Source organism: Rhodococcus olei (genome assembly GCF_039540555.1).
Lineage (GTDB): Bacteria > Actinomycetota > Actinomycetes > Mycobacteriales > Mycobacteriaceae > Rhodococcus_G > Rhodococcus_G olei.
Window position 1 is genome coordinate 1 of record NZ_BAABFB010000019.1, and the last position, 56,667, is coordinate 56,667.

At 70.1% G+C, this 56,667-nt stretch carries 58 protein-coding genes, 2 pseudogenes and 1 riboswitch (1 of these 61 only partly in view); of the genes and pseudogenes, 19 read left to right on the forward strand and 41 right to left on the reverse strand.

The features are described from left to right. Positions 1-415 (forward strand): hypothetical protein (locus tag ABD951_RS03590; RefSeq protein WP_345342245.1); only part of this gene is annotated, 415 nt, incomplete at its 5' end. Positions 416-464: 49 nt separating this feature from the next. Here ABD951_RS03590 and era read toward each other — a convergent pair. The 5 genes from era to ABD951_RS03615 all read right to left on the reverse strand — a co-directional run bounded on the left by era (position 465) and on the right by ABD951_RS03615 (position 5,247). Beyond that, positions 465-1,382, reverse strand: a complete 918-nt coding sequence (era, locus tag ABD951_RS03595) for a GTPase Era (RefSeq protein WP_345342247.1) — start codon at positions 1,380-1,382, stop codon at positions 465-467. Continuing rightward, entirely contained in the window at positions 1,379-2,713 is a 1,335-nt protein-coding gene (locus tag ABD951_RS03600; RefSeq protein ID WP_345342249.1) for a hemolysin family protein, read from the reverse strand. The genes era and ABD951_RS03600 overlap by 4 nt, the downstream gene beginning before the upstream one ends. A gap of 34 nt (positions 2,714-2,747) precedes the next feature. Continuing rightward, positions 2,748-3,290, reverse strand: a complete 543-nt coding sequence (ybeY, locus tag ABD951_RS03605) for an rRNA maturation RNase YbeY (protein ID WP_345342251.1) — start codon at positions 3,288-3,290, stop codon at positions 2,748-2,750. A gap of 81 nt (positions 3,291-3,371) precedes the next feature. Then, positions 3,372-4,370: a PhoH family protein gene (locus ABD951_RS03610; RefSeq protein WP_345342388.1), complete on the reverse strand. Its 999-nt coding sequence runs from the start codon at positions 4,368-4,370 to the stop codon at positions 3,372-3,374. 208 nt (positions 4,371-4,578) lie between these two features. Next, on the reverse strand, positions 4,579-5,247 hold the full coding sequence (locus ABD951_RS03615) for a TetR/AcrR family transcriptional regulator (protein ID WP_345342253.1): 669 nt from the start codon (positions 5,245-5,247) through the stop codon (positions 4,579-4,581). 147 nt (positions 5,248-5,394) lie between these two features. Between ABD951_RS03615 and ABD951_RS03620 the strand changes: the two genes are divergently transcribed. After that, positions 5,395-6,975, forward strand: coding sequence for an MFS transporter (locus ABD951_RS03620; protein ID WP_345342390.1), 1,581 nt, complete (start codon positions 5,395-5,397; stop codon positions 6,973-6,975). 25 nt (positions 6,976-7,000) lie between these two features. Then, positions 7,001-7,585, forward strand: a complete 585-nt coding sequence (locus tag ABD951_RS03625; protein WP_345342255.1) for an AAA family ATPase — start codon at positions 7,001-7,003, stop codon at positions 7,583-7,585. On the opposite strand, the gene ABD951_RS03630 is transcribed toward ABD951_RS03625, so the two are convergent. From ABD951_RS03630 to hrcA, 5 genes are all read right to left on the reverse strand, one after another. After that, positions 7,526-7,894, reverse strand: coding sequence for a SpoIIAA family protein (locus ABD951_RS03630; protein WP_345342257.1), 369 nt, complete (start codon positions 7,892-7,894; stop codon positions 7,526-7,528). The genes ABD951_RS03625 and ABD951_RS03630 overlap by 60 nt on opposite strands. 76 nt (positions 7,895-7,970) lie before the next feature. Then, positions 7,971-8,741: an alpha/beta hydrolase family protein gene (locus tag ABD951_RS03635; RefSeq protein WP_345342259.1), complete on the reverse strand. Its 771-nt coding sequence runs from the start codon at positions 8,739-8,741 to the stop codon at positions 7,971-7,973. Positions 8,742-8,748: 7 nt separating this feature from the next. Continuing rightward, positions 8,749-9,510: a 16S rRNA (uracil(1498)-N(3))-methyltransferase gene (locus ABD951_RS03640; RefSeq protein ID WP_345342261.1), complete on the reverse strand. Its 762-nt coding sequence runs from the start codon at positions 9,508-9,510 to the stop codon at positions 8,749-8,751. Positions 9,511-9,527: 17 nt separating this feature from the next. After that, on the reverse strand, positions 9,528-10,682 hold the full coding sequence (gene dnaJ / locus ABD951_RS03645; RefSeq protein ID WP_345342263.1) for a molecular chaperone DnaJ: 1,155 nt from the start codon (positions 10,680-10,682) through the stop codon (positions 9,528-9,530). 86 nt (positions 10,683-10,768) lie between these two features. Beyond that, complete coding sequence (hrcA, locus tag ABD951_RS03650) at positions 10,769-11,794, reverse strand: heat-inducible transcriptional repressor HrcA (RefSeq protein WP_345342265.1); 1,026 nt, start codon at positions 11,792-11,794, stop codon at positions 10,769-10,771. A gap of 213 nt (positions 11,795-12,007) precedes the next feature. Between hrcA and ABD951_RS03655 the strand changes: the two genes are divergently transcribed. Beyond that, entirely contained in the window at positions 12,008-12,310 is a 303-nt protein-coding gene (locus ABD951_RS03655; protein ID WP_345342267.1) for a type II toxin-antitoxin system VapB family antitoxin, read from the forward strand. Positions 12,311-12,490: 180 nt separating this feature from the next. After that, the gene (locus ABD951_RS03660) at positions 12,491-12,802 is read left to right on the forward strand and encodes a hypothetical protein (RefSeq protein WP_345342269.1); all 312 of its coding nucleotides are present in this window, start codon (positions 12,491-12,493) and stop codon (positions 12,800-12,802) included. A gap of 34 nt (positions 12,803-12,836) precedes the next feature. On the opposite strand, the gene hemW is transcribed toward ABD951_RS03660, so the two are convergent. Further along, positions 12,837-14,048 (reverse strand): radical SAM family heme chaperone HemW, encoded by a 1,212-nt coding sequence (gene hemW, locus ABD951_RS03665; protein ID WP_345342271.1) that lies wholly within the window; start codon positions 14,046-14,048, stop codon positions 12,837-12,839. A 150-nt stretch (positions 14,049-14,198) separates the two neighbouring features. Here hemW and ABD951_RS28620 point away from each other — a divergent pair, with 150 nt between their 5' ends. The 6 genes from ABD951_RS28620 (at position 14,199) to ABD951_RS03690 (ending at position 19,867) form a co-directional block, all read left to right on the forward strand. Continuing rightward, on the forward strand, positions 14,199-14,270 hold the full coding sequence (locus tag ABD951_RS28620; RefSeq protein WP_425569766.1) for an Ms4527A family Cys-rich leader peptide: 72 nt from the start codon (positions 14,199-14,201) through the stop codon (positions 14,268-14,270). A 136-nt stretch (positions 14,271-14,406) separates the two neighbouring features. Then, positions 14,407-16,149, forward strand: coding sequence for a nitrite/sulfite reductase (locus ABD951_RS03670; RefSeq protein ID WP_345342273.1), 1,743 nt, complete (start codon positions 14,407-14,409; stop codon positions 16,147-16,149). Then, a complete protein-coding gene (locus tag ABD951_RS03675) occupies positions 16,146-16,865 on the forward strand; it encodes a phosphoadenylyl-sulfate reductase (protein WP_345342275.1) in 720 nt (239 codons plus the stop codon). The genes ABD951_RS03670 and ABD951_RS03675 overlap by 4 nt, the downstream gene beginning before the upstream one ends. Beyond that, on the forward strand, positions 16,862-17,797 hold the full coding sequence (gene cysD / locus ABD951_RS03680; protein ID WP_345342277.1) for a sulfate adenylyltransferase subunit CysD: 936 nt from the start codon (positions 16,862-16,864) through the stop codon (positions 17,795-17,797). Before ABD951_RS03675 ends, cysD begins: the two co-directional genes overlap by 4 nt. A 2-nt stretch (positions 17,798-17,799) precedes the next feature. Next, a complete protein-coding gene (locus ABD951_RS03685; protein ID WP_345342279.1) occupies positions 17,800-19,086 on the forward strand; it encodes a sulfate adenylyltransferase subunit 1 in 1,287 nt (428 codons plus the stop codon). 31 nt (positions 19,087-19,117) lie between these two features. Continuing rightward, on the forward strand, positions 19,118-19,867 hold the full coding sequence (locus ABD951_RS03690; RefSeq protein ID WP_345342392.1) for a sirohydrochlorin chelatase: 750 nt from the start codon (positions 19,118-19,120) through the stop codon (positions 19,865-19,867). Between the two features lie 48 nt (positions 19,868-19,915). Here the strand turns inward: ABD951_RS03690 and ABD951_RS03695 are convergent, their stop codons facing one another. From ABD951_RS03695 to ABD951_RS03755, 13 genes and pseudogenes are all read right to left on the reverse strand, one after another. Further along, positions 19,916-21,070, reverse strand: coding sequence for a THUMP-like domain-containing protein (locus tag ABD951_RS03695; protein WP_345342281.1), 1,155 nt, complete (start codon positions 21,068-21,070; stop codon positions 19,916-19,918). 7 nt (positions 21,071-21,077) lie between these two features. After that, entirely contained in the window at positions 21,078-22,064 is a 987-nt protein-coding gene (locus ABD951_RS03700; RefSeq protein ID WP_345342283.1) for a class I SAM-dependent methyltransferase, read from the reverse strand. A 97-nt stretch (positions 22,065-22,161) separates the two neighbouring features. Next, positions 22,162-22,941, reverse strand: a complete 780-nt coding sequence (locus tag ABD951_RS03705) for an enoyl-CoA hydratase/isomerase family protein (RefSeq protein WP_345342285.1) — start codon at positions 22,939-22,941, stop codon at positions 22,162-22,164. A gap of 139 nt (positions 22,942-23,080) precedes the next feature. Beyond that, a complete protein-coding gene (locus ABD951_RS03710) occupies positions 23,081-23,890 on the reverse strand; it encodes an NUDIX hydrolase (protein WP_345342287.1) in 810 nt (269 codons plus the stop codon). A gap of 112 nt (positions 23,891-24,002) precedes the next feature. Beyond that, positions 24,003-24,833, reverse strand: coding sequence for an ABC transporter ATP-binding protein (locus ABD951_RS03715; RefSeq protein WP_345342289.1), 831 nt, complete (start codon positions 24,831-24,833; stop codon positions 24,003-24,005). A gap of 6 nt (positions 24,834-24,839) precedes the next feature. Beyond that, a pseudogene (locus tag ABD951_RS03720) lies at positions 24,840-25,319 on the reverse strand (YczE/YyaS/YitT family protein); the annotation flags it as partial. A gap of 111 nt (positions 25,320-25,430) precedes the next feature. Next, positions 25,431-26,045: a TenA family protein gene (locus ABD951_RS03725; protein WP_345342291.1), complete on the reverse strand. Its 615-nt coding sequence runs from the start codon at positions 26,043-26,045 to the stop codon at positions 25,431-25,433. Further along, positions 26,042-26,647, reverse strand: a complete 606-nt coding sequence (locus tag ABD951_RS03730; RefSeq protein ID WP_345342293.1) for a TenA family protein — start codon at positions 26,645-26,647, stop codon at positions 26,042-26,044. The genes ABD951_RS03725 and ABD951_RS03730 overlap by 4 nt, the downstream gene beginning before the upstream one ends. Next, the gene (locus ABD951_RS03735) at positions 26,644-27,981 is read right to left on the reverse strand and encodes a purine-cytosine permease family protein (protein WP_345342294.1); all 1,338 of its coding nucleotides are present in this window, start codon (positions 27,979-27,981) and stop codon (positions 26,644-26,646) included. The genes ABD951_RS03730 and ABD951_RS03735 overlap by 4 nt, the downstream gene beginning before the upstream one ends. Continuing rightward, a riboswitch (TPP riboswitch) is annotated at positions 27,973-28,078 on the reverse strand. (Overlaps the previous gene by 9 nt.) A 27-nt stretch (positions 28,079-28,105) precedes the next feature. After that, the gene (locus ABD951_RS03740; protein ID WP_345342296.1) at positions 28,106-28,900 is read right to left on the reverse strand and encodes an aminoacyl-tRNA hydrolase; all 795 of its coding nucleotides are present in this window, start codon (positions 28,898-28,900) and stop codon (positions 28,106-28,108) included. Further along, positions 28,900-30,132, reverse strand: coding sequence for a phosphoserine phosphatase SerB (gene serB, locus ABD951_RS03745; protein ID WP_345342298.1), 1,233 nt, complete (start codon positions 30,130-30,132; stop codon positions 28,900-28,902). Before serB ends, ABD951_RS03740 begins: the two co-directional genes overlap by 1 nt. Before the next feature lie 128 nt (positions 30,133-30,260). Further along, a complete protein-coding gene (gene ctaD / locus ABD951_RS03750) occupies positions 30,261-31,997 on the reverse strand; it encodes an aa3-type cytochrome oxidase subunit I (protein WP_345342300.1) in 1,737 nt (578 codons plus the stop codon). 171 nt (positions 31,998-32,168) lie between these two features. Further along, entirely contained in the window at positions 32,169-33,005 is an 837-nt protein-coding gene (locus ABD951_RS03755; protein ID WP_345342302.1) for a DUF427 domain-containing protein, read from the reverse strand. A gap of 95 nt (positions 33,006-33,100) precedes the next feature. Here ABD951_RS03755 and ABD951_RS03760 point away from each other — a divergent pair. From ABD951_RS03760 to ABD951_RS03770, 3 genes and pseudogenes are all read left to right on the forward strand, one after another. Next, positions 33,101-34,107 (forward strand): annotated as a pseudogene (locus ABD951_RS03760) (ABC transporter substrate-binding protein). A gap of 46 nt (positions 34,108-34,153) precedes the next feature. Continuing rightward, complete coding sequence (locus tag ABD951_RS03765; protein ID WP_345342304.1) at positions 34,154-35,230, forward strand: ABC transporter substrate-binding protein; 1,077 nt, start codon at positions 34,154-34,156, stop codon at positions 35,228-35,230. Positions 35,231-35,272: 42 nt separating this feature from the next. Further along, entirely contained in the window at positions 35,273-35,749 is a 477-nt protein-coding gene (locus ABD951_RS03770; RefSeq protein WP_345342306.1) for an NUDIX hydrolase, read from the forward strand. Between the two features lies 1 nt (position 35,750). On the opposite strand, the gene ABD951_RS03775 is transcribed toward ABD951_RS03770, so the two are convergent. The 5 genes from ABD951_RS03775 to ABD951_RS03795 form a co-directional block, all read right to left on the reverse strand. Further along, positions 35,751-36,140: a VOC family protein gene (locus tag ABD951_RS03775; RefSeq protein WP_345342308.1), complete on the reverse strand. Its 390-nt coding sequence runs from the start codon at positions 36,138-36,140 to the stop codon at positions 35,751-35,753. A 143-nt stretch (positions 36,141-36,283) separates the two neighbouring features. Then, positions 36,284-37,258: a class 1b ribonucleoside-diphosphate reductase subunit beta gene (gene nrdF / locus ABD951_RS03780; protein WP_345342310.1), complete on the reverse strand. Its 975-nt coding sequence runs from the start codon at positions 37,256-37,258 to the stop codon at positions 36,284-36,286. A gap of 37 nt (positions 37,259-37,295) precedes the next feature. After that, on the reverse strand, positions 37,296-39,482 hold the full coding sequence (gene nrdE, locus ABD951_RS03785) for a class 1b ribonucleoside-diphosphate reductase subunit alpha (protein WP_345342312.1): 2,187 nt from the start codon (positions 39,480-39,482) through the stop codon (positions 37,296-37,298). Further along, positions 39,440-39,898 (reverse strand): class Ib ribonucleoside-diphosphate reductase assembly flavoprotein NrdI, encoded by a 459-nt coding sequence (gene nrdI / locus ABD951_RS03790; protein ID WP_345342314.1) that lies wholly within the window; start codon positions 39,896-39,898, stop codon positions 39,440-39,442. Before nrdI ends, nrdE begins: the two co-directional genes overlap by 43 nt. A 24-nt stretch (positions 39,899-39,922) precedes the next feature. Then, on the reverse strand, positions 39,923-40,156 hold the full coding sequence (locus ABD951_RS03795; RefSeq protein WP_345342316.1) for a redoxin NrdH: 234 nt from the start codon (positions 40,154-40,156) through the stop codon (positions 39,923-39,925). Positions 40,157-40,573: 417 nt separating this feature from the next. Between ABD951_RS03795 and ABD951_RS03800 the strand changes: the two genes are divergently transcribed. After that, entirely contained in the window at positions 40,574-41,395 is an 822-nt protein-coding gene (locus ABD951_RS03800; RefSeq protein WP_345342318.1) for a siderophore-interacting protein, read from the forward strand. Between the two features lie 18 nt (positions 41,396-41,413). On the opposite strand, the gene ABD951_RS03805 is transcribed toward ABD951_RS03800, so the two are convergent. From ABD951_RS03805 to ABD951_RS03820, 4 genes are all read right to left on the reverse strand, one after another. After that, a complete protein-coding gene (locus ABD951_RS03805) occupies positions 41,414-42,010 on the reverse strand; it encodes a CHAP domain-containing protein (protein WP_345342320.1) in 597 nt (198 codons plus the stop codon). A 73-nt stretch (positions 42,011-42,083) separates the two neighbouring features. Then, positions 42,084-43,727, reverse strand: a complete 1,644-nt coding sequence (locus ABD951_RS03810; protein ID WP_425569767.1) for an MFS transporter — start codon at positions 43,725-43,727, stop codon at positions 42,084-42,086. 150 nt (positions 43,728-43,877) lie between these two features. Beyond that, positions 43,878-44,336: a MarR family winged helix-turn-helix transcriptional regulator gene (locus ABD951_RS03815; protein WP_345342324.1), complete on the reverse strand. Its 459-nt coding sequence runs from the start codon at positions 44,334-44,336 to the stop codon at positions 43,878-43,880. 75 nt (positions 44,337-44,411) lie between these two features. Further along, positions 44,412-44,846 carry a MarR family winged helix-turn-helix transcriptional regulator gene (locus ABD951_RS03820; RefSeq protein WP_345342326.1) on the reverse strand — a complete coding sequence of 145 codons (435 nt, stop codon included), beginning with the start codon at positions 44,844-44,846 and terminating at the stop codon, positions 44,412-44,414. A 135-nt stretch (positions 44,847-44,981) separates the two neighbouring features. Between ABD951_RS03820 and ABD951_RS03825 the strand changes: the two genes are divergently transcribed. Then, entirely contained in the window at positions 44,982-46,463 is a 1,482-nt protein-coding gene (locus ABD951_RS03825; protein WP_345342328.1) for a carboxylesterase/lipase family protein, read from the forward strand. 87 nt (positions 46,464-46,550) lie between these two features. Here the strand turns inward: ABD951_RS03825 and ABD951_RS03830 are convergent, their stop codons facing one another. The 7 genes from ABD951_RS03830 to ABD951_RS03860 form a co-directional block, all read right to left on the reverse strand. Further along, entirely contained in the window at positions 46,551-47,336 is a 786-nt protein-coding gene (locus ABD951_RS03830; RefSeq protein WP_345342330.1) for an SDR family oxidoreductase, read from the reverse strand. A gap of 85 nt (positions 47,337-47,421) precedes the next feature. Then, positions 47,422-48,405 (reverse strand): NADPH:quinone oxidoreductase family protein, encoded by a 984-nt coding sequence (locus tag ABD951_RS03835; protein WP_345342332.1) that lies wholly within the window; start codon positions 48,403-48,405, stop codon positions 47,422-47,424. Between the two features lie 47 nt (positions 48,406-48,452). After that, the gene (gene fabG / locus ABD951_RS03840; protein ID WP_345342334.1) at positions 48,453-49,211 is read right to left on the reverse strand and encodes a 3-oxoacyl-ACP reductase FabG; all 759 of its coding nucleotides are present in this window, start codon (positions 49,209-49,211) and stop codon (positions 48,453-48,455) included. A gap of 79 nt (positions 49,212-49,290) precedes the next feature. Next, positions 49,291-50,331, reverse strand: a complete 1,041-nt coding sequence (locus ABD951_RS03845) for a phosphotransferase family protein (protein WP_345342336.1) — start codon at positions 50,329-50,331, stop codon at positions 49,291-49,293. Next, positions 50,324-51,160 (reverse strand): SDR family oxidoreductase, encoded by an 837-nt coding sequence (locus ABD951_RS03850; protein WP_345342338.1) that lies wholly within the window; start codon positions 51,158-51,160, stop codon positions 50,324-50,326. Before ABD951_RS03850 ends, ABD951_RS03845 begins: the two co-directional genes overlap by 8 nt. 5 nt (positions 51,161-51,165) lie before the next feature. Beyond that, a complete protein-coding gene (locus tag ABD951_RS03855; protein ID WP_345342340.1) occupies positions 51,166-52,392 on the reverse strand; it encodes an acyl-CoA dehydrogenase family protein in 1,227 nt (408 codons plus the stop codon). 78 nt (positions 52,393-52,470) lie between these two features. Then, a complete protein-coding gene (locus ABD951_RS03860) occupies positions 52,471-53,289 on the reverse strand; it encodes an SDR family oxidoreductase (RefSeq protein ID WP_345342342.1) in 819 nt (272 codons plus the stop codon). 201 nt (positions 53,290-53,490) lie between these two features. On the opposite strand from ABD951_RS03860, the gene ABD951_RS03865 reads away from it, so the two are divergent. Next, complete coding sequence (locus ABD951_RS03865) at positions 53,491-53,967, forward strand: MaoC family dehydratase (protein ID WP_345342344.1); 477 nt, start codon at positions 53,491-53,493, stop codon at positions 53,965-53,967. A 32-nt stretch (positions 53,968-53,999) separates the two neighbouring features. On the opposite strand, the gene ABD951_RS03870 is transcribed toward ABD951_RS03865, so the two are convergent. Continuing rightward, positions 54,000-54,677 carry a TetR/AcrR family transcriptional regulator gene (locus tag ABD951_RS03870; protein WP_345342346.1) on the reverse strand — a complete coding sequence of 226 codons (678 nt, stop codon included), beginning with the start codon at positions 54,675-54,677 and terminating at the stop codon, positions 54,000-54,002. Between the two features lie 128 nt (positions 54,678-54,805). Between ABD951_RS03870 and ABD951_RS03875 the strand changes: the two genes are divergently transcribed. Both ABD951_RS03875 and ABD951_RS03880 read left to right on the forward strand, forming a co-directional pair. After that, a complete protein-coding gene (locus ABD951_RS03875; RefSeq protein ID WP_345342348.1) occupies positions 54,806-56,305 on the forward strand; it encodes an AMP-binding protein in 1,500 nt (499 codons plus the stop codon). Beyond that, positions 56,302-56,667, forward strand: the start of a protein-coding gene (locus tag ABD951_RS03880) for an NADP-dependent oxidoreductase (RefSeq protein ID WP_345342350.1). The gene runs 645 nt beyond the window's last position; 366 of the gene's 1,011 nt are visible here — the first part of the coding sequence; it begins with the start codon at positions 56,302-56,304; the stop codon falls past the right edge of the window. The genes ABD951_RS03875 and ABD951_RS03880 overlap by 4 nt, the downstream gene beginning before the upstream one ends.

Sequence of the window (56,667 nt, forward strand, 5' to 3'; positions counted from 1 at the left end):
GCGTCCTCTTCGTGCCATCCACACACCCCTCTTCTATCAGGAGTGTTGCGACCGATACTTGAACCCGCCCATCTACGAGGGGTCGCATTTCGAGAACGGCCACTTCTTCGACGGCGACGGGTATGCCCGGGTGAAGTTCAGCGGATCCTCTCTTGCCCGGGGTCGGTGCCGCTTCATGGACGACGACGCGCAGGAGTGGCGCACCACCGACTATCACAGGATCACGCGCGACGTGCTCGACCGCACCATCGGCAAGTCCCGACTACGCAGGGCGGACTACGCCGAGTTCGCCAAGCGGTGGTACAGCGCGAACCCGCCGCAGCTACCCGCCGCGCCCCGCCCGCGCACCCAGGTTTCGCCACGGCATGTCGCAGTGCTCCGCATGTGGCACAACGGCGGCGTGCGACGCGCGTGAGTGAAGGAGACTCCCACACGGCGCAGGCCACTCACGAACGGCGCAGACGCTAGAACCCCAGCCGCCCCAGCTGCTTCGGGTCGCGTTGCCAGTCCTTGGCGACCTTGACGTGCAGGTCGAGGTAGATCTTGGTGCCGAGCAGCTTCTCGATCTGGGTACGGGCCTTCGTACCGACCTCCCGCAGCCGGGCGCCGCCCTTGCCGATCACGATGCCCTTCTGGCTGGGCCGCTCCACGTACAGCAGCGCGTGCACGTCGAGCAGTTCGCCCTGCTTCTCGGTGCGCCCCTCCCGCTCGGTGATCTCCTCGATCACGACCGCCAGCGAGTGTGGCAGCTCGTCGCCGAGGCCCTCGAGCGCGGCCTCGCGGATCAGTTCCGCCATCAGGGTTTCCTCGGGCTCGTCGGTGAGTTCGCCGTCCGGGTAGAACGCCGGCCCCTCCTCCATGTGCGACGCCAGCACGTCGACGAGCACCTCGACCTGCTCGCCGGAGGACGCGGACACCGGCACCACGTCGACGTCCGGCCCGAGCAGCTGGGAGACGGCCATCAACTGTGAGGCGAGCTGATCCTTGCTCACCTTGTCGATCTTGGTGACGATGCCGATCAGCGTGGTGCGCGGCGCGACCTGCCGCACCTGCTCGAGGATCCAGCGGTCGCCCGGGCCGATCTTCTCGTCCGCCGGGATGCACATCCCGATCACGTCGACCTCCGAATAGGTGTCGCGCACAAGGTCGTTCAGCCGCTGCCCGAGAAGGGTGCGCGGCCGGTGCAGGCCGGGGGTGTCGACCAGAATCAGCTGGGCGTGCTCGCGGTGCACGATGCCGCGGATCGTGTGCCGGGTGGTCTGCGGTCGTGACGAGGTGATCGCGATCTTGCTGCCGACCAGCGCGTTGGTCAGGGTCGACTTGCCGGTGTTCGGCCGGCCGACGAAACAGACGAAGCCGGAACGGAATTCGGTGGTGGTCATGCGTGCTCCTGAGGGTCGGTGTCGGCGTCGTCGGGTTCCGGTGCGCGCCAGGTCAGGACGGTGGTGATCCGCACCCGGCCGCGCATGTCGCTGCCGCCCTCGGCGCGCAGCACGAGCCGGTCGGCGGTGTCCGGGCCGTCGCCGGCGGCGACGACGACCTCCGAGCCGGGCAGCGGCACCCGGCCGAGTTCGTAACCGACCAGGCCGCCGACGGTGTCGACCTCGTCGCTGTCGATCTCGAGGTCGAACAGTTCCCCGAGGTCCTCGAGCGGCAGTCGCGCGGACACCCGGTAGCGGCCGTCCCCCAGGTCCTCGACCGGTGGGATCTCGTCGGTGTCGTACTCGTCGGCGATCTCGCCGACGATCTCCTCGATCACGTCCTCGATGGTGACCAGGCCGGCGATCCCGCCGTACTCGTCGACGAGCAGCGCCATGTGGTTGCGGTCGCGCTGCATCTCGGCGAGCAGACTGTCGAGGGGTTTCGAGTCCGGGACGAACACCGCCGGGCGCATCACCTCGCCGACGGTGACGCCGCGGCCGCCGTCGGTGGAATGGTACGTCTTCTCGACCAGGTCCTTGAGGTAGACGACGCCGAGCACGTCGTCGACGTTCTCCCCGATCACCGGGATCCGGGAGTGCCCGCTGCGCACGGCCAGCGACGTGGCCTGACCCGCCGACTTGCCGGCCTCGATCCACACCATCTCGGGCCGCGGCACCATCACCTCGCGGGCCGGGGTGTCGCCGAGCTCGAACACGGACTGGATCATCCGGCGTTCCTCGTCGGCGACGACGCCGCGTTCCTGCGCGAGATCGACGAGTTCCCGCAGTTCGATCTCGGATGCGAACGGGCCGTTGCGGAATCCCCGGCCGGGGGTCAGGGCGTTGCCGACGACGATCAGCAGCCGGCTGATCGGGCCCAGCAGCACCCCGAGCGCCTGCAGCGGCAGCGCGGCGCCCAGGGCGATCGAATAGGCGTGCTGGCGACCGACGGTGCGCGGCCCCACGCCGATCACGACGTAGTTGACCAGGACCATGACCAGCGCCGTCACGGTGAGGGCCCACCCGCGTGTGAACAGGTCCAGCAGCCCCGCGGCGAGCAGCACCGTTGCGCTGATCTCGGACGTGATCCGCAGCAGGACCGTGAGATTGACGTATCGGGGACGGTCCGCGACGACCCGCAGGAGACGTTCGGCGCCCGGCCGCTCGTCCTTGACCATCTCCTCGACGCGGGCCGGGGAGACGGTGTTCAGCGCCGAGTCGAGGGCCGCGAACACCCCGCCGAGCAGGACGAGGACGACAGCGAACAGGATCAGCAGGACGGCACCGGTCACCGGCGCTCGCTCACTGCTCGGGCCGAGCGAACCGTCACGGCTCGGGCCGGTCCACGAAGCCGGTCTTGCCGAGCAGCCGGGCGTCCCGGTCGGCCAGCTCGGCCTCCCGCTGCGCTCGCGCGAGATCCTCGTACCACTCCGCGAGCAGGCTGTTCTGCAGCGCGAACATCTCCTTCTCCTCCTCCGGCTCGGCGTGGTCGTAGCCGAGGAGGTGCAGGACGCCGTGCACGGTGAGCAGAGCGAGCTCGTGCGCGGTGGAGTGGCCGGCCTTCGCGGCCTGGTCGGCGGCGAAGGCGGGGCACAGCACGATGTCGCCGAGCATCGCGGGCCCGGGCTCGGGCGCGTCGGGGCGGCCGCCGGGCTCGAGTTCGTCCATCGGGAACGACATCACGTCGGTCGGGCCGGGGAGGTCCATCCAGCGCATGTGCAGGTCCGCCATCGTGTCCAGGTCCACGAGCACCATCGACAACTCGGCCGCCGGGTGCACGTCCATGCGGGAGATCACGAATCGGGCGACGCTGACCAGCTCCGCCTCGGAGACGTCCATCCCGGACTCGTTGGATACCTCGATGCTCATGTGTGCCGTTCTCCTCGGGCCGCGGGTGCGACTGTGCGGGGATTCAACTGTAGTTCCGACCGTCGCCGGGTCGGTTCGGCGTCAGCGCCGCGACGACCGCGCCGCGGCCCGCCGCTGGGCCCGGTTGCCGAGACCACCGTCGTCGAGGCGTTCGGACTCGAAACGGTCGTAGGCGTCGACGATCTCGGAGACGAGCCGGTGCCGCACCACGTCGGCGCTGGTCAGTTCCGCGAAGTGGATGTCGTCGATGTCGGAGAGGATCTCCGCCGCGGCCCGCAGCCCGGACCGCTGCCCGCCGGGCAGGTCCACCTGGGTGATGTCGCCGGTGACGACGATCTTCGAGCCGAAGCCGAGCCGGGTCAGGAACATCTTCATCTGCTCGGCGGTCGTGTTCTGCGCCTCGTCGAGGATGATGAACGCGTCGTTGAGTGTGCGGCCGCGCATGTAGGCGAGCGGCGCGACCTCGATCACCCCGGCCTGCATCAGCTTCGGGATGGCCTCGGGATCCATCATGTCGTGCAGGGCGTCGTGCAGGGGCCGCAGGTACGGGTCGATCTTCTCGTGGAGCGTGCCCGGCAGGAATCCGAGTCGCTCCCCGGCCTCGACGGCGGGCCGGGTCAGGATGATGCGGCTGACGTTCTTCGACTGCAGAGCCTGAACGGCCTTGGCCATCGCGAGGTACGTCTTGCCGGTACCGGCCGGACCGATACCGAACACGACGGTGTTGGCGTCGATCGCGTCGACGTACCGCTTCTGGTTCACGGTCTTCGGCCGGATCGTCTTGCCGCGACGGGAGAGGATGTCGAGGCTGAGCACCTCGGCCGGCGACTCCCCCGCGCCGTCGGTCATCATCGCGACGCTGCGGCGGACCGCGTCGGGGGTCAGCAGTTGGCCGCGTCCGACGAGGGCGACGAGCTCGCCGAGAACCCGCTCGGCGAGGGCGACGTCCTCCACCCGGCCGGTGAGGGTGATGCTGTTGCCCCGGACGTGAATGTCGGCGTCGAGGGCGCGTTCGAGGGCCTTGAGGTTCTCGTCGGTGGATCCGAGCAGTGGCAGCACCGCGTCGGGTGCGATCTCCATGCTGGATCGGACGGAGCGCTGGGCGGGGCGCTGCTGCCGGTCGACCGTCCGGGCCGGAATGGCGGTGCGGGACCCGGCGGACGACATGGTCTCACCCGTTTCGCTGTCTGCACTCACGTGGTTGCTATGGCCTGCTTCCCTGATCCGGTGACGGTGACGTACGCAGTCTATCCCTCGAGCGGTGGGCTTCCCACCGAGTAACCGCGGGTCAGGGACGCGGTGTGGCGGCGCTCTCACGCAGCCAGCTCCGGGCCTCCTCGACGACGTCGGCGGCGCGGTCGGGCGAGAGTCCCAGCAGGACGAGGGCCACCACGCCGAACGCCTGCGCGACGTCGGTGACGGTGCCTGCGTTCGACTCCTCGAAGAGTGCGATCGTCGCCGCCTCGGTCATGCCCACCAGCACGGGCGCGGGCAGGTAGGACGAGAAGGTTCCGTCGGCCTGTCCCCGTTCGATGATCGCCAGGCTCGGGGCGCGGGCCGGTTCGAGGAGTTCGCGGATCCGTTCCTCGCCGAGCTCGCGGCGCGCGAAGGTCAGCAGCACGCGGAACCGGTCACCGATCGGCCAGGTCAGCAGGGCCAGCAGCGCGGTCGCGAGGTCGGGCCGGTCCGGCAGCGCGGGCAGCCCGTCGAGGACCGCGGTCAGCGCGGAGGACGCCTCGTCGACGAGGCCCTCGACCAGCGCATCCCGGTTCGGGAAGTGCCCGTACACGGTTCGGCGCACCACCCCCGCCGCCCGCGCGACGTCGTCCATGCTCGCGTCCGGGTCGGCGGCGAAGGCACCGATCGCGGCCTCGATGATGCGGGACCGGTTGGCCCGGGCGTGACTGCGCCGCGGCCGCGCCGCGTCGCCGGTCGCCGTGCGTGCACCCTCGTCCACGCCCTGCAGTCTGTCACGCCGCGACCGGCCGGATCGGACGGCCGCGGGGCGCCGGTGATCCCCACCACACACTCGTTGCACACTGCTGTGCAAGTAGCTAACTTGCACAGCAGTGTGCAATCAATGTCGCTCGAACGGAGCCCGACGATGACCCTCCTCGCCGCACGTGACCGGTCCGCCGGCCCCGCCCCTTACCGGTGGCGCTGGCCGGCGCTCGGCGTGCTGTGCCTGTCGTTGCTGATCGTCGTGATGGCGAACTCGGCCCTGATCGTCGCGGCGCCCGACATGACCCGCGACCTCGAACTGACCAGTTCCCAGCTGCAGTGGGTGATCGACGGCTACACCGTGCCCTATGCGGCGCTGATGCTGCTGTGCGGTGCGCTCGGCGACCGGTACAGCCGCCGCGGCGCGCTGCTGACCGGACTGGCGGTGTTCGGGGCCGGCGCGGTGTTCGGCAGCCTGGCCGAGACCACCTCGGAGGTGGTCGGCGCCCGGATCGCGATGGGTGTCGGCGCCGCCGTCATCATGCCGGCGACGCTGTCGCTGCTGGTCGCGACGTTCCCGTCGGCCGAGCGGTCACGCGCGATCGCGGCGTGGGCCGCGACGTCGGGCCTGGCGATCGCGTTCGGGCCGCTGCTGTCGGGGTGGATACTCGAATCCCATTCCTGGAACGCCACTTTCCTGATCAACGTGCCGATCGCGGCGCTGGCCGCGGTCGCCGCCCTCGTCATCGTGCCGCCGTCCCGCGCGACCGACCGCGGCCGCGTCGACTGGGTCGGCGGCCTGCTGTCCGTGGTCGCGATCGGCGCGCTGGTGTACGCGATCATCAACGGCTTCCACTTCGGGTGGACGACCGGACCGATCGCCGCATTCGCCGTCGCGGCCGCGGGCACGGTCGCCTTCCTGGTCTGGGAGCTGCGGCACCCGCGCCCCCTGCTCGACGTCCGCAAGCTCGGTGACCGCACGATCGGCGGCGCGACACTGGCCGTGCTGCTGCTGTTCCTCGCGGCCTTCGGGGCGATCTACTTCATCGCCCAGCAGTTCCAGTTCGTGCTCGGGTACGGCCCCCTCGAGACCGGCGTCCGGCTGCTGCCGCTGGCCGCGGCGGTCTCGATCGGCGCCCTGGCCGGCGGCCGGATCGCGCCGCGGCTCGGTGTCCGTGCGACGGTCGTGGCGGGTATGGCGCTCGCCGCCGCCGGGGTCCTGCTGATGGTCCGCGTCGACGCCGCGTCCGGATACGCCGACTTCGCGCTTCCCCTGGTGCTTCTCGGTCTCGGCATCGGGATCGCCGAGCCGCCCGCCACCGACGCGATCATGGCCCGCTTCCCCGAGGACGACCTGGGCGCAGCCGGCGGCCTCAACGACACCGCGATCGAGCTCGGCGGCTCGCTGGGCATCGCGGTCCTCGGCTCGATCCTCGCCGCCGGATACAAGGACTCGATCGCCGGGTTCATCGACTCCGCTCCCCTGCCGACGTTGACCGGGAACCTCGCCGCGCAGGCCGACTACGCGATGGAGGTCTCCCGCGAATCCGTCGGCGGCGCAACGCTGGTCGCGCAGGAACTGGCGGCCAACCCGATCGTCGCGTCCTACGCGCAGCCGCTGCGCGACGCCGCAGGCGCCGCGTTCACCGACGCGATTGGGACGGCGAGCCTGGCGGGCGGTCTCGCCCTCGCCGCCGGGGCACTGATCGTCGCGGTGATCCTGCCGGGCCGATCCGAGCGGTGACACCGCTTCGGGCACACTGGCGGTCATGTTCCTGCTGCTGCTGACGGGGCCACCCGGATCCGGGAAGAGCACGGTGGCGACGGCCGTCCACGACGGCCTGGGCGAGGCCGGATTCGCCAACGCGCTGATCGAGCTCGACGAGCTGGAGCGGAGCTACCCGCCGCTGCCTGCGGACCGGCTGGTGTCGCACGTGGCGGCGCTCGCCGGCTCCTATCGCGAGGCCGGGTACCCGCTGCTGCTGGTCACCGCCACCGTGGAGGACGACCCGTACCGGGACGCGGTGCTGACCGCGACCGGGGCGGACGAGCACCTGACGGTACGGCTGGACGCAGCGCCGGAGACCGTCCGTCGCCGGGTGCTGGACCGCGAACCGGAAAGCTGGTCCGGGCGAGACGAACTCGCCGGGGCCGCCCACCGGCTCGCCACCACCATGCGAACGCTCGCCGGCATCGACCTCGTCCTGAAAACCGACGGCGAGGACGCCGAGGCGGTCGCGGCCCGGCTGACGGACGCCCTGCGCCACCACCCGGCCGCCCCGGCGCGGCTGCGGTCAGCCGCCCGAGACCCACTCGATCGCGTCGGCCTCCCGGTCCGCCGCGAACACCCGTAGCTCCCCGGGGAAGAGGAACGCCAGCAGGTGGACGGCCTCCCCGAGTCCGGTGTGGTCGGTGACCAGGGCCAGGCGTCCCCAGATGTCGCGAGGGACGCCGATCATGCGGGCGTCCTGCCACATCGCACCGAGTGAGTACCGGTCGAAGCCGGCACCGAGGACGTAGACGAGGTTGACCTGCTCGTGCGCATCGACCGCGGCGTCGATCGCCGGATCGAGCACGGTGCGATAGTCGTCGGCGGTCACGACACCGACCGCGCGGAACCCGACGGTTCCCGCCGGGAGTCCGGGAATCTTCTCGATGGCCATGCGTCGACTGTCCTGCACCGGGTCCTCCGGCGCCCGGAGGCTCGCCGGAGCCGGTCCGGACCCCGGCACACAGGATCTACGCGTCGGACGCCGACCAGGGATCGTCGCCGAGCACCGCGTCCAGCGTCAGCGCCCAACTGCGGGTGGTGCGGTCGAGGAAGGCGTTGTGCCCCTCGCCCGGAACCTCCCACAGCGCGGCGCGGTCGCCGGCGGCGCGGGCGGCGTCGACGTAGGCGCGGCTGGCCTGCACCGGAACCTGGACGTCCTCGGCACCGTGGATACACACCGTCGGCACACCGGTCGGCACCCGGCGCAGCGGCGACGCGTCCCGGTAGACCTGCGGGTCGTCTGCGTACGACACCCCGAACAGCGCCGCCAGCGCGGCGCCACCGGAGCGGGTCGCGGCACGGGAAGCCAGGTCCAGCGCCCCGGCCTGCGAGACCACCCGGGTCGGCCGGACCGGCGAATCCCGTTGCCCGGCAACCCACACCGCCAGTTGCGCACCGGCCGAGTGGCCGACGATCCGAACGTCCTCGACGTCCAGGGGCACGGTCGTGTGCGTCGGCAGCAGGGTCGCGGTCGCGGCCAGCGCCGCCTCGACGTCCGCGCTGGTCTCCGCCCAGCCGCCACCGGCCCCGACGCGTCGGTACTCGACGTTCCACGCCGCCACCCCGCGCCGGGCCAGCTCGGACGCCAGTGTCGTCGCCAGGTTCAGGTGGTAGTCGGCGCTCCAGTAGCCGCCGTGGAGCAGCATCACCACCGGCACCCGACCGTCGACGCCGGACGGGGTGTACAGGTGCCCGAACTGGGCGGGGTCGGGTCCGTAGTCGACGCGGATGCGCGGCATCAGCGGCTCACTGCAGCGGGGCCGCGGACCAGCGGCCGGTCAGGACCCCGAGCGCTCCGAGTGCCACCGCCGCGGCCGTCGAGGTGCGCAGCACCGTCGGCCCGAGACGCACCGCGCTCGCGCCGGCGCCGGTGAGCGCGGCGACCTCCTCGTCGGCAAGGCCGCCCTCGGGGCCGACGACGAGGACGATCTCCGGGACCGAGCGCAGGTCGAGTGCGGCCAGTTCCGTCGTCGCCGACTCGTGCAGCACGAGGGCGATCCCGCCGCCGTCGACGGCACCGCGCACCCGGTCCAGCACGGCCGGGGTGCGGTGCAGGTCGGCCACCTCCGGAATGTGCGCCCGCCGTGACTGTTTCGCGGCCGCGGTCGCGACCGCCTGCCACCGCCCGACACCCTTGGCGACCTTGGGGCCCTCCCACTTCGCGACGCAGCGCGCCGACTGCCACGGCACGATCGCGTCGATCCCGGCCTCGGTGGCCAGTTCGACCGCGAGGTCCGAGCGGTCCGCCTTCGGCAGCGCCTGCACCAGGGTGACGGCGGGGGTCGCGGCCGGTACCTCGTCGCGGGCGGTGACCGTCAGGTCCAGCCGATCCTTGCCGACGTCGACGACCTCGGCGCGCGCGATGCCGCCGCGGCCGTCCGCGAGCACCAACCGTTCGCCGACCCGGATCCGGCGCACGGTCGCCGCGTGCCGGCCCTCCTTGCCGTCGAGGACCGCGACCGCCCCGACGTCGGGCAGCGGGTCGAGGTAGAAGACCGTGGCGGCCATCGGATCCCGACCGCCCGTCAGCGTCCGCTGAACGCGTCGCGCAGACGGGAGAACAACCCGCCGCTCTGCTGCGACGAGCTGCTGACGACCTCGGCGTGGTCGCGGTCGCGCAGGTCCTTGAAGTCGCGCAGCGCCGCGGTCTGCTTGCCGTCCAGCTTCGACGGGACCACCACCTCGAGGTGGGCGTGCACGTCGCCGCGCACCCCCGAACGCAGCTTCGGCATCCCGTGCCCGCGCAGCACGGCCACCGAGCCCGGCTGGGTGCCCGGGTCCACGGTGATCTCGGTGGGACCGTCGATGATCGTGTCGACGGTGACCGTGGTGCCCAGCGCCGCGTCGACCATCGGCACCCGGATCGTGCAGTGCAGATCGTCGCCGTCGCGCACGAACACCTCGTGCTGCTGTTCGATGACCTCGACGTACAGGTCACCGGCCGGTCCACCGCCGGGGCCGACCTCGCCCTGGGCGGAGAGCCGGATCCGCATGCCGTTGCTGACGCCGACCGGCACCTTCACCGCGATGTCGCGGCGGGCGCGGACCCGGCCGTCGCCGCTGCACTTGAGGCACGGGTCGGGAATCGTCTCGCCGGCGCCGCGGCAGGTGGGGCACGGGCGCGAGGTCATCACCTGGCCGAGGAACGACCGCTGCACCGACTGCACCTCGCCGGCGCCGCCGCACGTCTCACAGGTGACCGGCTTGGAGTCGCCGTTGGTGCCCGAGCCGGTGCACCGGTCGCACAGGATCGCGGTGTCCACGGTGATGTGCTTGGTGACGCCGGTCGCGCACTCGTCGAGTGTGAGCCGCGTGCGCAGCAGCGAGTCCGCGCCGGGCTGCACGCGCCCCCGCGGCCCGCGCCGGCCGCCAGTCGCGCCGCCGCCGAAGAACGCCTCGAACACGTCGCCGAGACCGCCACCGAACCCGGCACCACCGAACCCGCCTGCACCGGCCCCGCCCTGCTGCAGCGGGTCGCCGCCGAGGTCGACGATGCGACGCTTCTCCGGGTCGGACAGCACCTCGTACGCGGTCGAGATGTCCTTGAACCGGGCCTGCGCGTCCTCGTCGGGGTTGACGTCCGGATGCAGTTCCCTGGCGAGTTTGCGGTATGCCCGCTTGATCTCCTGATCGGTCGCCTGGGGTGAGACACCCAGCAGTCCGTAGTAATCCCGTGCCACGTTACGTCTCTCGTCCTCGTCGTCTGTCCATCCGAAAAATCACATCACCACGCCGGGCGACCTGCGCGGCCGCCGGACGGCATGGCTCACCGCTCGGCCAGTACCTCGCCGATGTACCGGGCAACGGCGGCCACGGAGGCGATTGTTCCCGGGTAGTCCATCCGTGTGGGACCCAGCACACCCATGCCGCCGAACACGTTGCCCCCGGTGCCGTACCCGGTCGTGATCACCGAGGTGCCGCGGATCTGTTCGACCTGCGTCTCCTCGCCGATCCGGACCGTCACCGAGCCGGGCGCCCCGGTCGCGGCGAGCAGCTTGAGCACCACGACCTGCTCCTCGAGCGCCTCCAGGACGGACCGCAGCGAACCCGGGAAGTCGGAGGCGTTGCGGGTCAGGTTCGCGGTGCCGCCGAGCACCAGTCGTTCCTCCGGGTGTTCGACGAGGGTCTCGATCAGCACGGTGGAGGTGCGCACGACCGCGTCGCGCAACGGCTCCGGGGCGGCGTCCGCGAGTTCCGACACCGCGACCGACGCGGCCGCCAGGCGCTTGCCCTCGAGGGCGCCGCCGAGCAGCGCCCGCAGCGTCGCCAGGTCGTCGTCGCCGAGCACGTCACCGAGCTCGACGATCCGCTGGTCGACGCGGCCGGAGTCGGTGATCAGCACCAGCAGCAGCCGGGCCGGGGTCAGGGCGACCACCTCGAGGTGCCGGACGGACGACGCGGACAGCGTCGGGTACTGCACGACCGCGACCTGCCGGGTCAGCTGCGCGAGCAGGCGCACCCCCCGGCGCAGGACGTCGTCCAGGTCGACACCGGATTCGAGGAACTCGAGGATCGCGCGTCGTTCCGCGGGCGAGAGCGGCTTCACCTCGGCGATGCGGTCGACGAACTCGCGGTAGCCCTTGTCGGTCGGAACGCGCCCCGAACTGGTGTGCGGCTGGGTGATGTAGCCCTCGGCCTCGAGCACCGCCATGTCGTTGCGGATCGTCGCGCTGGAGACGCCGAGGTTGTGGCGCTCGACCAGGGCCTTCGACCCGATCGGCTCCTGCGTCGCGACGTAGTCGGCGACGATCGCCCGAAGCACCTCGAAGCGTCGTTCCTCGGTACTCGACATGCCGGCCACCTCCGTCTCGCCGTACGTCCTCCGGCGGTCCGGCGGAACACTGCACTCGCCGGGCACGAACGTGCACCCCCGGCTGCCACGCATTCTAGTCGTCCCGTGACCGCGGGCCGTGCAGGCCTTACTGTGGTGGCGCTTCACAGGCACCACTTCACCCACATTGCCCGTGCCTCGCGCGCGGCACCGACTACCCCGACGGATGCACAGATGATTTTCAAGGGCGTGCGGGACGGCAAGCCGTACCCGGACCACGGACTGTCGATCCGCGACTGGTCGAAGATCCCGCCTCGGCAGGTCCGGCTCGACGAGATCGTCACCACCACGAAGGTGCTCGAACTCGACCGGCTGCTGTCCGAGGACTCCACCTTCTACGGCGACCTGTTCCCGCACGCCGTGCAGTGGCACGGCGTCATCTACCTCGAGGACGGCCTGCACCGGGCCGTGCGGGCGGCGCTGCGGAACCGCGTGGTCCTGCACGCCCGGGTCTTCGACTACGACGCGATCCTCTGACTCGGACCGGCGAGGTGTCGATCGTCGGTCTCCCTTAGGGGTTGCGATAAACGGTTCACCTGCGAAGACGCGAGTTTGTCCGTTTTCCTACCGGCCCGTGCCGACTCGCCCTAATCTGGCCAGCCGGGCGGCGTCCGACAGGAGCCACCCAGCCACCACACTGCGAACGAAGGAATCGTCATGCTCCGATCTCTGACGCGCTGTGGCGCGTCCGTTCTTGTCGCCGCGGCACTGGTCGGCGGCGGCCTGGCCCTCGGTGGGGGTGCCGCGTCGGCACAGGAAGCCCCCGACACCGGCAGCTCGATCGACGCCCTTCCTGTGGCGCTCCTGTTCTATCCGGGACTCACGGTGCTGACCATCGGACAGGCAACCGGTTCGATCGGCGACGACTCCCCGTTGGAGGACTGCTACATGTTCGACTTTCCGGGGAACAGGTGTCCCGACACCGCCGCGGGGTTCCTCGGACTGATACTGACCGAAGGTTTGTCGTAGGAGCACTCAGCAACATCAGCGCGGACAGTCTTGATCAGCTCAGGATGTCGCGGATGACGCCGTCGGCGAGCAGCCGGCCGCGGTCGGTGAGCACCAGCCGATCCTCGACCTGTTCGAGCAGGCCGTCCGCGACGGTCTGCTCGGCGGCCGCCCGCTCGCCCGGCGACAGGTCGGACAGCGGCATCCCGGACCGCAGCCGCAGCACCAGCATCACCCGTTCGACGTGCCGGTCCTCGGTGGTGAGGGTCTCGCTGTCCGCGACCGGCAGGACGCCGGACGCCAGCTGGTCGGCGTACCGGGCCGGATGTTTGACGTTCCACCACCGCACGCCGCCGACGTGGCTGTGCGCGCCCGGACCGGCACCCCACCAGTCGCCACCGTCCCAGTAGCCGATGTTGTGCCGGCACTCGGCGCCGGGCAGCGACCAGTTCGACACCTCGTACCAGCGCAGACCCGCGTCGGCCAGGCGGGCGTCGATGCGCTCGTAGCGGGCGGCGAGGACGTCGTCGTCGGGCGCAGGCAGTTCCCCGCGACGCACCCGCCGGGCCAGCGCGGTGCCGTCCTCCACGATCAGCGAGTAGGCCGAGACGTGGTCGACGCCGGCGGAGAGCACCGCGTCGAGGGTGGCGTCGAGGTCCTCGTCCCGTTCGCCCGGGGTGCCGTAGATCATGTCGAGGTTGACGTGCGCGAACCCGGCCGCCCGCGCCTCCCGGGCCGCGGCCACCGCCCGTCCGGGCGTGTGGGTGCGGTCGAGGACCCGGAGCACGTGCGCCGCCGCGGACTGCATGCCCAGCGACACACGGGTGTAGCCGGCGTCCCGGATCGTCGCGAAGAACTCCGGCGAGGTCGACTCCGGATTGGACTCGGTGGTCACCTCGGCGCCCGGGGCGAGGCCGAAGCTCGACCGGACCGCACCGAGGACGTCGGCGAGGCCGCCCCCGCCGAGCAGTGACGGGGTGCCACCACCGACGAACACCGTCTCCGCGGCCGGCACGGTGCGCCCGCCGCGGCCGAGCATCGCCGCACCGGCGTCGAGTTCGCGGCGCAGGCCCTCGAGCCAGGACTCGGGCGACGCCGAGGTCCCCAGTTCACCGGCGGTGTAGGTGTTGAAGTCGCAGTAGCCGCACCGGGTGGCGCAGAACGGGACGTGGACGTAGATGCCGAACGGCCTCGACCCCACCCCGTCGAGGGCGTCGTCGGGCAGCTCGAACGCTGCCGTGGCCGGCTCGGCCGGGCGTGTACTCACCCCTCCAGTGTTCCACCGCACCGGGAGTGACCCATCCCACACCGGCCGCTGCCCTGCACATTTCCCCCCGAATCGGGGGAAATGTCGGCGGGGCGGTCGGAATCGGCGATCTGATCTGGCACAATCGTCGTCGTGACCGGACTTGGGATTGTGCTCGTGGCTCGCCGCCATGTGGATCTCAAGCGTGTCTGCAGCTGTTGCTGTCTCCCTTGTTCTGCGTAGACGCATTCTCGAACACCCGCCAGTCTCGGCCGGTCTCGAATGTGGGCACGCGGGGACAGCCCTCCCCGTAATTGCCATGCCCGGGAGACCGGCGCCCGTAGAGATCCCCTGCTAAAGATCTTGGAGCGCCCTGAAGATGTCGCAGTCCGTCGACTCCGCGCCGCCCGCCGAGGCGGCGCCTCGCACCGACAAAGCGGACGCCGCCCCTCGCGCCCGCACCCCGCGGCCCGCACAGCGCCGGTCCGAGGGCCAGTGGGCCCTCGGCTACCGCGAGCCGCTCAACGCCAACGAGCAGACCAAGAAGGACGACAACCCGCTCAACGTCCGCGCCCGCATCGAGAACATCTACTCGAAGCAGGGCTTCGACAGCATCGACAAGTCGGATCTGCGTGGCCGGATGCGCTGGTGGGGTCTGTACACCCAGCGCGAGCAGGGCTACGACGGCACCTACACCGGTGACGAGAACATCGACCTGCTCGAGGCCCGGTACTTCATGATGCGGGTCCGGTGCGACGGCGGCGCCCTGAACGTCGAGCAGCTGCGCACCCTCGGCGGCATCTCCACCGAGTTCGGCCGCGACACCGCCGACCTGTCCGACCGCGAGAACGTCCAGTACCACTGGATCGAGATCGAGAACGTCCCGGAGATCTGGCGCCGCCTCGAGTCCGTCGGCCTCAAGACCACCGAGGCGTGCGGCGACTGCCCGCGCGTCGTCCTCGGCTCCCCGCTGGCCGGCGAGTCGCTCGACGAGATCCTCGACCCGACCCCGGCGATCGACGAGATCGTCCGCCGCTACATCGGCGACCCCGCCTACTCGAACCTGCCGCGCAAGTTCAAGACCGCGATCTCCGGTCAGCAGGACGTGGTCCACGAGATCAACGACGTCGCGTTCATCGGCGTCAACCACCCCGAGCACGGACCCGGACTCGACCTCTGGGTCGGCGGCGGCCTGTCCACCAACCCGATGCTCGCGCAGCGGGTCGGCGTGTGGGTGCCGCTCGACGAGGTGCCGGACGTGTGGGAGGCGGTCGTCTCGATCTTCCGCGACTACGGCTACCGCCGGCTGCGCAGCAAGGCGCGGCTGAAGTTCCTGATCAAGGACTGGGGCATCGAGAAGTTCCGCGAGGTGCTCGAGACCGAGTACCTGAAGCGGAAGCTGATCGACGGCCCCGCCCCGGAGAAGCCGGCCCGTCCGATCGACCACATCGGCGTGCAGAAGCTGCGCAACGGACTCAACGCGATCGGCTTCTCCCCCATCGCAGGCCGGGTCTCCGGCACCATCCTGACCAAGGTGGCGGACGCGGTGGCCGCCGTCGGCTCCGACCGCGTCCGCTTCACCCCGTACCAGAAGCTGATCGTGCTCGACGTGCCCGACGACAAGGTCGAATGGCTGATCGACGAGCTCAAACCTCTTGGCCTGCACGGACGACCGTCGCACTGGCGGCGGAACCTGCTGGCGTGCAGTGGCATCGAGTTCTGCAAGCTGTCCTTCACCGAGACCCGCAAGCGGTCCCAGGTGCTCGCACCGGAACTCGAGGAGCGCCTGGCGGACATCAACGCCGACCTGGACGTGCCGATCACGGTGAACATCAACGGCTGCCCCAACTCCTGCGGCCGGTCCCAGATCGCCGACATCGGATTCAAGGGCCAGCTGGTCGACGACGGCGAGGGCAACCAGATCGAGGGCTTCCAGGTGCACCTGGGCGGCAGCCTCGGCCTCGACGCCGGATTCGGCCGGAAACTGCGTCAGCACAAGGTGACCAGCGAAGAGCTGGGCGATTACATCGAGCGCGTGGTGCGGCAGTTCGTCAAGCACCGCAACGAGGGCGAGCGGTTCGCCGAGTGGACCGTCCGCGCAGACGAGGAGGACCTGCGATGACATCGAGCGTGGACCTGGCCAATGCCACCGAGGCCGAACTCCGCGATCTTGCCGCGCAGGGGGCGGCAAGTCTCGACGGAGCGTCCGCCGAGGAGCTGCTGCGCTGGACCGAGGACACCTTCGGACAGAACTACATCGTCGCGTCGAACATGCAGGACGGGGTGCTGGTGCACCTGGCCGCGCAGGTGCACCCCGGCGTCGACGTGCTGTTCCTCGACACCGGCTACCACTTCGCCGAGACGATCGGCACCCGTGACGCCGTCGAGGCCGTGTACGGGGTCAACGTGATCAACGCCCAGGCCGAGCAGTCGGTCGCCGAGCAGGACGTACTGCTGGGCAAGGACCTGTTCGCGCGTGACGCCAACGAGTGCTGCCGGCTGCGGAAGGTGGTGCCGCTGAAGAACACTCTGGCCGGATACAAGGCGTGGGTGACCGGCATCCGCCGGGTCGAGGCGCCCACCCGGGCCAACGCTCCGCTGATCTCGTTCGACGAGGCGTTCGGGCTGGTCAAGATCAACCCGATCGCCGCCTGGTCCGACGACGACATGCAGAACTACATCGACAAGCACGGCATCCTGGTCAATCCGCTCGTCGACGAGGGTTATCCGTCCATCGGGTGCGCGCCCTGCACCTCCAAGCCAGCTCCCGGCTCCGATCCGCGCAGCGGACGTTGGGCCGGCAACTCCAAGACAGAATGCGGGTTGCACGCCTCATGACTGCTGAACTGACCGACATCCGACCGCTGCTCGACGGCTCCGAATTCGACACCCTCGCGGCGCTCGAGTCCGAGGCGATCCACATCTTCCGCGAGGTCGCGGGCGAGTTCGAACGCCCGGTGATCCTGTTCTCCGGCGGCAAGGACTCCACGGTGCTCCTGCACCTGGCGATCAAGGCGTTCTGGCCGGCCCCGATCCCGTTCGCGCTGCTGCACGTCGACACCGGGCACAACCTGCCCGAGGTGCTCGCCTTCCGCGACCACGTCGTCGAGAAGTACAACCTGCGCCTGCACGTGGCCAACGTCGAGGACTACCTCGCCGACGGCCGCCTCACCGAGCGGCCCGACGGCGTCCGCAACCCGCTGCAGACCGTGCCGCTGCTCGACGCGATCGCCGAGCACCGCTTCGACGCGATCTTCGGTGGCGGGCGCCGCGACGAGGAGCGCTCCCGCGCCAAGGAGCGGATCTTCTCGCTGCGCGACTCGTTCGGCCGCTGGGACCCGAAGAAGCAGCGCCCCGAGCTGTGGAACCTGTACAACGGCAAGCACTCCCCCGGCGAGCAGGTCCGGGTGTTCCCGCTGAGCAACTTCACCGAGCTCGACATCTGGCGCTACATCGCCCGCGACGACATCGAACTGGCGAGCATCTACTACGCCCACCAGCGCGAGGTCTACCAGCGCGACGGGATGTGGATGACCTCCGGCGTGTGGGGCGGACCACGCGAGGGTGAGCAGGTGCAGACCCTGTCGGTGCGCTACCGCACCGTCGGCGACGGCTCCACCACCGGCGCGGTGCTGTCCGAGGCCGCCGACAACGACGCCATCCTGGCCGAGGTCGCGGCGTCCCGGCTGACCGAGCGCGGCGCCACCCGTGGCGACGACCGAGTTTCCGAAGCGGCCATGGAAGACCGCAAGCGAGAGGGCTACTTCTGATCATGAGCGACCTGTTGCGCCTGGCTACGGCCGGCAGCGTCGACGACGGCAAGTCCACCCTGGTGGGCCGGCTGCTGTACGACACGAAATCCGTTCTGGCCGACCAGATCGACGCCGTCACCCGCGCGTCGGTCGACAAGGGCCTCGACACCCCGGACCTCTCGCTGCTGGTGGACGGCCTGCGCGCCGAACGCGAGCAGGGCATCACCATCGACGTCGCGTACCGGTACTTCGCGACCCCGAAGCGCAGCTTCGTGCTGGCGGACACCCCCGGTCACGTCCAGTACACCCGCAACACCGTCTCCGGCGCCTCCACCGCGCAGCTGGTGGTGCTGCTCGTCGACGCCCGCAAGGGTGTGATCTCGCAGACCCGCAAGCACGCCGCGGTGCTCGCCCTGCTCGGGGTGCCGAAGCTGGTGCTGGCCGTGAACAAGATCGACCTGGTCGAGGATCCGGCGACGGTGTTCGCCGACATCTCCCGCGAGTTCAACCAGCTGACGTCCTCGCTCGGCTGGGCGAACGAGGACGTCGTGGAGATCCCGGTCTCCGCGCTGCACGGCGACAACGTGGCCGTGCGGTCGGAGAACACGCCGTACTACGACGGTCCGACGCTGATCGAGCACCTCGAGTCGGTGCCGGTCGACGCCGAACCGCACCGCGTCGGTCTCCGCTTCCCGGTGCAGTACGTGATCCGCCCCCGCACCGCGGAGTTCCCGGACTACCGCGGGTATGCGGGTCAGGTCGCCGCCGGCGAGGTCCGTGCCGGCGACGAGGTCGTCGTGCTGCCGTCCGGCATCCGCACCACGGTCACCCGGATCGACACCGCCGACGGCGAACTCGACTCCGCGCACGCCGGCCGCAGCGTCACGCTGGTCCTCGAGGACGACGTCGACATCTCCCGCGGCGACACCATCGCCTCCCCGCAGGACGCGCCGGAACCGCTCGGCGAGTTCGAGGCGACCGTGTGCTGGCTGGCCGAGAAGCCGCTGCACCCCGGTGCCCGGCTGCTGCTCAAGCACGGCACCCGCACCACCCAGGCGATCGTCGGCGCCCTCGTCGAGCGGTTCGACGAGCAGGAGCTCACCACCGAGCCCAGCCCGGCGTCGTTGCAGCTCAACGAGATCGGCAAGATCTCGGTGCGGGTCGCCGACCCGATCGTCGCCGACGACTACCGCGTCAACCGGCACACCGGCAGCTTCCTGCTGATCGACCCGGCCGGGGGCAACACCCTCGCGGCCGGACTGGTCGGCGACGCCATCGCCGCCGTCGAACTCGGCGAGCGGGTCTAGCTCGGTGACAACGCCCCTGATCGCCGCGGCGGTGCCGCCGATGATCGTCGTCGCACACGGCAGCCGTGACCCGCGCTCCGCGCGGGCCGTCGCGGCCGCCGTGGCGGCGATCCGGGGCGCGAGGCCGGACCTCGACGTCCGGCTGTGTTTCCTCGACCTGTCCGCGCCGTCCGTGGACCAGGTCGTCGACGCCGTTGCCGCGGAGGGCCATTCGTCCGCTGTCGTGGTGCCGTTGCTGCTCGGCAGCGCGTTCCACGCACGCGTCGACCTGCCGGGACTGCTCGCGGCCGCCCGGCGTCGGCATCCCGGGCTGGACCTGGTGCAGGCCGACGTGCTCGGCGACGACGACCGGCTCGTCTCCGCGGTCCGCGACCGTGTCCGCGACGCCGGTGTCGCGCTCGACGACCCGCGGGTCGGGGTGGTCCTCGCCGCGGTCGGATCCTCCCGCCCGGACGCCAACGAGCGCACCGCCGCCATCGGCCCGCGACTGCACGCCGGCACCGCCTGGGCGGGCGTCGAGGTGTGCTTCGCGACGACCGACCCGACGGTCGCGCAGGCGATCTCCCGGCTCCGCGAGCGTGGGGCCCGGTCGATCGTCGTCGCACCCTGGTTCCTCGCGCCCGGTCTGCTCACCGACCGTGTGGACCGGGCCGTCGAGGCCCTGGCCGCGGACGCGGAGCGCGCCGACGTGATCGGCGACCATCCCCTGCTGGTCGAGGTCGTGCTCGACCGCTACCGCGCCGGCCTGCGCACCCTCGCCGCCGACCGCGCCGCCGCCTGACGCGGCTCCACCGCCACCGAGCGACTCTCACCCCGCGTGGGGTGAGCGTCACTCACGGGTGCCGGCGGCGCAGACGAAGGCCGTCGGGGTGCGGCCGATCCGGGTCAGCACCACGCTCAGCGAGCGGATGCCCCGCAGCTTGAGTCGCGGCCGCAGGACCGCGGGGTCCACGTCGAGGCCGCGGACCAGGATCTCCGCGACACCGCAGTCCAGTCGGGCCAGCTCCTGCCGCAACGCCTTCTCGGAGTACTTGAGCTGCACGAGGATCCGGAATCCACGTACCCCGGGCGGTACCCGGTCACCGGTCAGGTAGGCGATCCGCGGGTCGAGCTGCCACAGTCCGTGGCGGGACGCGTAGTGGCGCACCAGACCGGCGCGGACCACCGCCCCGTCCGGGTCGACGATCCACTCCCCCGGTTCCCGCTCGGGGATGTCGTCGGGCTCGGCGTCGGTGAGGTCCCAGCCGCTGCCGTCGGCGGCGAGCACGGTCGCCCGCCGGCGCACCCCGTCCCCGGCCAGTCCCGGCGACCACAGGCACGCCTCGCGCACCCCGCCGGACAGCGAGACGATCTCCACCTCACCGTCCCAGCCGAGCTCGTCGTAGTCGAGTCCGGGCGCGCACTTGACCGCGATGTCCCGGCCCGCGTACACGTCCAGCAGATCCGGCAGCGGCGGCACCAGCGCCGCCGGGTCGTGCCTGCGCTTGCCGCCCGCACGCCGCGCCGGGTCGGCGAGGACGACGGTGCCGCGGCTGCACGGAACCAGGGCGTCGGCGCGGATCACGGTGGCGCCCGGGACGTTTCGAGTCGCCATAGCCAACCGGACCGGGTCGAGGTCGCTGCCGAGCACCGCCCCGGCCACACCGACGAGAGCGGACAGTTCCGCCCCGACCGAACAGGTGACGTCGTGGACGTCGCGGCCCGCCAGCCGCGCCGCACGGTGGCGGGCGACGACGGTCGGGGTGGCCTGCTGCAGCGCGTCGTCGGTGAGCAGCCAGGGCCGGTCGTCGAGCTTGCCGACCGCACGCCGGCGCAGCAGCACCGTCTCGACCAGCGCACCGGCCCGGTCACCGAAACGCGTACGCACCCGGCCGATGTCGGCCAGGTGCGTACGCGCGGTCAACTCCAGGCGATCCACCTCGGCGAGGTCGTCGGCGGCGCCGCTCAGGTACCGGACGTCCGAGGTGGTGAAGTCGTATCCCACCGGAGAGTCAGGACTCCTTCTCGCCGGGCTTCACGCCGGTGATCATCGCGTTGTAGAAGAAGCTGCGCGGGACGACGTGCTTCATCACGTTCTCGTCCAGCCAGCTCAGCGTCTTCCAGCCACCGAACGCGAACTTCGCCCAGTTCCAGCCGAGCTTGCCCTCCGGGACGGCGGCCTCGAACGTGCGGACCGGCCAGCCCAGCATCGCGGCGGTGAACTCCTCGCTCGCGGCGTGCACCTGCACGGCGCCCGCCGACCGCGCCATCTTCTCGAGGTCCGCCGGGTCGAACGTGTGGATGTCGACGACCGCCTCGAGGGCGGCGGCCCGGGACGACTCGTCGAGTTCGGCCTGCGGGCGACGCCAGCCCTTCAGCGGGCCGAACTTGGTGACGTTCGTGGTCAGGTACCAGGTGGTGCGGCTGAGCCAGCGGGCGTAGAAGTCGCCGACGGTGGTCGGCTCGCCGGCGAAGACGAAACGGCCGCCCGGCTTGAGCACCCGGATCACCTCGCGCAGGGACTGCTCGACATCCGGGATGTGGTGCAGCACCGCGTGGCCGACGACGAGGTCGAAGGTGTTGTCCTCGTACGGGATCCGCTCCGCGTCGGCGACCCGGCCGTCGACCGGCAGACCCAGACCCTCGGCGTTGCGCAGCGCGACCTTGACCATGCCCGGCGACAGGTCGGTGACCGAGCCCGTCTTCGCGACGCCACCCTGCATCAGGTTGAGCAGGAAGAAGCCCGTGCCGCAGCCCAGTTCGAGCGCCCGCTCGTACGGCAGCTGCTGGTCGCCTGCGACCGCGTCGAACCGCCCGCGGGCGTAGTCGATGCAGCGCTCGTCGTACGAGATGGACCACTTCTCGTCGTAGGTCTCGGCCTCCCAGTCGTGGTAGAGGACCTGGGCGAGCTTGGTGTCCTTGAGCGCGGCCTCGACCTCTTCGGCCGTGGCGTGCGGGTTCGGCGCGGGGTCGACGCCGTCGTTCGGGCTTGCAGTCATGGACGAGAGCCTACCCAATGGTAAGGAATGAACAAGTTCCAGTTTTGCGGTCGATGTCCCGGGCGGCGCGTCCCCGCCCCGCCCGGGACACCCGGCGTCACTTGCCGACGAACTTCGCCTTGCCCGGCCCGTTCTCGATGAACGACGCCATGCCGATCGACCGGTCCTCGGTCGCGAACAGCGCCGCGAACTGGGCCGCCTCGATCTTCAGGCCGGTGTTCAGATCGGTGTCGAGACCCTGGTCGATGGACGCCTTGGCCGCCGCCAGCGCCCGGGAGGCGCCGCCGACGAACTTCGACGCCCACGCGCGGGCCGCGTTGTACACCTCGTCGGGGGCGACCATCTCGTCGATCAGACCGATGGCCAGGGCCTCCTCGGCGCCGACGAATCGTCCGGTGAACACCATGTCCTTGGCCTTGGCGGGCCCGATCAGCCGCGCCAGACGCTGGGTGCCGCCGCCGCCGGGAATGACACCGAGCAGCACCTCGGGGACACCCAGCTTGGCGTTGTCGCCGGCGATCCGGCGGTCCGCGCCGAGCACGATCTCGAGTCCGCCCCCCAGCGCGTAGCCGGTGATCGCGGCGACCGTCGGCTTCGGGATGTCGGCGATCGATCCGAGCGCCGACTGCAGCTCCCCGGCGATCGGGGCCATGTCGGCGTAGGTCATCTCGGCCATTTCCTTGATGTCCGCGCCGGCCGCGAACACCTTCTCGCCGCCGTACACGATGACGGCCTGGACCGCGTCGTTGACGGTGGCCTCGCGGGCCGCCGCCCGCAGCTCCTCCTGGAGCTGACGGTTCAGGGCGTTCATCGGAGGACGGTCCAGCCGGATGGTGCCGATGCCGTCGGACACTTCGAGTGTTACGAACTCAGCCATGAGCGGAAGGCTACCGCGTGCTCCGGAACCGAAACCCGGCGGCGCGCGTGCGCCGGAACCGACGCCCGCGGCGCCACCGCTTGCTCCAGAGCCGAATCCCGCGGCGCCACCGCTTGCTCCAGAGCCGGATCCTGCGGCGCTACCGCTTGCTCCAGGGGTGAATTCCGGCGTCGTAGTAGGGCTCCTGTCCGGGGAACCGCACCCGCAGCTGACCGTCCTCCTGGTACAGCACCGGCAGGATCACCGGGATCTCCGGCTCCGCGGCGAGGACCTCGGTCACCGAGCCGAACGAGGCGATCGACTGCAGCTGCGTCCACGTCGGCGGCAACAGCATCGTGCGCCCCTCGCGCCAGTCCGCGATCGCCTCCTCGGGGGTCTGCCACGCGACCGCGGCCGCCTCGGAGGTCTCCCCGTCCGCGGTCTGCCCCGCCGGTGCCGCGGCGACGAAGAAGCGCGTGTCGTAGCGCCGGTGCTCACCGACCGGCGTGATCCAGTTCGCCCACGGCCGAAGCAGATCCGCACGCAACACCAGGCCCTCGCGGGCCAGGAACTCGCTGAACGAGAACTCGCGCGACTCGAGCTGCTTGCGCGCCTGTGCGTAGCCGGAGGTGTCGGAGACGACGCTGTCCGGGGTGGGGCCGGCGAGCAGCACACCGCACTCCTCGAACGTCTCCCGAACCGCGGCGCACACCAGGGCCTTCGCCCGGGACTCGTCGACACCGAACCGTTCCGCCCACCACGACACCGGCGGCCCGGCCCACGCGACGTCGGCGGTCGCGTCCTGCGGGTCGACGCCCCCGCCGGGGAACACCGTCATGCCACCGGCGAACGCCATGCCGCCGACGCGGCGCAGCAGGAACACCTCCGGCCCGGACTCGCCGTCGCGGACCAGGATCACGGTGGAGGCGTCCTTCGGGGGGACGTCGGGGTGCAGTTCGTTCGAAGCCATGTGACGCAACTTACGCCGCGTCCGTCCCGCCGCCGCGCACCACTCCCCACCCGCCCGAGAAGAACCTTCCGCACCGTCCGCTGCGGACGGCGTCCCACCCGGAGGCGTCGGCTCAGCGGCGGTGCTTGCCGGGCAGCCGGCTGCGACGCGCGAAGAAGCGGCCGTCGACACGGTCGAGGGCGATGGACTGACTGAAGGCGGTCGTCAGGTTCTCCGCGGTGATCACGTCGTCGATCAGGCCCTGCGAGACGACCTCGCCCTCCTTCAGCAGCAGGGCGTGCGTGAATCCGGGCGGGATCTCCTCGACGTGATGGGTGATCAGGACGGTCGCCGGAGCATCCGGGTCCGCCGCCAGATCCGCCAACCGGGCGACGAGTTCCTCGCGACCGCCGAGGTCGAGGCCGGCCGCCGGCTCGTCGAGCAGCAGCAGTTCGGGGTCCGTCATCAGGGCGCGAGCGATCAGGACCCTCTTGCGCTCCCCCTCGGACAGGGTGCCGTACGTGCGGTCCGCCAGGTGCTCGGCCCCGATGCTCTCGAGGATCTCGACCGCGCGGGTGGTGTCGACGTCCTCGTAGCGTTCCCGCCACCGGCCGAGGACCGCGTATCCGGCCGAGACGACGAGATCCTTGACGAGTTCGTCCGCCGGGACGCGGTGTGCCAGCGCCGACGACGACATCCCGATCCGCGGCCGCAGCTCGTTCACGTCGACACGGCCGAGCGTCTCGCCGAGCAGGTTCGCGTTCCCGGACGTCGGGTGCATCTCGGCCGCCGCGATGCGCAGCAGTGACGTCTTGCCGGCGCCGTTCGGGCCCAGCACGACCCACCGCTCGTCGAGTTCCACCTTCCAGGTCACGGGACCCACCAGGGTCACGCCCCCGCGGCGGATGAGCACGTCGTCGAAATCGATGAGCAGATCGGGATCCAGTTCGGGCACGACGCCCATCCTTGCCTACGCGCTCCGCACGCTCGCAGCAGGACCGGGTTGCGTGTCGCCCACGTCGGCGGGCGCGCAGGTCACCGGGCCGGCGCCGGGCCCTCCGCGACGATCTGCCTGCATCGCGCGCATCATCAGTTGGATCAGCGGCCCGATCCCGAGCGCGTAGACCACGGTGCCCACCCCGACCGTGCCGCCGAGCATCCAGCCGGTGGCGAGCACGGTCACCTCGATCCCGGTCCGGACCAACCGGACCGACCGGCCGCTGCGGCCGACCAGGCCGGTCATCAGGCCGTCCCGCGGCCCCGGACCGAGGCCCGCGCCGATGTAGAGCGCCGTCGCCAGGGCGTTGAGCACGACCGCGAACAGCATGACCGGAATCCGTGCCGCCAACGAGCCCGGCTCCGGCAACAGGGCCAGCGAGGTGTCCACGGCCAGCGCGATCACCACGACGTTCGCGACCGTCCCGACACCCGAACGAACCCGTAGAGCCACAGCCCGACGACGAGCGCGGCGAGGCGGGCGGGCATGCGGGTGAACATGGTGGCCAGTCTCCGGCACCACCGGACCTGCCGAGAAGAGCCACTTCACGCCCGCTGGACTGCCCTAGCTCGTGCACCCGTCCCAGAACTGCACCTCGAACTCGGCGACCCGGCCGAACGCCGCCCGCTGCGCGGGAGTCGGCTCCCCCGCTCCCAGCAGTTCGCCGAGGTCGGCGACGTAGTTCGCGAACGGCGGCGCACTCCAGTTGTCGATGAAGGAGCGGTACCGCGAGTCGGCGGCCGCTGCGCGCTCGCGGACGGTCGTCCATGCGTCGAGGTACGCCTTCTCCACGCCGTAGAGCACCGTCGAGGCGATCTCGTAGCCGTCGTGCAGGCTCGCCAGCATGAACGAGGTGTACGACGCGCAGCCGAGGCTGGGCCGGTATCCGTCCCGGCCGAGGCCACGTGCGTCGAGCTCGGCGCGGAAGAGGTCGAGTTCCGGTGTGAGCGCGGCGATCCCGCCCGCGAGCACGTCGCGGGACCGCTCGTCGGGGGCGAGGGTCAGGACGCCGGCGAGGAAGCGTCGGAACTCCACCACGAACGCGTGGTCCTCGAGCAGCCAGCGGTTGAACGACTCGGCGGCGAGCGTGCCGTCGGCGGTGGCGAGGACGAAGGGATGCTCGGCCAGCTGCCGCCAGCGGTCGGCCTCGCCGTCGACCAGCGCGCGGGCCCGGCTCATCGCGCGTCCCAGAACGCGAGTTCGTGCCGCATCGCCGTCATGAACGCCTGCTCGGCGACCGCCTCGTCGGGGGCCGCCTCGTCCAGGATCTCCGCGCACCGGTCCGCCAGCGCCGCGAAACCGGGGTCGGCGTAGGTGTCCACCCAGCGCCGGAACCGCGGGTCGGCGGGCGGGTCCGCGGCCAAGGCCCGGCCCAGCTCGGAATAGCCCCACATGCAGGGCAGCAGCGCGGCCAGTCCGCGCCCGTAGTCCGCGGCGGCGTCCAGCAGGAACTCGGTGTACGCCGCGCACTGGGGGCTCTTGACCGCCGCGTCGAAGTCGGCCCCGAACGGCTCGGACAGCTCGCGGTGCAGGCTCAGTTCCTCGTGCAGCGTCGAGTGGGCCAGGTCCACCAGATAGCCGAGGTGCCCGTCCGGCGCCTGCCACGCCAGCCGCGCGAACACGCGCGTGTAGTCGAGCAGATACAGGTAGTCCTGTTCGAGCCAACCGCGGAACACGGCCGGGTCGAGGTCGCCCCGGGCGATGCCCACGACGGTCGGGTGCGCCAGCTGCTCCGCGAGCAGCGGCCGTCCCCCCTCCTGCAACCGGGACGAGAGACTCACGCCCGCACCACCTTTCGCCTGTCAACCATTCCGATCAGCAGCGTCAGAGCACCCGCCGCGACCAACGCGACCAGCGACGCCGACCAGCCCGCCGCCGAAATCCCCAGCGTCGACTGCAGATTCGTCCACCACGAGGTCCAGCCGGACCCGAATCCGGTGAAGTAGGTCGGCGTCACCAACTGGTACACGACGAACCCGACCGCCCACGGCACCAGCATCGCCCACCGCGTCGGAGACTGTTCCGACACGTCCCAGTGGCCCCGCCGCAGCAGGTAGAACGCCGCGAGGAACGTCCCGGTCAGCGGCACGAACACGGCGCCGATCAGGAACAGGAACGGCTCGTAGCTGTACGCGTCGACGGTGAGGGCGAGCAGCGTCGCCACCACACCGACCGCGATCACCAGGTAGCGGCGGTCCAGGGACGGCCGCAGGTTCTGCGCGCTGATCGCGGTCGAGTAGATGTTCGCGAACGCCTCGTCGACCTCGTCGACGAGCAGGATCAGCAGCGCCACCCCGGCCAACGGCAGCACCAGCAGGCTGCCGATCACGTCGAAGCCCGGTTCCAGGGCGAAGGCCGCGAACGCGAGCACGCCGAGCGCGAAGAACGCGATCGTCGCGCCGCCGTAGCCGACGCCGGCGCCGAGGAACGCCGCCCGCGGGGAGCGCGAGTGCCGGGCGTAGTCGGCGGCCAGCGGCACCCACGAGATCGGCATCGCGATCACCAGGTCGACGCTCGTCCAGAAGCCGGAGAATCCGCCGTCGGTGAGCGCGGGCAGATCCTTCATCAGCACGTTCACCAGCAGGTAGACGGTGGACGCGAGCGCCGCCCACACCGCGTAGCGCGCGAGGATCTTGACCACCCGCAGCGGGTACAGCGCCATCACCGTCGCGAGGACGCCGCCGACCAGGACGAACGGCCACCGCTGCCAACCGGTCAGCCGAGCGGCGGCCTCGGCGATCACGAAGACCTCGAACGTCGCCCATCCGACGCACTGCACCAGGTTCAGCACCGTCGGCAGCGCAGACAGCCGCGTTCCGAGCAGGCCCCGCATCATCACCATCGCGGGGGCGCCGACCGACGCGCCTGCGGCCGCGCACAGTCCCAGCAACCCCGACCCGATCACCGCGCCGACGACGACCGCGAGCAGTGTCGCGAGCAGCGACTGGCCCTGCATCACCGTGAACGTCGCGGCGACGGGCAGCAGCAGGGAGATCCCGAGATTGCCCCACAACCCGATCTGGGCGCCGACTCCGAGGGTCCGCGTTGGGGATTCGTCGAGTGTGAAGGACGGCTCGGCCGCGTTCTCGGACACTGGTGACGGTACGACGGACATCGCGCTGCTCCCTACGCCGGAATGACCCGGATCAGGTGTGACGGTCGGAGCGCTCACGCTCCCTCTCAGCCCCTCGTGGGCTCCCGTGCTGGATGGACGCGATCACCTTAGGACGCACGGCCCGTCAACTCCAAGCCGCGCGGAACGCCGGCACCGCGACCACCGTCATCGACCCCGGCGCCACCTCGGTGAACCCGGCGTCGCGCACGGCCACCACCTCGCCCCGGGACGCCTCGACGGCGAGAGCCGCCCAACGGTCCGGGCCGGCGTCGCGCACCGAGCAGCGGAAGCCGCCTCCGGCCCAGTCCGCCGCCTCGGCCGTGGTCATCGCCCCGGCCAGCAGCATCGCCGCGTGCCCGACCTGGGCGGCCGCCTTGCCGACGGTCATGCCGAGCTCGGCGTTCACCCACAGCACCGGAACGCCCGCGACCGGGTCCCCCGGCTCGTCGTGAACGAGGTCGGTGCCGCCGATCTGCAGCTTCCGGATCCGGGGATCGAGCGCGCCGACCGGGCCGGGTACCAGTGCGCGGGCCTGCGCGCCGTCGATCAGTGCGGTGACCCCGGCGACGTCCTGCGCGGCCAGCCACTGCGCGCCGCGGGCCCGCCGGGCCACCTTGCGGATCCGGGCACCGGTCCACGCGAGGTAGTCGCCGCGCCACGGACCCGGTTCGCCGTCCGGACCGAGCCCGACCCGGACGTCGAGACACAACGCGGCGGTCGCCGCGGCCGCCGCAGCGAGCAGGGCACTGCGGGCCGGAGGGCCGACCTTCGGGATGTGCAGCACCAACGGCATCGCCAGCACCTGCGCCGGATCGTCCGGATCGGCGCGGTGGCCGTAGCCGGCGCGGAGCACCGCGTGCCGGGCCGCGAAGCCCGCGTCGTCGACGCGCGGCGATGCGTCGGCCTCGTGCGGCGGCATCAGAGCGGGACCCGGCGCACCAGCCCGTCGACGGCGTCGGCGGCCTCGACCTCGTCGCGGGTGACACCGAGCACGAACAGCACCGCGTCGAGGAACGGGTGCGACAGCGCGGTGTCCGCCACCTCGCGCAGCGCGGGCTTGGCGTTGAACGCGACACCGAGCCCGGCGGCGTTGAGCATGTCGATGTCGTTGGCACCGTCCCCGACCGCGACGGTCTGCTCCATCGGCACCCCGACCTGCGCGGCGAACGTGCGCAGCGCGCGGGCCTTGGCGGCACGGTCGACCACGTCGCCGACGACCCGACCGGTGAGCTTGCCGTCGACGATCTCGAGGGTGTTCGCCTCGACGAAGTCCAGTTCGAGTTCGTGCGCGAGGCCCTCGATCACCTGACGGAAGCCACCGGACACGACGCCGCAGTGGAACCCGAGGCGCCGCAGGGTCCGGATGGTGGTGCGGGCGCCCGGGGTCAGTTCCAGCGTCCGGCCGACCTCGTCGATGACCGACGCGTCGAGACCGGCGAGGGTCGCGACCCGCTGGTGCAGCGACTCGGTGAAGTCGATCTCGCCGCGCATCGCCGCCTCGGTGACCTCCCGGACCTTGTCCTCGACACCCGCGTGGGCGGCGAGCATCTCGATCACCTCGCCCTGCACCAGCGTGGAGTCCACGTCGAAGACGACCAGGCGCTTCGCCCGGCGCGCGAGGCCCGCGCGCTCGACGGCGATGTCCACGGCCTCGACCATCGCGAGCTCGGACAGCGCGGTGCGCAGCCGCCCGTCCGCGTCGGCGCTGGTGTCGGCGGCGGTGACGAGCAGTTCGAGTCCGGTGACCGGGTAGTCGGCGACACCGCGGATCGCGTCGATGTTGGCGCCCTGCGTGGCCAGCGCGCGGGCGAGGTGACTGAAGGACCGGGCGGTGACCGGGCTGCCGAGGACGACGACCGCGTGCGTGGACGGCGCCGGTCGGTCGGCGGCACCGGCGCCGATCTCCACGTCCACGGTCATGCCCACCGTGGCCATCGCGTCCTCGAGCGCCTCCTGCAGGGCCTCCGGGTCGGCCGGGCACGCGACCAGCACGCCGAGGGTCAACCGGCCGCGGATGACGACCTGCTCGACGTCGAGCAGGCTGACCTGGTGCCGTGACAGCGCGGCCAGCAGCACGGACGTGACACCGGGGCGGTCGCGACCCGTCACCGTGACCAGAACCGTGGTCCCCGACTGCAACTCCGAACCCACCGAGAATCTCCCTCCATCCCGCGGCCGCGCCGCGGGTTTCGTCACCCATTGTGCCAATCACGGTCCTCCCAGCGACAAGGCCCCGCCCGAAATTCGGGCGGGGCCTTGTCGTGGGGGTGGTGCGACGCTTAGTGCACGTCCTCCAGCACGGCGGTGGCCTGCTTGCCACCGTGGCCGGGTCCGACGTGCGCCTCGGCGCGCATCCGCTCGACCATGTGCGGGTAGTGCAGCTCGAACGCGGGGCGCTCCGAGCGGATCCGGGGCAGCTCGGTGAAGTTGTGCCGCGGCGGCGGGCAGCTGGTCGCCCACTCGAGCGAGTTGCCGTAGCCCCACGGGTCGTCGACGGTGACGACCTCGCCGTAGCGGTAGCTCTTGAAGACGTTCCAGATGAACGGCAGCGTGGAGGCACCGAGGATGAACGCGCCGATCGTGGAGATCGTGTTCAGCATCGTGAAACTGTCGGAGGGCAGGTAGTCGGCGTAGCGGCGGGGCATGCCCTCGTTGCCGAGCCAGTGCTGCACCAGGAACGTGGTGTGGAAGCCGATGAAGGTGGTCCAGAAGTGCCACTTGCCGAGGCGCTCGTCCATCAGCCGTCCGGTCATCTTCGGGAACCAGAAGTAGATGCCGGCGTAGGTCGCGAACACGATGGTGCCGAAGAGCACGTAGTGGAAGTGGGCGACGACGAAGTACGAGTCGGTGACGTGGAAGTCGAGCGGCGGGCTGGCGAGCAGGACGCCGGACAGACCACCGAACAGGAAGGTCACGATGAAGCCGACGGAGAACAGCATCGGCGACTCGAACGTCAGCTGGCCCTTCCACATGGTGCCGATCCAGTTGAAGAACTTCACACCGGTCGGGACCGCGATCAGGAACGTCATGAACGAGAAGAACGGCAGCAGCACCGCGCCGGTGGCGTACATGTGGTGCGCCCATACGGCGACCGACAGGGCGGCGATGCCGAGGGTGGCGTAGACCAGGCCGCTGTAGCCGAACAGCGGTTTGCGCGAGAAGACCGGGAAGATCTCCGAGACGATGCCGAAGAACGGCAGCGCGATGATGTACACCTCGGGGTGGCCGAAGAACCAGAACAGGTGCTGCCAGAGCAGGACTCCGCCGTTGGCGGGGTCGAAGATGTGGGCGCCGAAGTGCCGGTCCACGAACACGCCGAGCAGGGCCGCGGTCAGCAGCGGGAAGGCGAGCAGGATCAGGACGCTGGTCACCAGGATGTTCCAGGTGAAGATCGGCATCCGGAACATCGTCATGCCGGGGGCGCGCAGGCACACCACGGTGGTGATCATGTTGACACCACCGAGGATGGTGCCGAGGCCGCTGACGGCGAGGCCGAGGATCCACAGGTCGGCGCCGACACCGGGCGAGTGCAGGGCGTCGGTCAGCGGGCTGTAGGCCGTCCAGCCGAAGTCGGCGGCACCGCCCGGGGTGATGAAGCCGGCGGTCGCGACGGTGGAACCGAACAGGTAGAGCCAGTAGCTGAAGGCGTTCAGACGCGGGAACGCCACGTCGGGCGCACCGATCTGCAGCGGCAGGATGTAGTTGGCGAAGCCGAACACGATCGGCGTCGCGTACATCAGCAGCATCAGCGTGCCGTGCATCGTGAACAGCTGGTTGAACTGCTCGTTCGACAGGAACTGCATGCCCGGGACCGCGAGCTCCGTACGCATCAGCAGCGCCATCAGGCCACCGACGAGGAAGAACGCGAACGACGTCACCATGTACATGATCCCGAGCACCTTGGGATCGGTCGTGGTGATCATCTTGTAGATGTACGAGCCCTTGGGTCCCAGTCTCGCCGGGAACGGCCGTTTGGCCGTTAGCTCGGGGACTGGCTGGGGCGCTACGGCAGTCACTGATCCTCCTGATTGTGCCCTTGGTCGCTCCGCAGGCTCGCTCAGGACGTCCGGCCCCGGGCTGCGAGGCGAACGTCCTCATGGCTTGCGCTCTGAGGAATCGTAGACCGTCGCCCCACGATCCGCGGAGCCGGTCCTACCCACTGTCGTACTTCGTGTCGCGTAACCCGGTCAGCCCACCTCTGACCAGGGAGTACGGGGACGATCGATCGGCGTGCCGTCGACGACGAGGTCGAGCCGCTCTTGATGAAAGGCGACGAGGCCCGCGATCTGCGGGCAGTCGGGCAGCGGGCTCTCGTAGCTCCACGCGATGTCCGTCCCGGCGTCGCCGACCCCGTCGACGGAGTAGTACGACGCCGCACCCTTGTAGGCGCAGTAGGTGCGGGTCGCCGTGGGCACCAGCCGAACGCGGACGTCGTCGCGCGGCAGGTAGAAGCGCGTCACGGGCAGCATCGTCTCGAACACCGCGAGCGGCCGCTCCGACTCGGCGAGCAGCAGGCCCCCGAGCTTCATGCGGACCCGCCGGGAGCTGCGACGGACGTCGACCCGGTGGAAGGGATCGCGCGGGTGACCGAGGATCGGCTCGTCCTCCTCCCACCAGTCGAAGGCCTCGGGGTCCAGCAGCACCAACGTGGACAGCACCTCGTCCGCGGGCCGGAACGCGGCACCGGGGCACACCCCGTCGTCGGTGACGACGTCGAGCGCGGTTCCGTGGCAGGTGTGCGCGGCGAAACCGACTCCCGGGCCGAGCGCCGGACCGGCCTGCTCGTCCAGGAACACCGGCATCTGGGTGCCCGCACGCCCCGCGGCCGGCGACAGCGTGCCCTGCACGTCGCGGATCGGCACCGCGTACACCGGGACCACCCGGCGGGGCTCCCACACCAGCACCGCGTCGAGGGAGTCGGCCACCACCCGGTCGCCACGGCGAGCACGGATCCGTTTTCCGGTCGGCAGGTATCGAAGCTCGCCCAGCTCCTGCAACAACCTCTTGCGCATCGAGACGGCCATGCCCTCCATGGTGCGCGCCGCGACCGCCGGGCGGCCACGAATCGACCCCGAGCAGTTGCTAAGGTTTCGCTTACCTAACTACCTCGGGAGATTTCGTGAAGGTCCGCAAGAACCCACTCCTCGCGCTGGCGAGCTGCGCCGCCGTCGCCCTGGTCGGCCTCACCGGCTGCTCGTCCGCGGAGGACACCGATTCGCGGTCCGGCTCGACCGACGTCGCCGGCGCCGCGTTCCCCCGCACCGTCGAGCACGCGATGGGGTCCACGGAAATCCCCCGCGCCCCGAAGCGGGTCGTCGCCCTCGACACCAGCTACTCGGATGCGGTGCTGCTGCTCGAATCGGATCTCGTCGGCTACGTCACCTACCGGACCCCCACGCTGCCCGACTACCTCGGCGACGCCCGCGCCACCCACGCGAAGGACGCGGTCCCGGTCGGTGAGCTGACCACACCCAGCCTGGAGACGATCGCCGAGCTGCGGCCGGATCTGATCGTGTCCGCGAAGGTTCGCCACGCCGCCCTGTACGACCAGCTGGCGAAGATCGCGCCGACGATCATGTCCGAGACCACCGGGCCGACCTGGAAGGACAACATCCGGCTGCTGGGTGCGGCGCTCGGCAAGGAGGACCTGGCCGAGCGGAAGATCGACGCCTACCAGGACCGGGCGGCGGCGGTGGGCGCGGACATCAACGCGAAGGCGAACGCCCCGACCGTCTCGGTCGTCCGATTCGCCGGCGAGCCGACGGCCCGGATCTACCGCACCACCTCGTTCAGCGGCATCGTTCTCGCCGACGCCGGTCTGGCGCGCCCGGCGAGCGCGGCACCGGATCCGGCGAAGGCGTCCAGCATCTCCAACGACATCAGTCCCGAGCTGATCCCGGAGGCCGACGCCGACCTGATCGTGGTCAGCCCTACAAGTCCGGCGGCGACAAGGTGGCCGACGCGGCCCGGCCCTTCGTGACCAACCCCCTGTGGGCGGGCCTGCGGGGCCGCAAGATCGACGTCGACGACACCGTGTGGATGTCCGCGGTCAGCGTCCAGGGCGCCGAGGGCATCCTCGACGACCTCGCCGCCGCCTACGAGGTCGACCCGCACCACGGTCGCTGACGTGTCCTAGTCTCGAACCGCCCGACACCCCAGAAGGACCCACACCATGCGCAAGCCCCACCCCGTCCGCCGCGCGCTGCCGGCGGCGCTGCTCGCCGCCTCGGCCGTCGTGCTCACCGCCTGCGGCGGTTCCGGCACCGACGACGCGGCGAGCACCATCGTGCGCAGCACCACGAACGTCGCCGGTGCCGGCGTCCTCGGCAACGACCGCGACACCACGAATCCGTGCGGTCCGGCCACGCCCGTCGACCCGGCCGGCGTCACCGGATCCGTCCGGAAGGTCGCGCACGCGGCCGGCGAGACCGAGGTCCCCGCGGACCCGCAGCGGATCGTCGTCCTCGACACCGACAAGCTCGACACCGTGTGTGCGCTCGGACTGCAGGATCGCCTCGTCGGCGCCGCGGTCCCGGACCAGGTCGGCGCGCCGCCGAAGTATCTCGGCCCGACGATCGCGGACGTCGAGACGGTCGGCACGCTGCCGGAGCCGAACTTCGAGAAGATCGCCGCCCTGAAGCCGGACCTGATCCTGGGCACGAAGTTCCGGGCGCCCGATGCGTACCAACGCCTGAGCGCGATCGCGCCGACCGTGTACACCGAGAAGGTCGGCATCACGTGGAAGGACAACTTCCTGCTCGACGGCGCCGCGCTCGGTCGCGGCGCCGATGCCCGGCGACTCCTCGACGAGTACCAGGTCGCGGCCACCGAGACCGGGAGGTCCCTGAACGCCTCGGAGACGCAGGCCTCCGTCGTGCGGTTCCGTCCCGGGTCGATCCGGGTCTACGGCCCCGACAGCTTCCCCGGGCAGGTGCTCGCGGACGCGGGGGTGCAGCGTCCGGAGTTCCAGCGGCTCGAGGGCGCCAAGGACCGGCGATTCACGGAGATCAGTGAGGAGGAGCTGCCGAAGGCCGAGGGCGACGTGATCTACGTCAGCTTCTTCGGTGACGACGCGCAGGATCAGGGTGTCGAGGTGATGAACGGCGACCTCTGGCAGAAGCTCGGCGCCGTGCAGGACAAGCGGGTGTTCAAGGTCGACGACGAGATCTGGATGACCGGCATCGGTGTCGTCGCCGCCCACGACATCCTCGGCGATCTCGAGGCGTCGCTCAATGGCTACGTCAACTAGGCCCCGGCCGCCGCGGGCCGCGCCGAGCGCCTTCCGGTACTGATGGCCGTCCCCGAGTTCATCACCGCGCTCCGCGCTCACGTCGGACACGCCCCGTTGTGGCTGTCCGGCGTGAGCGCGGTCGTCGTCGACGAGGGCGGACGGATCCTGTTGGCGCGCAGGGCCGACAACGGCCACTGGGCGATCGTGTCCGGCATCCTCGAGCCGGGCGAGCAGCCGGCGACGGCGATCGTCCGGGAGATCCGCGAGGAGACCGGCGTCGAGGTCCAGGTGATCCGGCTGACGAGCGTCGACGTCACCCCTCCCCTCACCCACGCCAACGGCGACCACGCCCAGTACCTGGACCTGTGCTTCCTGGCCCGGTACGTGAGCGGCGTTCCGCACCCCGCCGACGACGAGAACCTCGAGGTCGGCTGGTTCTCCCCCGACGCGTTGCCTGCTCCGCTCAACGCGACGTCGGTCGGCCGGATCGAGAAGGCGCTGCGGGGCGACGAGGCGACCTGGTTCGACCGCGACTGACTCAGCCGGCGATCGCGGTCTCCCACAGACCCATGACGTTGCCCTCGGGGTCCTTGAAGTAGGCCGCGAAGCCCATCTCCCCGACCGTGGTCTTCTCCCCGATCGGTTCGCCGCCGAGCGTGGTGATCTTCGCCATCGCGTCGTCGATGCTGTCGACGTGGATGGTGATCACCGGCCCGGCCGGGAAGGACGGTTCACGCTCGAACATGCCGCCGCCGATGTAGCCGGGTTCGGACGGCATCCCGGTCTCGGCGACCGGTCCGGTGGACACGGTCGTGTAGTTCAGTTCCGGCACCTCGACGATCGTCCACCCGAACGCCTCTCGATAGAACTCGCGCGCCCGGTTCCCGTCGCCGAACGGGATCTCGAAGTGCACCACCCGACCGCTCATCGCCGCCTCCTCGTGTGGGTGAACCAGACGATTCGACGCTAGCCCCGATCGGAGCGGGTTTGAAGAGCCCGGACGCCGACAACCGAATGTGGCCGTCGTTCAGTCGAACTGAACGACGGCCACATTCGGTCGAGCGGAGGTCTCTAGAAGTCCCAGTCCTCGTCCTCGGTGTTGACGGCCTTGCCGATGACGTAGCTGGACCCGGAGCCGGAGAAGAAGTCGTGGTTCTCGTCCGCGTTCGGGGACAGCGCCGACAGGATCGCCGGGTTGACGTCCGTCTCGTCCTTCGGGAACAGGCCCTCGTAGCCGAGGTTCATCAGGGCCTTGTTGGCGTTGTAACGCAGGAACTTCTTGACGTCCTCGGTGAGGCCGACCTCGTCGTAGAGGTCCTGCGTGTACTCGACCTCGTTGTCGTACAGCTCGAACAGCAGCTCGAACGTGTAGTTCTTGAGGTCGTCGCGCTCCTCCTGCGTGAGCTGCTCGAGCCCGCGCTGGTACTTGTAGCCGATGTAGTAGCCGTGCACCGCCTCGTCGCGGATGATCAGCCGGATCAGGTCCGCGGTGTTGGTGAGCTTGGCCCGCGACGACCAGTACATCGGCAGGTAGAAGCCGGAGTAGAACAGGAACGACTCGAGCAGCGTCGAGGCGACCTTCCGCTTGAGCGGGCTGTCGCCGTTGTAGTACTCGAGGACGATCTCGGCCTTGCGCTGCAGGTTCGGGTTCTCCTCCGACCAGCGGAACGCGTCGTCGATCTCCCGGGTCGAGCACAGCGTCGAGAAGATCGAGCTGTAGCTCTTCGCGTGCACCGACTCCATGAACGCGATGTTGGTGTACACCGCCTCCTCGTGCGGGGTCAGCGCGTCGGGGATCAGGCTGACGGCACCGACGGTGCCCTGGATGGTGTCGAGCAGCGTGAGGCCGGTGAACACCCGCATCGTGAGCTGCTTCTCGCCCGCGGTCAACGTGTTCCACGACGGGATGTCGTTGGAGACCGGGACCTTCTCCGGCAGCCAGAAGTTGCCGGTGAGGCGGTCCCACACCTCCGCGTCCTTGTCGTCGGGGACGCGGTTCCAGTTGATCGCCGACACCCGGTCGATCAGCTTGATCTTCTGGCTCACGATTTCCTCACTCCGTTCGAACGATCGGCCACCGGCGTCACAGCATGCACGAGACGCAACCCTCGACCTCGGTGCCCTCCAGTGCCATCTGCCGCAGGCGGATGTAGTACAGGGTCTTGATGCCCTTGCGCCACGCGTAGATCTGCGCCCGGTTGACGTCGCGGGTGGTGACGGTGTCCTTGAAGAACAGCGTCAGCGACAGGCCCTGGTCCACGTGCTGGGTGGCCGCGGCGTAGGTGTCGATGATCTTCTCGTACCCGATCTCGTACGCGTCCTGGTAGTACTCCAGGTTGTCGTTGGTCAGGTAGGGCGCCGGGTAGTAGACGCGGCCGATCTTGCCTTCCTTGCGGATCTCGATCTTCGACGCCACCGGGTGGATGGAGCTGGTGGAGTGGTTGATGTACGAGATCGAGCCGGTCGGCGGGACGGCCTGCAGGTTCTGGTTGTAGATGCCGTGCTGCTGCACCGACGTCTTGAGCTCACGCCAGTCGTCCTGGGTCGGGATGTGCACGCCGGCCTCGGAGAACAGTGCACGCACCCGCTCGGTGGCCGGCTCCCACACCTGATCGGTGTACTTGTCGAAGTACTCACCCGAGGCGTACTTCGAGTCCGGGAATCCGGCGAAGTACGTGCCGCGCTCCTTCGCGATCTCGTTCGAGGCACGGATCGCGTGGAACACCACGGTGTAGAAGTACATGTTCGTGAAGTCGATGCCCTCCTCGGATCCGTAGTGGATCCGCTCGCGGGCGAGGTAGCCGTGCAGATTCATCTGCCCGAGACCGATCGCGTGGCCCTCGTCGTTGGCCTTCTTGATCGACGGCACCGAGTCGATGGAGGTCTGGTCGGCGACCGCGGTCAGCGCCCGGATGGAGACCTCGATGGTCTTCGCGAAGTCCGGCGAGTCCATCGCCTTCGCGATGTTCAGCGACCCGAGGTTGCAGGAGATGTCCTTGCCGATGTGGCTGTAGGACAGGTCGTCGTTGAACTCCGACGGCGTCGAGACCTGCAGGATCTCCGAGCACAGGTTCGAGTGGGTGATCTTGCCCTTGATCGGGTTGGCCCGGTTCACGGTGTCCTCGTACATGATGTACGGGTAGCCGGACTCGAACTGCAGCTCGGCGACGGTCTGGAAGAACTCGCGTGCCTTGATCTTCGACTTGCGGATCCGCTTGTCGTCGACCATCTCGTAGTACTTCTCGGTGACGTTGATGTCCGCGAACGGCACGCCGTAGATGCGTTCGACGTCGTACGGCGAGAAGAGGTACATGTCCTCGTTCTTCTTCGCCAGCTCGAACGTGATGTCCGGGATGACGACACCGAGGGACAGCGTCTTGATGCGGATCTTCTCGTCGGCGTTCTCGCGCTTGGTGTCGAGGAACCGGTAGATGTCCGGGTGGTGCGCGTGCAGGTACACCGCGCCGGCACCCTGACGGGCACCGAGCTGGTTGGCGTAGGAGAAGGAGTCCTCGAGCAGCTTCATGATCGGGATGACGCCGGAGGACTGGTTCTCGATCTTCTTGATCGGGGCACCGTGTTCGCGAACGTTGCTGAGCAGCAACGCGACTCCGCCGCCGCGCTTGGACAGCTGCAGCGCCGAGTTGATCGAGCGGCCGATGGACTCCATGTTGTCCTCGATGCGCAGCAGGAAGCACGACACGGGCTCGCCGCGCTGCTTCTTGCCGGAGTTGAGGAACGTCGGGGTGGCCGGCTGGAACCGGCCGGAGATGATCTCGTCGACCAGCTGCATCGCCAGGTGCTCGTCCCCGTCGGCGAGGGTCAGGGCGACCATGCAGACACGATCCTCGAAGCGCTCGAGGTACCGCTTGCCGTCGAACGTCTTGAGCGTGTACGAGGTGTAGTACTTGAACGCACCCAGAAAGGTCGGGAACCGGAACTTCTGCGCGTAGGCGTGGTCGATCAGGTCCTTGACGAAGTTGCGCGTGTACTTGTCGAGAACCTCACGCTCGTAGTAGTTCTCGCGGATGAGGTAGTCGAGCTTCTCGTCCAGGTTGTGGAAGAAGACGGTGTTCTGGTTGACGTGCTGCAGGAAGTACTGGTGCGCGGCCTCGCGGTCCTTGTCGAACTGGATCTCGCCGTTCGGACCGTACAGGTTCAGCATCGCGTTGAGCGCGTGGTAGTCCAGCTCCCCCGCCGACGCGTCGGGTCGTGCCGCAGCGCGCTCTACACTCCCAGCCGGGGCTGAATCTGTGATGGTCGGTGCCACTGTTCACTCTCCATGAATTGTTCGAGGCCCTCGCGCACGGCGACGACGTCCTCTGCTGTTCCCATGAGTTCGAAGCGGTACAGGTACGGGACCTGACACTTCCTAGAAATAATGTCTCCGGCAACGCAATACGACTCCCCGAAGTTCGTATTGCCGGCCGCGATGACGCCGCGGATCCGCGCACGGTTGTGCTCGTTGTTGAGAAACCGCACGACCTGGCGGGGGACGTAGTGGGTGTCCCGCCCGGTCACCGTCATCCCACCGCCGTAGGTGGGGACGATCAGGACGTACGGTTCCTCGACCGCGAACGTGCCGTCACGATCGTGCAGCGGGATCCGGGCGGCCGGGATCCCCAGCTTCTGCACGAAGCGGTGGGTGTTCTCCGACGCGCTGGAGAAGTAGACCAGCGAAGTCACAGCCGACCATCTCCACGGGATCGATCAGGCGGCGGACGTCGCGAGGGACTTGATGCGGTCCGGACGGAAGCCCGCCCAGTGCTCGTCACCGGCCACCACCACGGGCGCCTGCAGGTACCCCAGCGCCATCACGTAGTCGCGGGCCTCCGAGTCCTCGGTGATGTCCACCACGGTGTACTCGATCCCGGCCTTGTCGAGCGCCCGGTAGGTCGCATTGCACTGAACGCACGCCGGCTTGGTGTAGACGGTGATGCTCATGTAAGTCCCTCTCTCCCCTGGCTTACGAGATGGTCAGTGACGATGACGCGGTACTGCGCTGACTCGAATACTGCGGCGAGCCGGATGCTGCGGCGAGCCGGTACTGCAGACGCGATGAAAGACCCCCGAGAGCGGACCGCGGCACAATTTCGTGACGCCATCTCACCCGCTGGAGCAGTCCCACGGCCTGCATTTCTCGACCGTTCCGGCACTGCCCTCTCGGTGTCTCTGACACTACACCTAGTGGCCGACATATCCACATAGCGCGAGATGTTGTGAACCACATTCGTGAAATTCCCAGGTCGTAAGGCCCACCCGGAGGCGTGTCGCGTCTCGCTCCGGCGTGTCGCGCGTCACACTTCCGGCGGACCGCACCGGAAGTCGCGCCGATGTGCACGGCCCCCCTAGGGTGAGGTGGTGCCGAGCCCCGACGAACCCCACCTGAGCGCCGAGGTCCGCGCCGTCACCGCGTTGACCCCCAGCCTGCGCCGGGTCCGGTTCGGCGGCCCGGATCTGGCCGGGTTCGCCACCAGCGGCGACCCGGACGAGCGCCTGCTGATCGATTTCGGCGACGGCCACCGGCGCAGCTACACGGTGCGGGCCTGGCATCCGCACGAGCAGACCGTCGACGTCGACTTCGCGGTGCACGCCGGCGGTGCCGCCGCCGAGTGGGCCCGTGCCGCCACACCCGGATCGCCGGTGCGGCTGTCCCAGCCGAAGGGCTGGTTCCGACCGCCCGCGGACGCGCGCACCCTGCTGCTGTTCGCGGACCTGACCGGGCTGCCCGCCGCGGGCCGCATCGTCGAGTCGCTGCCCGCAGGCACCGCCGCCCACGTCGTCGCCGAGGTCCCGGGCGCCGCCGACGAGCAGCGCTGGTCCGCGACCGCGGACGTCACGGTGACGTGGCTGCACGGCACCGGCAACGGCTCGACGCCGAGCGCCCTGCCGGACGCGCTCGCCGCCCGCACCCGCAACGAGCGCCCCGACTACCTGTGGTTCGGCGGCGAGACCGGTGCGTCCCGCACGATCCGCACCCACCTGCGCCGCGCCCTCGGCTGGCCCGCCGACCGCTACCACGTGATGGGCTACTGGCAGGCCGGCCGGGAACGCTGGCTCGCCCGCTACGCCGAGATCGAGACGCAGATCGAGGAGCTCACGATGCGCGAGCTGGCGTCCGGCAAGTCCCTCGACGAGGTGCGCGACGCCGTCGACGACGCGCTCACCCGGGCCGGACTGTAGGAGCGGGCCGGTCGGCCGTCAGGAGTCGAGCCTGCCGAACCCGACGACCGCGGAATCGTTCGCCCAGTCGACCGTGTGTACGCGGATGCGGCCGAGTTCGTTGCCGCCGACGGTGGTCGCGGTGCCATCGTCGACCGCCACGACGACGTTGGTGTGTTGACCGACCCAGCTCGAGTTGTCGTAGAGGACGACGTCGCCGGCAACGGGTCGGTACCCGCTGCCGACGGGCTCGAATCGGCCCTCGGACCGGTAGTACTCCTCGAGGGTGTACACCCCGGGGATGCGCCAGTGCCCGGAGTTCGGGTTCGACAACGGCCGGCCCGCCTCCCGCATGATCCAGCTGACGAAGTCCGCGCACCACGGCTCCCGGACTCCCTCGGAGTAGAAGGTGCCCGGGCGCTGCGCGTCGTGTTCGGCTTCGAGCAGGTCGACGATCCGTGCCTGGTCGGAGGTGAGCGCGGCGCGGTCGACGTCGGGGAACGACGCGGTGTCCCACGGCAGGTACCGGCTCGGCAGCGACCACAGCACCCCGCCGACGAGGGCGGCGAGCACGGCGAGGCCGGCGGCGGTCCACCCCAGGACGCGCCGTCGCCTGCCGGTCGTCGAAGCGGTCATCGGACCACGGTAGCCGGAACACGACGGTGGGGTCCGCCCGGAACCCGGGCGGACCCCACGGCCTCGCGGTCGCTCAGCTCCTGGCGTGCCTGCCTGCGGAACCGTCGTACGCGGCCCGGTCCTCGAGCTCGTCGATCTCCGAGATCAGCTCGCTGTCGGCACCGCCGACGGACAGGACGTCGGCGGCGGCCTGCGCGGCCCGCTCGGCCTCGAGCTGCTCGATGCCGCTGTGGGTCCGGAGCGCGACCTCCTTCAGGAAGGCGATCGCGACCAGGCTCAGCATCGCGAGGACGCCGGAGATCAGGAACACCCGTGCGGTGGCGTCACCGTAGGCGGCGCGCACGATGGTCGAGATCGACTCGGGCAGGTCCTTGAGGTTCGACAGCCCGGCACCGGAGCCGCCGGCCTCGCTCAGGTCCACGCCGGCCGCGACGAGCCCCTTCGTGATCAGGTCGGAGACGTGCGTGGACAGCACCGCGCCGAGCACCGAGACACCGGCGGCGCCGCCGAGCGACCGGAAGAAGGCGACGGTCGCGCTGGCCGAACCGAGATCCGTCGGTGCGACGTTGTTCTGCACCGGCAGCACGAGGTTCTGCATCGTCATGCCCATGCCTGCGCCGAGGACGAACAGGTAGACGCCGATCAGCACCATGTTGGTGTCGTGGTCGGTGGTCGAGAGCAGGAGGAAGCCCGCGGACATGCCGATCGCGCCGCCGATCAGGTAGCGCTTCCACTTGCCGTACTTGGTGATCAGCGCCCCGGACACGGTGGCCGAGAGCATCGATCCGATCACCATCGGCAGCGTCAGCAAACCCGCCGCGGTCGGCGAGTAGCCACGCGCGATCTGGAAGTACTGGCCCAGGAACACCGCGCCGCCGAACATCGCGACACCGACGGCGATGCTCGCGAGGGTGGCCAGCGTCATCGTGCGGTCGCGGAACAGCCGCAGCGGGACCACCGGATCCTTGGCCCGGGTCTCGGCGAACACCGCGAGACCCAGGAGCACGACACCGACCGCGACGAGCTCGTAGGAGGTCGCGGACCCCCACGCGAAGTTCTTGCCGGCCAGGGTGACCCAGATCAGGAGCACGCTGACGCCGGCGGCGATCAGGGTGGCACCCGCGTAGTCGATCTTCACGTCCCGCTTGACGACCGGCAGGTTCAGGGTGCGGCCGATGACGACGAGCGCTATCACGGCGAGCGGTGCGCCGACGAAGAAGCACCACCGCCATCCGAGCCAGCTGGTGTCGACGATGAGGCCACCGAGCAGCGGACCGGCGACGGTCGCGACGGACATGACCGCGGCCATCGGCCCCTGGTAGCGGCCACGCTCACGCGGGCTGAACATCGCGGCGATGATGATGATGCCGAGGGCCTGCAGGCCGCCGAGGCCGAGGCCCTGGACGACGCGGAACCCGATCAGCATCGGGACGCTGGTCGACAGGCCGGCGAGCACGGAGCCGAGGGTGAACAGCAGCAGCGACAGCTGGATCAGGAGCTTCTTGCTGACGAGGTCGGCGAACTTGCCCCAGATCGGGGTGGTCGCGGTGGACGCCAGCAGGGTCGCCGTGACGACCCACGTGTACTGGTCCTGGGTGCCGTGCAGTTCCGTGATGATCGTCGGAAGGGCGTTCGAGACGATCGTCGACGACAGGAACGCCACGAACATGCCGAGCAGGAGGCCGACGAGCGCCTCGATGCGCTGCTTGTGGGTCATCCCACCCGACAACGCCTCTTCTGTGGCTGGTGGACTGTCCGGGGACACGGACGAACTCATGCTCACTCCTCTTGGGTACGAGTCACGCGCACTCACGAACGCGGAATCAAGAACGCCGCCGACGAACGTCGGCCGCGATGTGGACGCGGATCAGTGCGCGCGGGTCACCTGGTTCGGTTCCGTCCCGACGACGCCGCGCAGCCTGTCGAGGCGAGCCGTCAGGTCCTCCACCTCGTCGTCGGTCCAGTCGGCCATCATCGACAGGGCCCACTGAAGCTGCGCCTCGCGATGCACCCGCAGGGCCTCGACTCCGGCCTCCGACAGCGAGAGCAGCGTGGCCCGCCCGTCGAGCGGATCAGGGGTGCGCACGACGTAGCCGAGCGACTCCGCGTGGGCGACCTGCCTGCTGAGCGCGGACTGCGTCACCCGCAGGTCCTCGGCCACCATGCTCGGTCGATGCCCCTCCACACAGGCGATGTGGGACAGCAGCGCCCCCAACGGGGGCGGCAGCGTGCCGAGGTGCGGACTGCGGGCCGAGAACGAGCGCGCCTGCCGGACCAGCCCGCGCAACGACTCGATCAGATTCGATGCGGATTCCGGACTGACCATCTCACCCTCCATTAGTTGATGCTTGCAACCATAAACGATTTGATTGCATGCTGCAACTATCTAACGGTGTGACCGTCACCCCACCTCGTCGCCGAGCCTGCGCAGCAACGCCGACAGCGTCCGCAGGTCGGCCGGGTCCCACAGCGCCAGCCGCTCCCGCCAGCGCGCCACGTGTTCGTCACGCTGCGCGGTCAACCGGGCCCGACCGTCCGTGGTCAGCTCCACGAGCTTCGCCCGCGCGTCACACGGGTCCGGAATCCGCCGCACCAACCCGAGCCGGGTCAGCGCGTCGATCTGCCGGGTCAGCGTGGACTTCTCCACCCCCAACTCCGCGATCAGCGTCGCCATCCGCACCGCGTCGTCCTGTCGGGTGAGCAGCATCAGCAGCGGATAGCACGCCGGGTCCAGTTTCGGGTCGATCTCGTGCGCCCTGGCCCGGGTGCTGATGCTGCCGCGACGCCACATGTCCACCAGCTCGGCCTCGAGCTCCCCGATCGGATCCGGTCCCACCTCGCAGCATTCCTTCCTCACCCGTCGACGCACACCCGACGCGCAGGGCGGACGCGCCGAGCGGTTCCGTCGACGCCCCCACCGATGCAAGATGGTGCACGACCCTCTGTACTACACGAGCCTCGGGAGGCTGGCGTGGATCCACTGGTCGCGATCGCCCACGGCACGGTTCTCGGCGCCGAGCACGACGGCGTGCTGTCCTTCAAGGGCATCCCCTATGCGGCGCCGCCGGTCGGCGAGCACCGTTTCGCCGCCCCGGCTCCCCCGACGCACTGGGACTGGGTGCGTCATGCGTCCCGGTTCGGGCACACCGCACCGAAACCGCCCTACCCAACGCCGATCGCCCACCTGCTCGCCGAACCGGACCACCCCGGTGACGACTTCCTGAACCTGAACGTGTGGACCCCCAGCCTCGACGGCCGCGCGCCCGTCCTGGTCTGGATCCACGGCGGCGCCTTCGCCAACGGGTCCGGCGCGGTCGACACCTACGACGGCGCCGCGTTCGCGCGCGACGGGATCGTCTGCGTGACGTTCAACTACCGGCTGGGCGCCGAGGGCTTCCTGCTGATCGACGGGGCGCCGGCCAACCGCGGCCTGCTCGACCAGGTTGCCGCCCTGCGCTGGGTGCGCGAGAACATCGGGTGCTTCGGCGGCGACCCCGACCGGGTGACCATCGCCGGCGAGTCCGCGGGCGCGATGAGCGTGACGACGCTGCTGTCGATGCCGGCCACCGAAGGCCTGTTCGGGCGGGTGATCGCGCAGAGCGGTGCCGGACACCACGTGATGACGAGCGGGACCGCGAAGAAGGTGACGGCCGCACTCGCCGACCATCTCGGGGTGCCCCCGACGGTGGCGGGGTTCGCGTCGGTGTCGCCGCCGGATCTGGTCGCCGCCCAGGCGGAGCTGTCGGGACGGATCGCGCGCGAACCGGATCCGGTCGCGTGGGGCGAGATCGCCGCGGACTCGATGGCCTTCGAGCCGTGCGTGGACGGAGACGTGCTCACCACCCGGCCGATCGACGCCCTCACCGCAGGCACCCGCACCGGGGTGGACGTGCTGATCGGAACGAACTCCGACGAGTTCACGCTGTTCCTGATGCCGAGCGGCGTCGCCGACGCGGTACCGGTGGAGGCACTGGTTCTGACCGCGACCGCACTCGGGCTCGACCCGGACGCCGCCCTCGCCGCGTATCACGCGGACCGTCCCGGATCGACCCCGGGCGAGGTGCTCGCCGCGATCCTGCGCGACCGCACCTTCTGGATTCCCGCGATCCGCGTGGCCGAGGCCCGCTCGGCCCACGACGCGGACACCCACGTCTACGAATTCACCTGGCGGACACCGCTCGTCAACGACCGCCTCGGCGCCACGCACGCCCTCGAGCTCGGGTTCGTGTTCGACACCCTGGGCAAGCCGGGCACCGGACTGCTGGCCGGACCGAACCCGCCTCAGGAACTCGCCGACGAGATGCACCGGGCCTGGGTCGAATTCGTGCGCAGCGGCGACCCGGGCTGGCCCGCCTACGGCGCCGACCGCACGGTCCGGATGTTCGGCGGCGACGCCGAGCACATCGCCGACCCGCGCGCCGACCTGCGCGAACTGTGGGACGGGATCCGATAGCCAGGCGCACCCGGTGTCGCCGACCCGAACCACCGAGGGCGGGTCCGCGCCGCGAACCCGCCCTCGGTGCCGTGCTCTCGGTCGAACTCAGCGGGTGCCGCTGATGCCGCCGTCCACCGGGATCACGGTGCCGGTCAGGTAGGAACCCGCCCGCGACGACAGGAAGATCGCCGTGCCCGCGATGTCCTGCTCGGTGCCGACCCGGCCGAGCGGGACGTTGCCCTCCACCGCCGACTTCAGCTCGGGGTCGTCGAGGGCGAAGGCCATCATCTTCGTCGGGAACGGTCCCGGCGCAACGGCATTGACGGTGATGTACTCCCCCGCCAGCGTCGCGGCCAGCTTGCGGGTCAGCATGTGCACCGCCGCCTTCGACGCCCCGTACGAGAAGTTGTCGGTGTCCGAGACCACCAGCCCGTCGATCGACCCGACGTTGATCACCCGTGCCGGGTCGTCGACGGTCGCCGCCGCCCGCAGCTGCGGCAACAGCCGCTGCGTCAGCAGGAACACCGACTTGACGTTGACGTTCATGATCTTGTCGAACCCGGAGGCCGGGAACTCGTCGACCGGTGCACCCCAGGTGGCGCCGGCGTTGTTGACCAGCACGTCCACCCGGTCGAACGTCCCGGCCACGAACCCGGCGAGGTCCGCGACACCCTCCTCGGTGCTCAGGTCCGCCGGGTGCGCGACCACGTCGCCGAACCCGGACAGTTCCGCGGCCGCGGACTCGCAGGCGTCGGGCTTGCGGGACGAGATGATCACCCGCGCACCGGCTTCGGCGAAGCCCTTCGCGATCATCATCCCGATGCCGCGGGTGCCGCCGGTGACGACGACGTTCTTGCCCGCGACGTCGAACAGGCCGGCTGCTTCACTCATGGACACTCCCTTTCGTGTGTGTGGTGCGCGTCCGGGCTCCGATCGACCCCGAACGCGCACCACAGCGGCACCGCCGCACGGTCGGTCAGGGCTGGAAGACCAGACGCCCCACGGTGCTTCCGTCACCGAGCCGACCGACGCCGTCGGCCACGTCGGCCAGTGCCCGACGTTCACCGATCAGCGGCCGCAGCAGGCCCGCGTCCGCGAGCCTGGTCAGCTCGGTGTGACACTCGTCGATCACCGCCGGGTTCTGCGACTGGTACAGGCCCCAGTGCAACCCGACGATCGAGTAGTTCTTGATCAGTGCGTGGTTGAGCGCGGGCTGCGGGATCGTGCCGCCGGCGAAACCGATCACCACGATCCGGCCCTCGAAGGCGATGCACTTCGTGGACCCGTTGTAGGCATCGCCCCCGACCGGGTCGAACACGATGTCGGCGCCGTGGCCGCCGGTGAACTCCTTGACGATCGAGACGAAGTCCTCGCTGCGGCGGTCGATCACCAGATCCGCGCCCAGCTCCTTGGCGTACGCGGCCTTCTCCGGCCCACCGACCACCCCGATCACCGTGGCACCGGCGGCCTTGCCGAGCTGGACGGCCGCGCTGCCCACACCGCCGGCCGCGGCGTGCACGAGCAGGACGTCCCCCGTGACGATCTGCGTGCGCCGATGCAGCGCGAACCACGCGGTCTGGTAGCCGATGGTCAGCGCCGCCGCCTCGGCGTCGTCGAGCGACGTCGGCGCCGGGAACACCCGGTCCTGGTCCATCACCGTGTACTCCGCGAACGAGCCGTCGGGCAGCCCCGACGTGCCGACCACCCGATCCCCGACCACGGCACGTGTCACACCGGCGCCGACGGCGACGACCTCACCGCACAGCTCGACACCGGGCGTGAACGGCAGTGGCGGCTTGATCTGGTACTCGCCGCGGCACAACAGCACGTCCGGGAAGTTGGCCGGAGCGGCCAGCACCTTCACCAGGACCTGGCCGGCCCCGGCGGCGAGTTCGGGGACGTCCTCGAGCTTCAGGACGTCCCGCGGCTCGCCGAGTTCGTTGACGCGCCATGCCTTCATGATCGTTCTCCTGACCTGTGAGATGGACGACTACCTCGCGACGACGGTCAGTCGCGAGGCCCGCCCGCAACGTAGATGACCTGGCCGGACACGAATCCGGCACCCTCACTCGCCAAGAACGACGCCGTGTTCGCGATGTCCTCCGGCTGGCCGACGCGGGCCACCGGGATCTGCGCCGCGGCGGCCTTCTTCATGTCCTCGAAGTCGACACCCATCCGCGCCGCGGTCGCGACCGTCATCTCCGTCTCGATGAACCCGGGCGCGATCGCGTTGGCGGTGACGCCGTAGCGACCCAGCTCGATCGCCAGGGTCTTCGTGAAGCCCTGCACGCCGGCCTTGGCAGCCGAGTAGTTCGTCTGACCACGGTTCCCGAGCGCCGACACGCTCGACAGGTTCACGATCCGCCCGAACTTCGCCTCCACCATGTACTTCTGGGTCGCACGCGTCATCAGGAACGCGCCACGCAGATGCACGTTCATCACCGAGTCCCAGTCCTCGACCGTCATCTTGAACAGCATGTTGTCCCGAGTGATGCCGGCGTTGTTGACCAGCACGGTCGGGGCGCCCAGCTCGGTCGCGACGCGCTCCACCGCCGCCTCGACCGACGCCTCGTCGGCGACATTCGCGCCGACGGCCAGCGCCGAGCCACCCGCGGCCTCGATCGCGTCGACGGTCGCGACACACGCCGACTCGTCGAGGTCGACGACCGCCACGGCGTAACCGTCGGCGGCCAACTTCTTCGCGATGCCGGCACCGATGCCGCGCGCTCCACCGGTGACGATGGCGGTCCTGCGTTCCTGAGTCATGCGAATTCTCTTTCCGTGCTGGAGTTGCGTGGGTGTGGTCGCGATTCGGTCGTGTCAGATGCCTACGGCATCCGTTACATCAGATGCCTGCGGCATCGGCGATCTCGCGGGCCTTGTGGACGAGCGCGTCGATGCGCTCGACGGTCGGGGTGCCTGCCGCCGCCTTGTTCGCGGGGGTGTCCATCGCCCGGCGCATCACGCCCTCGGCGATGATCGACACCTTCCACAGGCCGAGGGTGTGCCAGAACTTCAGGGCCTGCGGATCCCGGCCGGTCGCATCCAGGTAGACCTGGGCGAGTTCGGCCCGGTTCGGGAAGCCCTCGAGGGTCGAAGCCGGGAAGTCCCCCCCGGTGCGCTCACCCGGCTCGGGCCAGTAGGCGAGCATGGACCCCATGTCCGCCAACGGATCTCCCAGAGTGGACAGCTCCCAGTCCAGCGCACCGATGACCTCGCCGGTGTCCCGCGAGACGATGACGTTGCGCAGGTGGAAGTCGCCGTGCACGAGCGAGAGCTCGGTCTGTTCGGGGACCGCGGCCACCAGTCGTCGGGTCAGGTCGTCGAGCTCGGGCAGTTCCCGCGTCTTGGACTGCTCCCACTGTCCGGCCCAGCGCTTGAGCTGGCGCTGGGCGTACGGCTTGTGACTCGCCAGGTCCGACAGTCCCACCTCCTCGATGTCGACGGCGTGGATCTTCGCCAGGGTGCGCGGCAGGGACATCGCGATCTCCCGCCGCCGCTGCGGCGTCAGCGACTCGGCGATGTCCATCCTGTCGACGACCTGGCCGTCGATGAACTCCATCAGCACCAGCGGCACGTCGGAGATCGCGGGATCCTGTGCGACACCGAAGATCCGCGGCGCAGGCACGTCGGTGTCGGCGAGCGCCGACATGATCCGCGCCTCACGCGCGACGTCGTGCGCCGACGCGAGCAGGTGACCGAGCGGGGGCCGGCGCAGCACCCAGCGCCGGCCCGCCTCGTCCCGCACCAGGTAGGTGAGATTGGACTGTCCGAGACCGATCCGCTCGAAGCCGAGCCGGCCGGCGACCTCGATGCCGAGGTCGCCGAACCAGCGGGTGACCGCGGCCGGATCGATGCCGACGACGTCCTGCAGTGCCTCAGACACCGAGCGACGCTCCGATCCGGAAGGGCGCCGCGTCGCCGAGACGCTGGCCGCCGTCGACGACCATCGTCTCGCCGGTGATCCACGATGCCGCGTCCGAGGCGAGGAACGCGATCGCGGCGGCGACGTCGTCCGGCTCACCGATGCGAGCCAGTGCGGTGGACGCCGCGACCCGCTCCTCGTGGTCCTTCCACAACGCCTCGGCCAGCTTCGTCCGCACCACGCCGGGCGCGACCGAGTTGACCCGGACCGCCGGCGACAGCTCGAGCGCGAGCTGCTTGGTCAGGTAGATCAGCGCCGCCTTCGACACGTTGTACATCCCGATGTTGGCTTCGTGGCCGAGTCCGCCGATCGACGCGGTGTTGACCACGGATCCGCCGTGCTCCCCCATCCACGCCTCGACGGCGAGGCGGGTCCACAGCAACGGAGCCCACAGGTTCACGTCCATGGTCTTCGCGAATCGGCCGTGGTCCTGGGCGATCATCGGACCGTACGACGGGTTGGTGCCTGCATTGTTGACGAGGATGTCGACGCTGCCGAACGTGTCGAGCGTCCGCTCGATGCAGTGCCGAGCCTGGTCCTCCTCCACCGCGTGGGCCCCGACACCGATCGCGGTGCCGGTGACATGCGCGCCCCCTCCGGCGCCGCCGGTGATCTGCGCGGCGGCCGCATCGGCCGCATCCTGCTTGCGGGAGGTGAGGACCACGTTGGCGCCGGCGGTGGCGAGCGCCCGTGCGGCCGCGAGTCCGATGCCGCGGGACGCGCCGGTGACGATCGCGGTCTTGCCGGTCAGGTCGGCTGCCCCGAAACCCGGCGGAGTGGGAGTGGTCATGGGGATCAGTGGCCTTCCGGTCGCAGGTCGCGGTACTGCCGCAGCTCGCGGCGGGCGATGGCACGCTTGTGCACCTCGTCCGGGCCGTCGGCCAGGCGCAGGGTGCGCAGGTGCGCGTACGCCATCGCGAGGGGGAAGTCGTCGGTGACACCGGCACCGCCGTGCACCTGGATCGCGCGGTCGACGATCTTCAGCGCGATCGTCGGGGCCGCGACCTTGATCGCCGCGATCTCGGTCTGCGCCTCCTTGTTGCCGACCGTGTCCATCAGGTGGGCGGCCTTGAGGGTGAGCAGTCGGATCATCTCGATGTCGATGCGCGCCTCGGCAATCCAGTCCTGGATGTTGGCGTTGTCGGCGACCGGCTTGCCGAAGGTCACCCGGGACTGGGCACGCTTGCACATCAGTTCCAGCGCGCGCTCGGCCTGGCCGATCGCCCGCATGCAGTGGTGGATGCGGCCGGGGCCGAGCCGGGCCTGGCTGATCGCGAAACCCTCGCCCTCGCCCTTGAGCACGTCCTTCGCCGGGACCCGCACGTCCTTGAAGTCGATCTCGGCGTGCCCCTCGCGGTCCTGGTAGCCGAACACCGGCAGACCGCGCATCACGGTGACGCCGGGCGCATCGATCGGCACGACCATCATCGACTGCTGCCGGTGCGTCGGCGCCGTCGGATCGGTCTTGCCCATCACGATCATGACCTTGCAGTTCTTGTGCAACGCGTTGGACGCGAACCACTTCCGGCCGTTGAGGACGTACTCGTCACCGTCGCGGACCATCGACAGTTCGACATTGGTGGCGTCGGAGCTGGCGACCCGCGGCTCGGTCATCACGAACGCCGACGCCATGGTGCCGTCGAGCAGCGGCTTCAGGTACTTCTCCCGGTGCTCCTCGGTGCCGAAGAGTTCGAAGACCTCCATGTTGCCGGTGTCGGGGGCGTTGCAGTTGCACGCCTCCGACCCGAGGTGGCTGCGGCCCATGATCTCCGCGAGCGGCGCGTACTCGAGGTTGGTCAGGCCGGCGCCGGTGCCGGGGTGCGGGTGAAAGAGATTCCACAGGCCCCGCTTCTTGGCCTCGGCCTTGAGCTCCTCCAGGACCGGCGGCTGGAAGTGCGGATCACCGGACGCACGCATCTGCTCCTCGTACACGGCCTCCGCCGGGTACACGTGCGAGTCCATGAAGTCCAGCAGCTCCTTCTGCAACTGCTGGGCACGGTCGGACATGTCGAACAGGGACATGAGAACTCCTGTCGGGTAGGGAGGGAAAATTCGGGGTGCGACGCTCGGCGGCGCGGGTCTCGGGAACGAGAGTGCCCATCACTCCTGCTCCAGCAGCTTCGCCTGGTAACGACGCATGCCCCGCAGCCACCGGTCGTAGTCGGCGCCCTTGCGCCGGTACATGTCCAGCACCTGCGGATGCGGCAGGATCAGGAACCGTTCGTCCTCGACCGCCGCGAGGACGTCGGCGGCGACCTGCGCCGGCTCGAGCACCTCCCCGGCGGACGTGACGGCCTTCGCGGCGGCCGCGCCGAGCCCGTCGCCTTCGGACTCGTCCGGAAACAGCAGCTTCGTGTTCACGCCCTGCGGGCACAGGCAGCTGACCCGCACGCCCCGGTCGCCGTAGGTGACGCCGAGCCACTCCGCGAACCCGACCGCGGCATGCTTGGTGACCGCGTAGGTGGCAGAGCCGATCTGGGTGAGCAGGCCGGCCGCGGAGGCGGTGCTGACGAAGTAGCCCTCACCGCGCTCGACCCACCCCGGGACGAGCTGCTGCGCGGCCCGGATGTGGGCGCGCAGATTCACGTCGATCGACCGATCCCAGGCGGTCTCGTCGGCCTCGAGTCCGGGCGCGCCGGTGATGCCTGCGTTCGCGAAGTACATGTCGACGGGGCCGAACTCCTTCTCCGCCAACGCGATCAGACCACGAATCGCGTCGGCGTCGGCGACGTCCGCGCCCACCGCCGCCGCGCTCGCGGGATGGTCCGCGTTGATCTTGCCCGCGACGGTCTGCGCCGCCGCCGCGTCGAGGTCCGCGACGACGACGCGGGCGCCGCCCTCGGCGAGGGCGCGCGCGATCGCACCGCCGATACCCGCGCCGCCTCCGGTGACGATGGCGACCTTGCCTGCAACCTTCACTGACGAGCCCCGCTTTCGCGTCGATGATGCGTGGTGTCCGCTGACGCCGGACCGCCCGCGCGGTGCCGTCTGCGCGAAACGTGATCCAGCTCTCGTCACCATGTATAGTTGAATCCGGCGTCATATTCAACCTCTCGTGCGGCCCGGCGCCACCGGCCGCACCGCGCCACCCACGTTGACCTGCGAATCACAGGGAGAATCATGGACACGACCACCCTTCCCGTCCGCCCGACCACGGCCGCCGACCTGGCCGAACTCGTCGGCAAGGAACTCGGCCCGACCGAGTGGTACGAGGTCACCCAGGAGCGCGTCAACGTGTTCGCGGACGCCACCGACGACCACCAGTGGATCCACATCGACGTCGAGAAGGCGGCCGCCAGCCCGCTCGGCGGCACCATCGCGCACGGCCTGTTCAGCCTCTCGCTCGGCCCGCACCTGTCGGGCCAGGTCCTCGCCTTCGACGGGTTCACCCACGGCCTCAACTACGGCTACAACAAGGTCCGGTTCCCCGCCCCGGTGCCGGTCGGCTCACGAATCCGCATGCGCGTCACCGTCGTCGCGGCCGAGGAGGTCGCGGGCGGCATCCAGGTCACGACCAGCCAGGTGATCGAGCGCGAGGGCTCGGACAAGCCGGTCATGGTCGCGGAGTCACTGGCCCGCGTCGTCGCCGCGTCCTGACGCACGATTCCCCGGCCGCCACTGATTCGGGCTCAGCGGTGGCCGGGGAACCGCAACGCGTTGGCCCACAGCCGGGTGACGGTGAACACCAGCTCGTCGAGGTCGTGCTCCCGGCCGTCGCCGTCGACCTCCCCCGACACGAACACCCCGTAGGCGAGGCGGCTGACCATCCCGGACAGCGCCCGCGACGCGGTCATCGGATCGACGTCGGGGTCGACGATCGACCGGGCCTGCAGGTCGGCGATTCCACGGGCGTTACGGGCGATGAACGCCTCGGCACGATCGGTCCGGAACCGACGGAACTCGGGGTCGACGTGGGCGACCTGTTCCATCAGCCCCATCAGCTTCGCGTTGCGTCGATAGGCGGTCAGGTAGGCCCGGTTGCTCGCCTCGAGCACGGCACAGGGGTCGTCCGCATCGCGAACGCGGCCCATCCCCGGGTGCATCATGTCCTGCTGCGCCTCGTCGAGGACAGCGGCGAAGATCTCCTCCTTGTTGGAGAAGTAGGTGTAGAAGGTGCCGGTCGCGCAGCCGGCCTCCCGGGCGATGTCCGTCAGGCGCGCGTCGAGGTAGCCGTCCCGCTCGAACACCACCCGCGCGGCGGCCACCAGCGCCGCCCGGGTCCGGATGCCCCGCGAGGTGGCGGGCGGTTCGCGTCGCGGCGCCGCCGGCTGCTCACCGCGGTCACCGACAGGCAGAGTGGGCTTCACCTCCACGGTTATACATGAACCTGGCGTCATGTTTGACAGCTTTCGGGCAACAAATCGATATTGACGCCGATTTCAAGTTATGGTCGAGTGAGACGCACGCCACAGGTCCTCGATCCGGAAGGCCCCCCATGCCCAACCTGCTCGACCCGATCACCCGCCATGCCACGGCCTCCGACGACGCCGTCGCCCTCCGCACCGACAGCGGCCCGTGGACGTATGCGGAACTGCGAGGCGCGAGCCTGCGCTATGCGGGCGCGCTGCGCGACGCCGGGATCGCGGCCGGTGACCGCGTCCTCCTCGCCGCCCCCTCCGTCCCCGAGTTCGTCGTGGCGTACATGGGAATTCAGGCACTCGGCGCTGTCGTCGTGACCGTGAACACGATGTCCACCGTCGCCGAGATCGAGTACTACCTCACCGATTCCGGCGCCCGGCTCGCGATCGGCTGGCACGGACTCGGCCCCGCCGTCGCCGACGCCGCGGCCACCGCGGGCGTCCCGGCCTGGAGTCTCGAGCCCGGCGCTCGCGTGGCCACCGCCCCGGTCGACGCCGCCCGGGACCGCCCGGCCGGCGACACCGCCGCGATCCTCTACACCTCCGGGACCACCGGGAAGCCGAAGGGCGCCCAGCTCACCGTCGGCAACCTGCTGGCCGCCGGCGAGATCGCGTCCACCGTCAGCCACGGATCGGCCGCCGACCGCACCGGCACCGGCCTGCCGCTGTTCCACGTGTTCGGCCAGGCGTCGGTGATGATGTCCACGTTCACCAGCGGCGGCTCGCTGTCCCTGCTCGGCAGGTTCACCCCGGACGGCATGCTCGACATCCTGCGGCGCGACGACCTGACGATCATGGTCGGTGTGCCGACGATGTGGAACGCGATGTTGCATGCCGCCGGCGGCGCCGACGGCGCGGACTTCTCCCACCTGCGGGTCGCCGTCTCCGGCGGCGCCTCGCTGCCCGGCGAGATCGCCCGCGCCTTCGAGGCGAAGTTCGGCTGCACCATTCTCGAGGGCTACGGACTGACCGAGACCACCGCCCTCGGCACGTTCAACGACGTCGACCGTGGCGGCAAGATCGGCTCCACCGGCGGCGTGGTGCCGCGACTCGAAGTCCAGGTCCGCGACGCCGACGGCGACCCCTGCCCGGCCGGCGTCGTCGGCGAGGTGTTCATCAAGGGCGACACCGTGATGACGGGGTACTGGAACCGGCCCGACGCGACGGCCGCGGTCCTCGACTCCGACGGCTGGTTCCGCACCGGCGACCTCGGCGAGTTCGACGACGACCACGACCTGCGCATCGTCGACCGACTCAAGGACCTGATCATTCGCGGCGGCTACAACGTCTACCCCGGTGAGGTCGAGGAGGTGCTCTACCGGCACCCCGACATCGTCGAGGCCGCGGTCGTCGGTGTCCCCGACGACCACTACGGCGAGGAGGTCGCGGCGGTGGTCGCGCGACGGCCCGGATCCGACCTCACCGAGGACGAGGTCACCGCCTGGAGCCGGGAGAAACTGTCCGCCTACAAGATTCCACGCATCGTGCGGTTCGTCGACCAGCTCCCCAAGGGGTCGACCGGCAAGATCCTCAAACGCGACATCGACCGCGACCAGTTGCGCAGGACGTCCGCATGAGCGCCAACAGGCAGGTGCGGCTGGCCCGTCGCCCGGTCGGCCGACCCGACGAGAGCACCTGGTCGATCACGACCGAACCGATCCCCGAACCGGGCGACGGCGAGTTCACCGTGCGGGTCGAGTACCTCTCGCTCGATCCCGCGATGCGGGGCTGGCTGAACGACGTCCGGTCCTACGTGCCGCCGGTCGGGATCGGCGAGGTGATGCGCGCGCACGCGGTCGGCCGCGTGCACGCGTCGAACAACGACCGGTTCCCGGTGGGCGCCGCCGTCTCCGGTCTCTTCGGCGCCTGCGAGTACGCGGTGTCCGACGGGACCGACGCGACCGTGATCGACACGGACCTCGCCCCCGGGCCGACGTGG

Coding starts and splice junctions, on each gene's coding strand:
- ABD951_RS03685 (WP_345342279.1), top strand. CDS start 17,800: ATGAGCGACCTGTTGCGCCTGGCTACGGCCGGCAGCGTCGACGACGGC.
- ABD951_RS03675 (WP_345342275.1), top strand. CDS start 16,146: ATGACATCGAGCGTGGACCTGGCCAATGCCACCGAGGCCGAACTCCGC.
- ABD951_RS03660 (WP_345342269.1), top strand. CDS start 12,491: ATGCTCCGATCTCTGACGCGCTGTGGCGCGTCCGTTCTTGTCGCCGCG.
- ABD951_RS03620 (WP_345342390.1), top strand. CDS start 5,395: ATGACCCTCCTCGCCGCACGTGACCGGTCCGCCGGCCCCGCCCCTTAC.
- ABD951_RS03775 (WP_345342308.1), bottom strand. CDS start 36,140: ATGAGCGGTCGGGTGGTGCACTTCGAGATCCCGTTCGGCGACGGGAAC.
- ABD951_RS03640 (WP_345342261.1), bottom strand. CDS start 9,510: ATGGCCGCCACGGTCTTCTACCTCGACCCGCTGCCCGACGTCGGGGCG.
- ABD951_RS03740 (WP_345342296.1), bottom strand. CDS start 28,900: ATGCCGCCGCACGAGGCCGACGCATCGCCGCGCGTCGACGACGCGGGC.
- ABD951_RS03865 (WP_345342344.1), top strand. CDS start 53,491: ATGGACACGACCACCCTTCCCGTCCGCCCGACCACGGCCGCCGACCTG.
- fabG (WP_345342334.1), bottom strand. CDS start 49,211: ATGACTCAGGAACGCAGGACCGCCATCGTCACCGGTGGAGCGCGCGGC.
- ABD951_RS03670 (WP_345342273.1), top strand. CDS start 14,407: ATGTCGCAGTCCGTCGACTCCGCGCCGCCCGCCGAGGCGGCGCCTCGC.
- ABD951_RS03855 (WP_345342340.1), bottom strand. CDS start 52,392: ATGTCCCTGTTCGACATGTCCGACCGTGCCCAGCAGTTGCAGAAGGAG.
- ABD951_RS03710 (WP_345342287.1), bottom strand. CDS start 23,890: ATGGCTTCGAACGAACTGCACCCCGACGTCCCCCCGAAGGACGCCTCC.
- ABD951_RS03610 (WP_345342388.1), bottom strand. CDS start 4,370: ATGGAGATCGCACCCGACGCGGTGCTGCCACTGCTCGGATCCACCGAC.
- ABD951_RS03770 (WP_345342306.1), top strand. CDS start 35,273: ATGGCCGTCCCCGAGTTCATCACCGCGCTCCGCGCTCACGTCGGACAC.
- ABD951_RS03755 (WP_345342302.1), bottom strand. CDS start 33,005: ATGGCCGTCTCGATGCGCAAGAGGTTGTTGCAGGAGCTGGGCGAGCTT.
- ABD951_RS03635 (WP_345342259.1), bottom strand. CDS start 8,741: ATGCCGCGCATCCGCGTCGACTACGGACCCGACCCCGCCCAGTTCGGG.
- ABD951_RS03805 (WP_345342320.1), bottom strand. CDS start 42,010: ATGACCGCTTCGACGACCGGCAGGCGACGGCGCGTCCTGGGGTGGACC.
- ABD951_RS03830 (WP_345342330.1), bottom strand. CDS start 47,336: ATGAGTGAAGCAGCCGGCCTGTTCGACGTCGCGGGCAAGAACGTCGTC.
- ABD951_RS03700 (WP_345342283.1), bottom strand. CDS start 22,064: ATGACTGCAAGCCCGAACGACGGCGTCGACCCCGCGCCGAACCCGCAC.
- ABD951_RS03765 (WP_345342304.1), top strand. CDS start 34,154: ATGCGCAAGCCCCACCCCGTCCGCCGCGCGCTGCCGGCGGCGCTGCTC.
- era (WP_345342247.1), bottom strand. CDS start 1,382: ATGACCACCACCGAATTCCGTTCCGGCTTCGTCTGTTTCGTCGGCCGG.
- ABD951_RS03795 (WP_345342316.1), bottom strand. CDS start 40,156: ATGAGCATCACCGTCTACACCAAGCCGGCGTGCGTTCAGTGCAATGCG.
- ybeY (WP_345342251.1), bottom strand. CDS start 3,290: ATGAGCATCGAGGTATCCAACGAGTCCGGGATGGACGTCTCCGAGGCG.
- ABD951_RS03630 (WP_345342257.1), bottom strand. CDS start 7,894: ATGGCCATCGAGAAGATTCCCGGACTCCCGGCGGGAACCGTCGGGTTC.
- ABD951_RS03810 (WP_425569767.1), bottom strand. CDS start 43,727: ATGACCCACAAGCAGCGCATCGAGGCGCTCGTCGGCCTCCTGCTCGGC.
- ABD951_RS03735 (WP_345342294.1), bottom strand. CDS start 27,981: ATGTCCGTCGTACCGTCACCAGTGTCCGAGAACGCGGCCGAGCCGTCC.
- ABD951_RS03875 (WP_345342348.1), top strand. CDS start 54,806: ATGCCCAACCTGCTCGACCCGATCACCCGCCATGCCACGGCCTCCGAC.
- ABD951_RS03715 (WP_345342289.1), bottom strand. CDS start 24,833: ATGGGCGTCGTGCCCGAACTGGATCCCGATCTGCTCATCGATTTCGAC.
- ABD951_RS03655 (WP_345342267.1), top strand. CDS start 12,008: ATGATTTTCAAGGGCGTGCGGGACGGCAAGCCGTACCCGGACCACGGA.
- ABD951_RS03705 (WP_345342285.1), bottom strand. CDS start 22,941: ATGGCTGAGTTCGTAACACTCGAAGTGTCCGACGGCATCGGCACCATC.
- ABD951_RS03835 (WP_345342332.1), bottom strand. CDS start 48,405: ATGAAGGCATGGCGCGTCAACGAACTCGGCGAGCCGCGGGACGTCCTG.
- ABD951_RS03625 (WP_345342255.1), top strand. CDS start 7,001: ATGTTCCTGCTGCTGCTGACGGGGCCACCCGGATCCGGGAAGAGCACG.
- ABD951_RS03850 (WP_345342338.1), bottom strand. CDS start 51,160: ATGACCACTCCCACTCCGCCGGGTTTCGGGGCAGCCGACCTGACCGGC.
- ABD951_RS03725 (WP_345342291.1), bottom strand. CDS start 26,045: ATGAGCCGGGCCCGCGCGCTGGTCGACGGCGAGGCCGACCGCTGGCGG.
- ABD951_RS03815 (WP_345342324.1), bottom strand. CDS start 44,336: ATGGTCAGTCCGGAATCCGCATCGAATCTGATCGAGTCGTTGCGCGGG.
- cysD (WP_345342277.1), top strand. CDS start 16,862: ATGACTGCTGAACTGACCGACATCCGACCGCTGCTCGACGGCTCCGAA.
- hrcA (WP_345342265.1), bottom strand. CDS start 11,794: ATGTCGAGTACCGAGGAACGACGCTTCGAGGTGCTTCGGGCGATCGTC.